Annotated in this window: 37 protein-coding genes and 1 tRNA gene; 24 read left to right on the top strand and 14 right to left on the bottom strand. The window is 42.4% G+C overall.

The genetic code is table 11. The features are described from left to right. The 7 genes from gcvPB to AXF17_RS01300 form a co-directional block, all read right to left on the bottom strand. On the bottom strand, positions 1 to 996 hold a 996-nt coding region (gcvPB, locus tag AXF17_RS01330; RefSeq protein WP_237049053.1), incomplete at its 3' end, for an aminomethyl-transferring glycine dehydrogenase subunit GcvPB. Continuing rightward, positions 996 to 2,321: an aminomethyl-transferring glycine dehydrogenase subunit GcvPA gene (gene gcvPA, locus AXF17_RS01325; RefSeq protein WP_094233462.1), complete on the bottom strand. Its 1,326-nt coding sequence runs from the start codon at positions 2,319 to 2,321 to the stop codon at positions 996 to 998. The genes gcvPB and gcvPA, both read right to left, overlap by 1 nt. 40 nt (positions 2,322 to 2,361) lie before the next feature. Next, positions 2,362 to 2,733 carry a glycine cleavage system protein GcvH gene (gene gcvH / locus AXF17_RS01320; protein WP_094233461.1) on the bottom strand — a complete coding sequence of 124 codons (372 nt, stop codon included), beginning with the start codon at positions 2,731 to 2,733 and terminating at the stop codon, positions 2,362 to 2,364. A gap of 64 nt (positions 2,734 to 2,797) precedes the next feature. After that, positions 2,798 to 3,886, bottom strand: coding sequence for a glycine cleavage system aminomethyltransferase GcvT (gene gcvT / locus AXF17_RS01315; protein ID WP_094233460.1), 1,089 nt, complete (start codon positions 3,884 to 3,886; stop codon positions 2,798 to 2,800). Between the two features lie 135 nt (positions 3,887 to 4,021). After that, on the bottom strand, positions 4,022 to 4,654 hold the full coding sequence (locus tag AXF17_RS01310) for a CvpA family protein (protein ID WP_094233459.1): 633 nt from the start codon (positions 4,652 to 4,654) through the stop codon (positions 4,022 to 4,024). A 13-nt stretch (positions 4,655 to 4,667) separates the two neighbouring features. Next, on the bottom strand, positions 4,668 to 6,248 hold the full coding sequence (locus tag AXF17_RS01305; protein ID WP_094233458.1) for an ABC transporter permease/substrate-binding protein: 1,581 nt from the start codon (positions 6,246 to 6,248) through the stop codon (positions 4,668 to 4,670). Positions 6,249 to 6,250: 2 nt separating this feature from the next. Beyond that, complete coding sequence (locus AXF17_RS01300; RefSeq protein ID WP_094233457.1) at positions 6,251 to 7,387, bottom strand: betaine/proline/choline family ABC transporter ATP-binding protein; 1,137 nt, start codon at positions 7,385 to 7,387, stop codon at positions 6,251 to 6,253. 291 nt (positions 7,388 to 7,678) lie between these two features. Here AXF17_RS01300 and AXF17_RS01295 point away from each other — a divergent pair, with 291 nt between their 5' ends. The 3 genes from AXF17_RS01295 (at position 7,679) to pepI (ending at position 11,688) form a co-directional block, all read left to right on the top strand. Next, positions 7,679 to 9,469, top strand: a complete 1,791-nt coding sequence (locus AXF17_RS01295) for an aminopeptidase P family N-terminal domain-containing protein (RefSeq protein WP_094233456.1) — start codon at positions 7,679 to 7,681, stop codon at positions 9,467 to 9,469. Between the two features lie 201 nt (positions 9,470 to 9,670). Beyond that, a complete protein-coding gene (locus tag AXF17_RS01290) occupies positions 9,671 to 10,765 on the top strand; it encodes a M24 family metallopeptidase (RefSeq protein ID WP_094233455.1) in 1,095 nt (364 codons plus the stop codon). Positions 10,766 to 10,794: 29 nt separating this feature from the next. Then, the gene (gene pepI / locus AXF17_RS01285) at positions 10,795 to 11,688 is read left to right on the top strand and encodes a proline iminopeptidase (RefSeq protein ID WP_094233454.1); all 894 of its coding nucleotides are present in this window, start codon (positions 10,795 to 10,797) and stop codon (positions 11,686 to 11,688) included. Positions 11,689 to 11,912: 224 nt separating this feature from the next. On the opposite strand, the gene AXF17_RS01280 is transcribed toward pepI, so the two are convergent. Further along, positions 11,913 to 12,440, bottom strand: a complete 528-nt coding sequence (locus tag AXF17_RS01280) for a hypothetical protein (protein ID WP_094233453.1) — start codon at positions 12,438 to 12,440, stop codon at positions 11,913 to 11,915. Positions 12,441 to 12,722: 282 nt separating this feature from the next. Here AXF17_RS01280 and AXF17_RS01275 point away from each other — a divergent pair, with 282 nt between their 5' ends. The 7 genes from AXF17_RS01275 to AXF17_RS01245 all read left to right on the top strand — a co-directional run bounded on the left by AXF17_RS01275 (position 12,723) and on the right by AXF17_RS01245 (position 25,417). Continuing rightward, positions 12,723 to 19,160: a leucine-rich repeat protein gene (locus AXF17_RS01275; protein WP_094233452.1), complete on the top strand. Its 6,438-nt coding sequence runs from the start codon at positions 12,723 to 12,725 to the stop codon at positions 19,158 to 19,160. 119 nt (positions 19,161 to 19,279) lie between these two features. After that, on the top strand, positions 19,280 to 19,801 hold the full coding sequence (gene tadA, locus AXF17_RS01270; RefSeq protein WP_094233451.1) for a tRNA adenosine(34) deaminase TadA: 522 nt from the start codon (positions 19,280 to 19,282) through the stop codon (positions 19,799 to 19,801). After that, positions 19,802 to 20,590 carry an Ig-like domain-containing protein gene (locus tag AXF17_RS01265; RefSeq protein ID WP_094233450.1) on the top strand — a complete coding sequence of 263 codons (789 nt, stop codon included), beginning with the start codon at positions 19,802 to 19,804 and terminating at the stop codon, positions 20,588 to 20,590. A gap of 104 nt (positions 20,591 to 20,694) precedes the next feature. Then, the gene (locus tag AXF17_RS01260) at positions 20,695 to 21,696 is read left to right on the top strand and encodes a 4-(cytidine 5'-diphospho)-2-C-methyl-D-erythritol kinase (RefSeq protein WP_157682512.1); all 1,002 of its coding nucleotides are present in this window, start codon (positions 20,695 to 20,697) and stop codon (positions 21,694 to 21,696) included. Continuing rightward, on the top strand, positions 21,687 to 22,355 hold the full coding sequence (locus tag AXF17_RS01255) for a GntR family transcriptional regulator (protein ID WP_094233448.1): 669 nt from the start codon (positions 21,687 to 21,689) through the stop codon (positions 22,353 to 22,355). Before AXF17_RS01260 ends, AXF17_RS01255 begins: the two co-directional genes overlap by 10 nt. 591 nt (positions 22,356 to 22,946) lie before the next feature. After that, positions 22,947 to 23,291: a DUF6110 family protein gene (locus tag AXF17_RS01250; RefSeq protein WP_237049052.1), complete on the top strand. Its 345-nt coding sequence runs from the start codon at positions 22,947 to 22,949 to the stop codon at positions 23,289 to 23,291. After that, on the top strand, positions 23,291 to 25,417 hold the full coding sequence (locus AXF17_RS01245) for a heavy metal translocating P-type ATPase (protein ID WP_094233447.1): 2,127 nt from the start codon (positions 23,291 to 23,293) through the stop codon (positions 25,415 to 25,417). Before AXF17_RS01250 ends, AXF17_RS01245 begins: the two co-directional genes overlap by 1 nt. 172 nt (positions 25,418 to 25,589) lie before the next feature. On the opposite strand, the gene AXF17_RS01240 is transcribed toward AXF17_RS01245, so the two are convergent. After that, positions 25,590 to 27,047, bottom strand: a complete 1,458-nt coding sequence (locus tag AXF17_RS01240; RefSeq protein WP_094233446.1) for a S1C family serine protease — start codon at positions 27,045 to 27,047, stop codon at positions 25,590 to 25,592. A 207-nt stretch (positions 27,048 to 27,254) separates the two neighbouring features. On the opposite strand from AXF17_RS01240, the gene AXF17_RS01235 reads away from it, so the two are divergent. The 8 genes from AXF17_RS01235 (at position 27,255) to aroD (ending at position 37,247) form a co-directional block, all read left to right on the top strand. Beyond that, positions 27,255 to 28,466, top strand: a complete 1,212-nt coding sequence (locus AXF17_RS01235) for an FprA family A-type flavoprotein (protein ID WP_094233445.1) — start codon at positions 27,255 to 27,257, stop codon at positions 28,464 to 28,466. Between the two features lie 10 nt (positions 28,467 to 28,476). Further along, positions 28,477 to 28,959 (top strand): DUF1934 domain-containing protein, encoded by a 483-nt coding sequence (locus tag AXF17_RS01230; RefSeq protein WP_094233444.1) that lies wholly within the window; start codon positions 28,477 to 28,479, stop codon positions 28,957 to 28,959. A 64-nt stretch (positions 28,960 to 29,023) separates the two neighbouring features. After that, on the top strand, positions 29,024 to 30,532 hold the full coding sequence (locus tag AXF17_RS01225; RefSeq protein ID WP_094233443.1) for a DUF1846 domain-containing protein: 1,509 nt from the start codon (positions 29,024 to 29,026) through the stop codon (positions 30,530 to 30,532). 288 nt (positions 30,533 to 30,820) lie between these two features. Then, the gene (locus AXF17_RS01220; protein ID WP_094233442.1) at positions 30,821 to 32,476 is read left to right on the top strand and encodes a ClC family H(+)/Cl(-) exchange transporter; all 1,656 of its coding nucleotides are present in this window, start codon (positions 30,821 to 30,823) and stop codon (positions 32,474 to 32,476) included. Between the two features lie 491 nt (positions 32,477 to 32,967). Then, positions 32,968 to 34,950, top strand: coding sequence for an ABC transporter permease (locus AXF17_RS01215; protein ID WP_094233441.1), 1,983 nt, complete (start codon positions 32,968 to 32,970; stop codon positions 34,948 to 34,950). 2 nt (positions 34,951 to 34,952) lie between these two features. Continuing rightward, positions 34,953 to 35,705, top strand: a complete 753-nt coding sequence (locus AXF17_RS01210; RefSeq protein ID WP_094233440.1) for an ABC transporter ATP-binding protein — start codon at positions 34,953 to 34,955, stop codon at positions 35,703 to 35,705. Then, entirely contained in the window at positions 35,702 to 36,250 is a 549-nt protein-coding gene (locus tag AXF17_RS01205) for an ABC transporter transmembrane domain-containing protein (protein ID WP_094233439.1), read from the top strand. Before AXF17_RS01210 ends, AXF17_RS01205 begins: the two co-directional genes overlap by 4 nt. A 235-nt stretch (positions 36,251 to 36,485) precedes the next feature. Continuing rightward, positions 36,486 to 37,247 carry a type I 3-dehydroquinate dehydratase gene (gene aroD / locus AXF17_RS01200; protein ID WP_094233438.1) on the top strand — a complete coding sequence of 254 codons (762 nt, stop codon included), beginning with the start codon at positions 36,486 to 36,488 and terminating at the stop codon, positions 37,245 to 37,247. A gap of 103 nt (positions 37,248 to 37,350) precedes the next feature. On the opposite strand, the gene AXF17_RS01195 is transcribed toward aroD, so the two are convergent. Genes AXF17_RS01195 through ansA form a run of 3 tightly spaced genes read right to left on the bottom strand, consistent with a single transcriptional unit; the run spans position 37,351 to position 40,189 of the window. After that, positions 37,351 to 38,466 (bottom strand): elongator complex protein 3, encoded by a 1,116-nt coding sequence (locus AXF17_RS01195; RefSeq protein ID WP_094233437.1) that lies wholly within the window; start codon positions 38,464 to 38,466, stop codon positions 37,351 to 37,353. A gap of 8 nt (positions 38,467 to 38,474) precedes the next feature. After that, a complete protein-coding gene (locus tag AXF17_RS01190) occupies positions 38,475 to 39,152 on the bottom strand; it encodes a DUF6873 family GME fold protein (RefSeq protein WP_094233436.1) in 678 nt (225 codons plus the stop codon). Next, complete coding sequence (gene ansA / locus AXF17_RS01185; protein ID WP_094233435.1) at positions 39,149 to 40,189, bottom strand: asparaginase; 1,041 nt, start codon at positions 40,187 to 40,189, stop codon at positions 39,149 to 39,151. The genes AXF17_RS01190 and ansA overlap by 4 nt, the downstream gene beginning before the upstream one ends. Before the next feature lie 167 nt (positions 40,190 to 40,356). Between ansA and AXF17_RS01180 the strand changes: the two genes are divergently transcribed. Next, a tRNA-Thr gene (locus tag AXF17_RS01180) sits at positions 40,357 to 40,431 on the top strand. A gap of 168 nt (positions 40,432 to 40,599) precedes the next feature. Here the strand turns inward: AXF17_RS01180 and AXF17_RS01175 are convergent. After that, positions 40,600 to 40,794: a DUF898 family protein gene (locus tag AXF17_RS01175; RefSeq protein ID WP_330398510.1), complete on the bottom strand. Its 195-nt coding sequence runs from the start codon at positions 40,792 to 40,794 to the stop codon at positions 40,600 to 40,602. A gap of 365 nt (positions 40,795 to 41,159) precedes the next feature. Between AXF17_RS01175 and AXF17_RS01170 the strand changes: the two genes are divergently transcribed. The 5 genes from AXF17_RS01170 (at position 41,160) to AXF17_RS01150 (ending at position 45,378) form a co-directional block, all read left to right on the top strand. Continuing rightward, positions 41,160 to 43,202: an MBL fold metallo-hydrolase gene (locus tag AXF17_RS01170; protein WP_094233433.1), complete on the top strand. Its 2,043-nt coding sequence runs from the start codon at positions 41,160 to 41,162 to the stop codon at positions 43,200 to 43,202. A 66-nt stretch (positions 43,203 to 43,268) separates the two neighbouring features. Next, a complete protein-coding gene (locus AXF17_RS01165) occupies positions 43,269 to 43,700 on the top strand; it encodes a bifunctional (p)ppGpp synthetase/guanosine-3',5'-bis(diphosphate) 3'-pyrophosphohydrolase (protein WP_094233432.1) in 432 nt (143 codons plus the stop codon). Between the two features lie 166 nt (positions 43,701 to 43,866). Next, a complete protein-coding gene (gene yedE / locus AXF17_RS01160) occupies positions 43,867 to 44,928 on the top strand; it encodes a YedE family putative selenium transporter (protein WP_094233431.1) in 1,062 nt (353 codons plus the stop codon). 1 nt (position 44,929) lies between these two features. Beyond that, the gene (locus AXF17_RS01155; protein WP_094233430.1) at positions 44,930 to 45,133 is read left to right on the top strand and encodes a sulfurtransferase TusA family protein; all 204 of its coding nucleotides are present in this window, start codon (positions 44,930 to 44,932) and stop codon (positions 45,131 to 45,133) included. Continuing rightward, positions 45,133 to 45,378 (top strand): DUF3343 domain-containing protein, encoded by a 246-nt coding sequence (locus AXF17_RS01150; protein WP_094233429.1) that lies wholly within the window; start codon positions 45,133 to 45,135, stop codon positions 45,376 to 45,378. Before AXF17_RS01155 ends, AXF17_RS01150 begins: the two co-directional genes overlap by 1 nt. Positions 45,379 to 45,528: 150 nt before the next feature. On the opposite strand, the gene AXF17_RS01145 is transcribed toward AXF17_RS01150, so the two are convergent. After that, a partial coding sequence (locus tag AXF17_RS01145) for a hypothetical protein (protein WP_207651570.1) occupies positions 45,529 to 45,892 on the bottom strand: 364 nt, incomplete at its 5' end.

Raw genomic sequence — 45,892 nt, 5'->3', positions numbered from 1 at the left:
GTCTCCGCCGAGGTAAGTCAGGTATACGAGAGCTCTCAAGCTAACTAGGAAGTTACCGTAAAATCCGGTAACGTTACCGATACTCTTCTCTGCACGAACGTACTCACCGTTCTTAACTGTTAGTCCAGGTAAGTACTTGCCAAGGAAGTCTTTGCATCCGCAAGGACCGCTTCCAGGACCACCACCACCGTGCGGTGTGGAGAATGTCTTGTGCAGGTTGAGGTGAATTACGTCAAATCCAATATCTCCAGGACGTACTAGCCCTATTACAGCATTAAGATTAGCTCCATCGTAGTAGCAGAGTCCGCCAGCTTCGTGAACAAGCTTTGTGATTTCAAAGATGTTCTCGTCGAAGATACCTACTGTGTTAGGGTTTGTGAGCATCAGACCTGCAGTCTTGTCGCTAATCTTAGACTTGAAGTCATCCATGTCTATGCTTCCACGCTCGTTAGACTTAACAACTACAACCTTGAACCCTGCCATTGCAGCACTTGCAGGGTTAGTTCCGTGAGCAGCATCTGGAATTAGGATTTCATCCTTGTGTCCGAGACCCTTATCACGTAGATATGCTTTGATGAGGAGTAGTCCTGTGAATTCTCCCTGTGAGCCGGCAGCTGGCTGGAATGTAACGCGGTCCATGCCTGTGATTTCGCATAGGTATGACTCCAGTGTATCTATTGCCTCTGTGCAGCCTTCTACTGTTTTAGCTGGCTGAAGAGGGTGGATGTTAGTAAATCCTTTGAGTGAAGCAACAGCATCGTCAATCTTAGGGTTGTGCTTCATTGTGCAAGAACCGAGCGGATAGAATCCGTCGTTAACTCCATGAGCTTCCTTTGCAAGAGCTGTGTAGTGACGCCCCATCTCGTTCTCAGATACTTCCGGAAGATGAGGAGCGCTTTCTCTCATCGGAACATCAGGTAGTGTTACAGCAACATCGCAAGCAGGGAATAGATCCTGACCTCTGCCAGGAACACTTCTTTCAAATATAAGTTTCATTATCTGCTCACCCCCTTAACGATTTCGATTACTTCATCCATCTGTTCCTTAGTATTGAGCTCAGTTGCGCACCAGAGAATCTCTGTGTCGCTTAGCTTTAGCCCTCCAAGAATACCCTTGTCGGCAAGTGCCTTGAGGATAGCGTTAGCATCAGCGCAAACTGTTACGAATTCATGGAAGAATGGCTTGTCAAACTTGAGTGAAAGACCTGCGCTCACAAGTCCTTCAGCCAGATAGTGCGCCTTGGATGAGCAAAGTGTTGCAACCTGCTTAATCCCAGCAGGACCAACAGCTGTCATGTATACACCGGCTTTTAGTGCACAGAGAGCCTGGTTTGAGCACACGTTGCTGCTAGCCTTTTCTCTACGGATGTGCTGTTCTCTAGCCTGTAGAGTTAGTACGAATCCGCGCTCGCCACGGGAGTCAACTGTCTCACCGACAAGTCTTCCCACGATCTTACGAGTGTTCTTAGCAGTAGTTGCCAGAATTCCTAGGTAAGGTCCGCCGTATGCAAGACCTAGTCCAAGAGGCTGTCCCTCACCACAAACGATGTCTGCGCCGATTTCGCCAGGAGTCTTCAGAACTCCAAGAGCGATAGGGTTAACGCTCATGATTAGCTGTGCACCAGCTTCGTGAACGATTTCAGCAATCTGGTCAGCATCTTCTACGATACCGTAGTAGTTAGGATACTGCATCAGGAAGCAAGCTGCTGTCTTATCCTCTGCGAGGACACTCTTGAGAGCCTCAACGTCAGTAACGCCACCGCACTCGCATGCAGGAACAACCTTTACTTCAGTATCTCTTCCAAATGAATATGTCTTGATTACTTCAAGCACTCTAGCATCTACAGTTTCTGATACGTATATAGTGCTACGCTTACGATCTTTAGTCATCGCACAAGCTTCAGCAGCTGCGGAAGCACCGTCATATAGCGAAGCGTTTGAAACATCCATACCGGTAAGTTCGCATATCATAGTCTGATATTCGAAAATTGACTGTAGGATTCCCTGGCTGATCTCTGCCTGGTACGGCGTATAAGCCGTGATGAACTCCTCTTTGCTTACTACTGCGTTAACGGCAGCAGGGATATAGTGGTTATAAGCACCGGCACCGCGGAAAATCGAATCGTATACGACGTTGCGGTTTGCCATTCTCTCCATAATCTGTGCTGTCTCTAGCTCAGACTTGCCTGCCGGAATGTTGAGATCTCCTTTGATTCTAGCGGCAGCGGGGATATCTTTAAATAGATCTTCCCAATCCTTATAGCCGATATCGCTTAGCATCTGGAGCTGTTCTTCTCTAGTGTTAGGAATAAAGGTACCCAATTTGAACCTCCTTGTACGAAAGTGTTAAGGTGAATGCGGTTTATGCTTCTGCCGACTCTACAAATGCGTCGTATTCGTCTGAAGTTAGAAGTTCCTCTGTCTCAGTTACATCCTTAACCTTGATTAGCCAAGTCCCGGTTGCGTCCTCGTTAATTGTCTCAGGTGCATCGAATAGGCTCTCGTTGATTTCAGCAACGATTCCTGTAACTGGGGATAGCACGTCGGAAACAGCTTTTACAGACTCTATATCACCGAATGCATCGCCGATTGTAACTTCATCGTCAACCTCTGGAAGGTTGATGAATACGATGTCACCAAGGCTATGCTGAGCATAGTCAGAAATACCAATAACGCATAGACCATCTTCTTCTGCAATCCACTCATGCGACTTTGAATACTTTAAATCTGCCATTTTATTTCTCCTTTGTATATGTGATTTAGTTATAAAATATCATTTTTAACAAGTACAGATTGGCTTACTGCTCTCTCTTATAGAAAGGAAGCTTAACCATTTCCGCATCAATCTTGCGACCACGAACATCTACCTGAACAGCGGCACCGATTTCGCGCTTTGCGGCGTCAACGATAGCCATTCCGTAAGAGCCGTTTAGATATGGTAGGAATGTTCCGGACGTGATATATCCGATCTTCTCGCCATCTCGGTAAACGACACACTCTTCTCTGATGATTCCGCGGCCAGTAACTTTGATTCCAACTCTTCTCTCCTTGAGTGGAGTTGCTGCTTCGATTGCAGCCTTGCCGATGAAATCAGGCTTGTCCATCTTGATTGCAAAACCAAGACCTGCGATTTTAGGTGAAATATCATCGTTCATATCGTGCCCGTATAGCGGCATTGCTGCTTCCATACGGAGTGTGTCGCGAGCTCCGAGTCCACAAGGAATCAAGCCGTCTTCCTTACCTGCTTCTATTAGGATTTCCCATATATCTACAGCCTTGTCTGCTGGCATGTAGATTTCGAATCCGTCCTCACCTGTGTATCCAGTTCTGGATAGAACACAAGGGATTCCCTGAATAGAACCATCGAAGTTAGCTGTGTAGTAACCTGCAGGAATGAGCGCTGGATCAGCAACTTTAGCGAGAATAGCACCTGCTTTAGGTCCTTGAAGAGCGAGCTGACCCCAGTCATCGGAAGCGTTTACGATTTCAACACCATCAATCTTGTGATCAACCATCCAAGCGAAGTCTTTTTCTGTATTAGCTGCATTTACAACTACGAAATAGTCGTCTTCGTCACGCTTATACACGATTAGGTCATCTACAGTTCCACCATGCTCATTGCACATCGGGCTATATCTAGCCTGACCAACTCCGAGGTCAGTGAAATCATTAGTTAGTACGTAGTTAAGATATTCAACAGATTTAGGGCCGCTTACGATAATCTCTCCCATGTGGGATACATCGAATAGACCGCATGCTGTACGAACTGCCATGTGTTCCTGTTTGATACCTGACTCATACTGAATCGGGAGTAAAAATCCGCCAAATGGTACGATTTTACCACCGTATTTAACATGGGTATCATATAGTGGTGTTTTCTTATCCATCAAGACTACCTCCTTGAGTGTTTTCGATTATATACATTGAATATACTCAAAATATAGCATAGTAAAACATTGCAATCAATGAACAAAAGCACGACATCAAAAGTTTATTTTGTGTCATGCTTTTTTATAGAAATGTTAAATATATAGCCTTCGCATAAAGTAAATTAATGGGTTAATATCATAAAGATAACCTGCAATGTACGAGTTGTTGAGCTGCTCGTTTAGCGTGTGAATATGTTGAGGTGCAAACAGCGCTGTGAGTGGGAACATAAGGGCTAGGAACAAGCAGATGATGATCGCTCCTTTAATAGCCCCGAACAGTAGACCGATGCTCGAGTCGACCGTGCCTAGCAGATTTTTACTCTTTCTTCCGCGCATAATCCGCCTTCTTATAAATGTAGAAATAATCCACACTAGTCCGACTATCACCGAGAAGGAGATGATAGTAATAGATAGGTTAGTAAATCTATTTACAGTGGTCGTAATGCCATCGAGCCCAAACGCTTCGAACTTAGTGCGCAGAACTTTAGGGATGAACTGCAGTAAGTCTATCTCCTGACCGTTGAACTTCTTGGTGAGCTTGCCCTTCATAAAATCATCAATAGGCAGCGTAAAGAGCAGTGACCTGATCCTATCGGTGTTTAGGATGCCGATTATAACTCCACCAGAAATAGCAGCTAGTCTGACGAGAGATTCGAGGAAGCCCTGTGACTTTCCGCGAAGCGCGCATATTAAAAAAACAACTATGATCATAATGTCTAAAATCATAAATACCTCGTTGTTAACGGATTAGACCTTGACTTGTGAGCCACTCTCGTGCAACAGCTTCCGGCTCTTTGCCTTCAACGTCTACCTTATAATTCAACTCAATCATCACCTCGTTTGTCAAGAGCGGTGACAGCTCGTTGACTAGCTTCTTGAGCTCTGGGTGTTTTGATAATACCTCATTTCGTATACAAGGAACAACATAATATGGCGGGAAAACCTGATCTGAATCTTCCAGTATTACGATATCAAATTTTTTGAGCATGCCGTCAGTAGTCCATGCATCGATAACATCAACTTTGTTGTTCATCATTGCAGTGAAGCGAGGAGAACCATCTATTGCTGTCATACTCTTGAAGCTCATATTGTATCTCTTTCGAAGTGCCGCCATAGTATCATTGCGGTTCTGAAATTCTATTGTGCTTCCGAGACGCAATTCTTTTGAAACACGGTTTAAATCAGCTAATGTTTTGAGTCCATAGTTTTTGGCTGTATCCGGTCGTACCGCCAGTGCGTAGGTGTTGTTACAGTTGCACTGGTTAAGAACGGTTACATTATCTTTGGCATAATCATGAACACACTGCTCATAGACTTTCTGCATATCCGTCTCTCCGGAATGCTTATAGATACTTCCATATATCGTTCCTGTATAGTCGATATACATATCTATCTCACGACTTTTAATCGCCTGATAGGCAACCTGGCTACCTCCGAGGTTGGATTTGCGAGTGACTTTTATATCTGTCTTATCCTCAATATAGTCGGCATAAAGGTTCATTAAGATAGACTGCTCTGTATAGTCTTTGCCGGCCAATATGAGTTCTTTGCTATTGTACTTGTAATTTCCGATTATTCGTGTACCGACAAGGCAGATTATTATGATGATAAAACTCCCTATTGCTATTTTTATTCTTCTTCTGCGTGCGGCTAGGTTTATTGAACGCTTACGACCATGAAATGATTTCTGAAGACTGATTGGCGTTAACAGCTTTTCGATAAAGCCCATCAGAAAATCGACAAGTAGAGCCAGCAAGCATGCCGGAATAGCACCGGAAAGAATCTGCAAATTATTTACAGTTCGTATACCTGCAAAAATCGGGTAACCAAGTCCGCCGGCGCCGATAAAAGCAGCCATAGTCATAGTACCGACTGCAGTGACGGCAGAGATGCGGACACCGGCCATAATGACAGGCAGTGCCAGTGGAAGCTTTACTCGTGAAAGAACCTGCCAACGTGTCATACCAATAGCAACAGAAGACTCTACCAGCAGCGGATCTATATTAGTGATTCCGGTGTAGGAGTTCTTAATTATAGGCAGAAGCGAGTATATGATTACCATGACGATAGAAGGCAATCTTCCGATTCCAAGTAAAGGAATGCAGAGACCAAGTAACGCCATAGATGGAATAGCCTGGACAATATTTGCGATTGCTATAACCGGTCGGTTTAAACCGTGCACATAGCCGATTAGGATTCCAAGCGGAACACCAATCAGAATCGAGATACCTACTGCTATGGAGGTCATTTCGATATGGGTTATAGTGTAACCGAAGATTTGAGAGGCGTGTTGAGCCATATATGAAAATAGTGTAGTCATTACTACTTCACCTCCTCTTCTGACATGTTGTCAAGGAACTGCTGACTCATGGTTGCAATGAGCCTACTGCTGGTCAGTAGCCCAATTATACGACCGTTATCATCTATAACAGGCAGGTTGCTCACGTCAGTCTCTCTGATAGTCGTGAGTACATCCAAAATATTTTCGTCAGGATGCACGGTGTGTTGTGCAGAATACATGATATCTCGAGCCCTAGAGCTTGGTCGCGGTCTGTTTAGGAAAGATTGTCTGCCGATTATTCCCAGCAGAGTTCCTTCTGAATCTACTACAGGCAAGGTATCAATATGATGTGAACGTAGTATACGAATACATTTATATGCAGAAACATCTTCTCGAACAGATATCGGCTCCGTAATCATAAAATCCTGAACCTTAATATACTTTGGTGAACTCCATATGCGGTTTAAACCGACAAAGCTTTCTACAAACTCGTCAGCGGGATACTTCATGATATTTTCAGGAGTATCAAACTGAACTACACGACCTTCATTCAAGATGCATATGCGGTCGGCAATCTTTATCGCCTCACTCATGTCGTGTGTAACAAATACCATAGTCTTTGCTTCGTTGCTCTGAATGTGAATAAGTTGATCCTGTAATGCACTTCGCGTAATTGGATCGAGTGCACTGAAAGGCTCGTCAAAGAGTATGATTTCCGGTTCATTAGCGAATGCGCGCGCAACGCCAATACGTTGCTGCTGCCCGCCCGAAAGCTCACCCGGGAAACGATCCAAATACTCGGTTGGATCCATGGAGACCATCTTCATGAGTTGTATAGTCCGAGCAGCGACTTCATCTTCCGGACGATGTTCAAGTCGTTCGATAATTTCAATATTTTCTCTAACAGTCAGATGAGGGAGAAGTCCGCCCTGCTGGATGACGTATCCCATACTGCGACGAAGCTCAACCTTATCTATCTCATCCATACATTTGCTATCAAGGAAAATCTCACCGGAGGTAGGGGTAAGCATACGGTTGATCATCTTTAACAATGTCGTTTTGCCACAACCGCTTGGCCCAATCAGGACAGTAAGTTCGCCCTTGCAAATAGTCATGGAAATATCTTTAAGCACGCGGACATTATGAAATGACTTACTTACGTTCTTAAATTCAATCATGGTATACCTCCTCGTATATTGCATTTTATTGACATATCATTGTTCTGCTAATTTGCGGGTTATAATTAATTGTATTTTGGATGCGTTTTTCAATATCTTTGGATAATGTTGATGATAATACGATTACAAGGTGAATATTTTTATATACTTATAATTATTATATAGGAAAAAGATGAGAATAATGTGAACTTCATTGAATGATTGGAAGACGATGTTATAATTTAGGATAACAAGCTATTTCTATATAAATAAAGATGACCTAAAAGATTAATATAGAGGAGAGGAGAGGATATGACAGAAAGTGCAGAGAGAATTGCTAAGCTAAGACAAATTATGGCTGAAAGAGGCATAGACGCATACGTTATTCCGATGGCGGATTTCCATCAGAGTGAGTATGTAGGAGAACATTTTAAGGTGATACGATATGTCACAGGTTTTTCAGGTTCGTATGCGACAGTAGCTATCACTAAGGACAAGGCTGGACTATGGACTGACGGAAGATATTTCACACAGGTTCATACTGAGTGTGAGGGAAGTGGCGTTGAGCTCATGAAGATGTTCGTGGACGACACTCCGGGAACTGTCGAGTGGGTTGCACAGCAGGTTCCGGAGTGTGGTAAAGTCGCATTTGACGGCAGAGTTCTATCCATGGGCGATGGGCAGGCATATGAAGAGGCTCTTGCGGGCAGAAATGTAGAAATAGACTACGAGCAGGCGCTTGTCGAAGAAATCTGGAAGGACAGGCCAGCTCTTTCAGAAGAGCCAGCATGGTTTCTGGAGGAGAAGTATAGCGGTGAAAGCACTGGAAGTAAGCTGAACAGAGTTCGTGAAGAGATGAAGAAGGTCGGAGCAAATGTTCACCTAGTAGCATCCCTTGACGATGTAGCGTGGCTTCTGAACATGCGTGGTAACGATATCGATTTCTTCCCGCTCGTCCTAGCGTACGTAATTGTTAGAGAAGACAGTGCGGATCTCTATGTAGATGAGAAAAAACTAAACGACGACCTACGCAAGATGCTCGCTGAGAACAACGTGAGTGTTCATCCATACAACGATATATATGAGGATGCGAAGCAGGTTGATGCAAGTGCAACTGCTCTTATCGATCCTATGAAGATGAACTATGCTCTCTACAAGAATCTCCCATGCAAGGTTGTGCAGGGTGTAAATCCAACAATTCTGATGAAGGCAATCAAGAATGATGTCGAGATTAAGAATGTCAGAAATGCCGAGCTCAAGGACAGCGTGGCGCTCACTAAATTTATCTGCTGGGTTAAGAATAACTACGATAAGATGAAGATCACCGAGCTCAGCGCTTCCGAGAAACTGACACAGTTTAGAAGCGAGCAGGAGGGCTACATCCGAGACTCCTTTGAACCGCTTCATGCATTTGGCGCACATGCTGCGATGATGCATTACTCGCCAACTCCAGAGTCAGACGTACAGCTAGAAGGCGGACAGATGCTTCTCTCAGATACAGGCGGTGGATATCTCGAAGGCTCGACTGATATCACTAGAACTACAGTTCTCGGCTCAATCAGCAAGGAGATGAAGAGGTATTACACAGCGGTATACAGAGCTATGCAGCACCTATCGGCAGCGAATTTCCTCTATGGAAATCACGGCTGGTCACTCGATGTACTCGCTAGACAGCCAATCTGGGATTTGAACAAGGACTTCCAGTGCGGAACTGGACACGGCTTCGGATATCTAGGAAGTATCCATGAGCCACCAACAGGTTTCCGCTGGTATATCGTTCCTTCCAAGAATGAGCATCATCAGTTTGAGCCAGGCATGATGGTGACTGACGAGCCGGGAATCTACGAAGAGGGCGAGTTCGGAATCCGTATAGAGAACAACTTGCTGACTGTAAACGGCGAGAAGAATAAGTACGGACAGTTCATGCATTTCGAGACACTGAACTTCGTGCCTATTGATCTCGATGGAATCGATCCAGAGGAACTGACAAGATCGGAGAAGGAATGGCTCAACGAATATCACAAAGCGTGCTTCGAAAAGCTTTCACCTTATATGAATGACGAAGAACTCGCATGGCTCGAGAAATATACGAGGGCGATTTAAGGAGCTGTGTCACGGAAAAAAGTGTTTTAACAACCCGAAGTCTTCGAAATACTGCGATTTTCGGGAAAGAATGTGGATTCGGTTAAGTATTTAGAAATATTGATTATTTTTTACCATATGTATATTCAATCACATGTTAGAGATGTATAATAAACGTATATTTGTACATGCATAAATGGACAATAGAAATGGAGGAACATTATGCTTAATAAGTCTAAGCTAGAAAGAGTTGTTGCAAAGATGAAAGAGCAGGATATGCCGCAGATGATTATCACTGATCCGGTGAGCGTCTTCTACATGCTCGACAAGTGGATCATTCCCGGAGAGAGAATGCTTGCACTATACATCAATGTAAATGGAGATACACAGCTTGTACTGAACAAGCTCTTCCCTCAGACAGAGGATCTTGGTGTGCCACTAACATACTATGATGATATCGAGGAGCCTGTTGAAATCTTGGCTAAGTTCATTGAGAAGGACAAGACTATCGGTATTGATAAGAACTGGCCGGCTAGATTCCTGCTCAAGCTACAGGATCTAGGAGCTGGAAGCAAGTTCGTAAACGGTTCAGTAATCGTTGACAAGGTTAGACAGATTAAGGACGAGAAGGAACGTCAGCTTATGAGAGAGTCCGCTCAGAAGATCGACAAGGTTATGGATCAGCTAATTCCTTACGTTGTAAAGGGTCTAACTGAGAAGGAACTTAACGCTAAATGCATCGAGCTCTGCAAGGAAATTGGATTCCAAGGTCTATCATTCGATCCTATCACAGCATATGGTAAGGGCGGAGCAGATCCGCACCACGTAACTGACGACAGTAAGGGTAAGTACGGAGAGTCCGTAGTACTCGATATCGGTGGCATGTGGAACAACTACGCATCAGATATTACCAGAACAGTATTTATCGGCGAGATTAGCGATAGACAGAGAGAAATCTACAACATAGTTCTCGAGGCTAACAAGAGAGGGATCGCTGCTGCTAAGCCCGGCAACAAGATGAGCGATGTCGACAAGGCAGCTAGAAACTACATCACAGAGAAGGGCTTCGGTGAGTACTTCACACACAGAACCGGTCACTCAATCGGACTTGAGGATCACGAGGTTGGTGACGTTTCCCTTGTAAATGACGAGATTATCGAGCCGGGACAGTGCTTCTCCGTTGAGCCGGGTATCTATCTATATGATGAGGGAATCGGTGTTCGTATTGAAGACATACTTTACATTACAGAAGATGGATGCGAGGTACTGAATGCATATCCGAAGGAAGAGCCAATCGTTGTTCCTGTGGAAAAATAGATAAAATTAATTTAAGGAGAAATCAATTTATGGCAAAGATTACAGAAGGTTACATGCCTTTTCTCGGCTATGAGACTTATTATAGAATCGTTGGCGAGAAGAAGGACAATGGGAAGGCACCACTGATTTGTCTGCATGGTGGACCCGGTTCAACACACAACTATTATGAGGTTCTCGATAACCTCGCTGATGATGATGACCGTCAGATTATCATGTATGACCAGATCGGTTGCGGAAATTCATATCTCGATGGACATCCTGAGCTATGGACTCAGGACACATGGCTAGATGAGCTTGATGCTCTAAGAGAACACCTCGGACTGGACGAGTGCCACATAATCGGACAGTCATGGGGCGGCATGATGCAGATTGCATATGCTATTGAGAGACAGCCTAAAGGTATCAAATCTTTCGTTATCTCCAGCGGACATCCATCAAGCAGTCTCTGGGAGAAGGAAGGCCTAAGACGTATCAAGATGATGCCAGAGCACATGCAGGATGCAATCAACCAGGCTCTTGAGACTGGTGAGTTCTCCGGCGAAGCTTATGATGAAGCGGTTGCTGAGTATATGCATAGATACTGCGATTACTGGATTGGTGATGAGGCTCCAGAGTGTTGCACACGTCCTAAGAAGGGCGGCGGTGAAGCTTATCTATATGGATGGGGACCAAACGAGTTCGCACCAACAGGTTCACTCAAGGACTTCGAGTACGTAGATAGACTAGGCGAGATTAAGATTCCTTCGCTCGTATGCAGCGGAATCTCCGATCTCTGCTCACCACTCATTGCGAAGACGATGGCAGATGGAATTCCTAACTCAGAGTGGATTCTTTGGGAGAATTCAAGACACACATGCTTTGTAGACAGACACGATGACTACTGTGAAGTGCTCATCGAGTGGCTCAATAAGTACGATAAATAGTATTTTGAACTGCAATTTGGTTTGTATTTGATTGAATCCGAAGATATACGGATAGAATGTGATATATTTCAAATAATATAAAAGCGCAACAGTTTGTTATGTTGCGCTTTTAGTGTTGTTATGGATTTTCATCTGTATCCTTTTTACCTGTATTCATAGTGTCCAGGAACATCGACAACGTATACGCTCTCGGGTACCCACCCGAGCGGAAGGTGTTCTCCCTTTCAATCGAAATTCGGGTTTGTTTTTCGCTTTTCTGCTATGTAGGCGTTTCTGTGATCAATTTGAGCAGCGTGACTGTTAAATTTCCGACCGCATCGACATTTGAACACCTTTACCTGTTCGTAATGTCCTTGTTCAGGAACCCAGACCTTTTGCTTTGATTGAGTCTGAACACTGCTTGATGAAGAAGAGGTAGAGGAACTGCCATTTGATTTTTCGCTCTTTTTGTCTTTTGATTTATCTTTAGCCTTCTCCTTCTCCTTCTTCTTCTTCTTCTTCTCTTTTTTGTCCTTCTTGTCAGATGAAGAAGACTCTTCTGAATCATTATCAGAGTCTGAACTGCTGTCAGAGGCAGATTCTGTCTGCTTGTCATTTTTGCTCTTTGTTTTAGCTTCATCCTTTCCCTTAGTCGCTTTGCTATTACAACCGATTAAGGAGACAATGATAATTAGCACCAAGAACACTATAATGATAATTTTAATTTTCGTTTTTACATTAGTATAAAATTTTGATTTCAATACCCTATTCATATCTATCCTTTAATCTTTTTAACATTTCCATTCGCCTATCCACACACTTTTGCTCCAAAATGTATGAAAATAGTATTGATACAAAGTATAATAGCACCGCAAATTGATAGTTAACTATAAAAAAAGATAAGTATCAATATTATCAATAAGCAGGACGACATTATTATTAGATTCAATCGGAAGAAATGAAAATAAATGGTAAAAGGTGGGTAAATTCAAGGTAAAATATATCAATAATGTTACGTGTTTCTATCTCAATTATAAGTAAAGAAGGACAATATCATGAAGAAAATTTTGCTTTCATTAGTACTGGTGGTAACGTTAATGTTTCCACTTCCTGCCTTTGCTGGAGCTACTGATACGGAATCAGAAGCAGTCATCGGTACACATTCAGCAAGCACAGAAGCAGATAGTGCTGCTGATAAGGGAACAGATGTGTCGGCGGCAGGTGCTGAAGCAACGAGTGTTACCGATAATCATACTGATTCGGGGAAATGGACAAGTGAGGATTTTACTTACACCGATATCAGTAAGACAATTTACGGTTGTGACTACACGAGAACCATAAATGTTGAAGGAAAGGCTATCAGTGGTTTCTCCGCAAAAGGAGAAGCTAAGTTTAAAAAGAACAAGAATCTTGTTCTGCCATCCAAAGATGACAAGGGTAATACTATCGTTGGTGTAGCAAGCAATGCCTTTCAGAAGAAGGGTGTTGAGTCGGTTGTATTCCCGTCCGGCATGCTCACATCATATAATGATACAGTTACTCACAAGATTACACGCAGAGGTAACTTTGTTATTGCAGAGGGAGCATTCGAAGGCAATAAACTGACGAACGTTACGCTTCCAGATGGTGTTCTGGCAGTTCTTCCTAATGCATTCATGAACAACAAGATTAAGACTGTTACACTGCCTAGAACCATCTGGTGGCTTGAAACTCAGGCATTTGCAAACAATCAGATAAGCAAGGTTAATTTCCCGCTTACAACTTATTTCCAGTTGGAAATGCATGGAATGACCTTTGCCAACAATAAGATTAAATCTATTAGACTTCCGGATTTTACAGCGGTAGTAAATAAGCACGTATTTGTTGGAAATCCTGGTATGGAGCCATTATCCGCCGAAGGTAAAGCGGCACTCAAAGGTAATTTTGCAGGCAGCGGAGTTGTGTATATGTACTCTGGAAACTTTGACCATAAGAATATGGACAGGATACATACGACGGACAAGACTACAGCTAGTACTAAGTCATGGGTTCAGAAGTTAATTAATTATGACGGTACTCCTGAGACTGAAAACAAGGATACTGAATCTTGGAATGTAAATGACTTTACATTTGACGGACAGAAAATTACCGGGCTTAGTGCAAGCGGTAAGGAGAAACGTAAGGTTAACAAGGATCTCGTGCTTCCTGACTATAATGCAAGCTTAGACAAGATTACAGAGATAGCAGATACAGATTCAACAACAGGTTTATTTGCTACAGCAGATGAGAAGTTCGACTCTGTAACACTCCCTATGGATTTGGAGAAAGTTGGTAAAAATGCGTTCCGTGATTCGGGACTCAAGGAAGTTGCTTTCTCTCCGGTTCTTAAAAGCATTGGAGATACTGCATTTCAGAGCAACAATATCAAGACTGTTGTTCTGCCTGATACTCTCACTTCACTTGGTAAAGGTGCTTTTGCGACAAATCCTACAATCGAGAAGATCAATCTACCAAATAACCTAGCAGAGATTCCTGACAGTGCATTTGGGTGCAGCGATAAAAAGAACTGGATGACAGGACTCACTTCTATCGAGATTCCGGCAAGTGTCAAGAAAATAGGTACGAGAGCATTTGCAGGAAACAACTTTACAAATATCAAGGTGCCAAAGGGCGTTACAGAAATCGGGGACTACGCATTTTCAACCAAAAATTACCTACTCAAGGAGGCTCAGATTTGTAATCTGGAGCTACCAGAGGGATTAACTACCATCGGCAAATATGCGTTTAGAAATAAGAAAGTTGCCGAGCTTAAGCTTCCTGCAACTGTGACAGCACTTCCTAAGAACGTGTTCGCTAAAGAAGTCACTTCTGCATCGGGAAAGACGGAAAAGTACGATTTGGTAACTAAAGTTTATGTCGATGATATTTCAAAGTATAGCGACACAAGCAAATTCCCAAAATCTGAATTCCACAAGATACTGTCTGATGACGTAAATGTATGGAATGCAGAGGATTTTACATATGCAGACGTTGTGCTAGACAGCAACAACTCACCTGCACCGGCGCAGGACAACATGAATATCATAACTGGAACTATCCACGTTGTAAGCGGTCTCACAGACAGCGGCAAGGCAAAGCTGGCAAGTAACAAGAACCTAGTTGTGCCTGCCGTGGATGATAACGGTAATAAAGTTCAGGGTGTTGGCAGCAATGCATTTAAGAGCCTTGGACTCGAGAGTGTTGATTTGCCTAAAAACGTGAAGGCACCAAGCAATGGACAGTGGGATAGCAATGTAACTACGAGAGGTGATTTCTTCATCGGATCGAGTGCTTTTCAGGGTAATAACTTGACAGAGCTCACAGTTCCGGAGGGTACTATTTATATCGGTGGAAATGCATTCAACAAAAATAAGTTGAAATTGGTAAAATTCCCTTCGACTTTGATGCTAATATCTAACGGGGCGTTTGCAAACAACGAGATTACAAATCTTGAGTTCCATAAAACCACGGATTATCCACTTTCAATTGATAACATGGCATTTGCTATGAACAAGATTGAATCGGTACAGTTGCCTGACAAAACAGAGAAGGTCACAAAGTGGACATTCCTTAGAAACACAGGAAAAGAACCTGTTACCACAGGAAACGCTAACGAGAAAAAGGGCGGAATTGTGTATATGTACATAAACGAACCCGGTGCACTCGTTGATGATATTAGTAATGGTAAGTCACACGTGCAGCTACTCAAGGCAAATCAGAACATTCCAAGTGATGAATCTCCTTGGAACAGCGACGACTTCACATACAACGCTGCTGGAACAGTTGTTACAGGACTTACAGAGTCCGGCAAGGCAAAACTCAAGAAGAATGACACACTTGTAATTCCAGAGACTAACGCTAGCGGAGTTAAAGTCGTTGCAATCGGAAACGGTGTTAGCAATGTACTTGCTAGCAACGGCCAGATTGGAACCTTCGGATTCGCTGATGCTGGCAAGATATACGTGCCTAAGACGGTTAAGCTGCCACCTACAATCAAGCAGATAGGTGACTTTGCATTCGCAGGAACTATCGATAACACAGCTAAGAAAGTATACGGAGTAGTTAACGTCAACCTGCCAGATGGACTTGAGTCGATTGGTAATTCCGCATTCCTCAATGCTAGACTTACATCCATCGTCCTTCCAAATTCAGTTAAAAAGCTTGGCATAGGAGCGTTTAACGGAACTGATTTGGCTGAGAAGATAGTTATCTCGAAGTCACTCAAGGAAATCCCTGACGTGGCATTCGGCAGAACTAACGACACAATAGGACTTGCCGACAAGGCTGCGGTTACTGATATTGTGATTCCTGAAGGTGTTACAGATATTGGCAGAAGAGCATTCGTTGGATGCAAAGCCAAGACTGTTAGTCTACCTGATAGCCTAACCAAGATTGGCGACAATGCGTTTATGAATAATCAGCTTACAGAGGTTACTATTCCTAGCGGAATTACAAGTATCGGAAGATCTGCATTTGAGAAGACTGCAGAGGCAATACCTTCAACGCTTAAGTCACTTAAGTTTAAGGAAGGATTCAACGGTAAGATTGGATCCAATGCATTTTTGAATCAACTTTTGACTTCAGTTGAACTTCCTAAGTCATTTACCAAGCTAACAGGGGTAGATAAGAGAGCGTTTAGAGGAAATCCTGTAAAGCCAACACTGCTGACAGAAAACAAGGAAGTAGTGGATGCTTATAACAACATGCCTAACAAGGCTGAACTTACATACGTTGTTAAGTATGATAATTTAGTGGGAACCGGCTGGACTAGCGAGGACTTCACATACAGTGCTGACGGATCGACTATCACAGGTCTTTCGTCCAGCGGAATCACGAAGAGAAACGGTGGAAACCACAAGCTGGTTCTTCCAAACGAATCTCCTGCAGGCGTAGATATCACAGCAATCGCTGACGGTGCGTTTGCTATTCCGGAGTCGGAAGTAAAGGTTGGTAAATATGATTTTACTTCAGAGAACGGTTTCGAGTCAGTTAAGCTACCTGCTAAGCTTAAGTCAATTGGCTCTAGAGCATTTGAATATAATATGCTCAAGGAGCTTGACCTCGAGTCAGAGCCGGAGCTAACCAAGATTGGAACCAGTGCATTCCATGGAAACCGCATCATGAGGCTGCATATTCCGGATTCAGTAAATGATTTAGGTGAGGGTGCTTTCTCTGCAAACTCAATCATTGAGCTCAAGATGTCCAAGAACGTTACAAAGATTCCACAAGCGGCATTTTCGATGAATATTCGTCTTCGTGAGATTGAGATTCCTGACACGGTTACAGAGATTGGTCAGATGGCGTTTGCAGGAGCTAGACTTGAATCTCTCAAGATTCCGGCATCTGTGAGAAAGATTGGCGAGAAGGCATTCCACCTGCATCACCTAACAGAACTGACGATACCTGGAACAGTTAAGGAAATTGGCGATTCCGCATTTGAAGGAACATATAAGTCTCTAACGCTGACAAGCCTCAAGATCGAGGAAGGCGTTGAACACATCGGAAAGTTCGCATTTAAGGAAGGCTTGCTGACAAGTGTTGACCTACCAAAGTCACTCAAGACTCTAGGTAATGAACCTTTCATGAACAACACAGGAACTGATGCAAATCACGTTGTAATCTTGAGAACTGTAAACCCGGATCACTTGGCATTCAACACTGGTGCAACAACTCACCGTGTAATGATGTCCAAGGCGATGATCACATTCGATGCAAATGGCGGCACAGTTGAGAAGGGATACGCTGTACTCGATGACAACGGCAGAGTTGACAGCCTACCGACACCAACAGCTCCAGATGCACTGCATGAGTTCGAAGGCTGGTTCACAGAGCGTGAGGGCGGTAAGAAGGTAACTGCATCTCAGAAGTTCAATGACGGCACAAAGCTATATGCTCACTGGAAGCAGAACACTACATGGAATGAAAAGGACTTCACCACTGATGGAGATACAATCACTGGTCTATCAGAAGTGGGAAAGGTGAAACTTGCTGTGAATCCAGATCTCAAGCTTCCCGTGGCAGTAAATGGTACTGCCATCAAGAAGATAGGAACTGGCGCATTTGCCCCTGCTAAGACAGGTGGAAATCCAATCAACTCGGTAACAATCCCTGAGGGTGTAACCGAGATTGGACAGGCAGCATTCTATGGTGCAAATCTGAAGTCGCTAGAGCTGCCAAAGTCAGTGAAGATAATCGGCAAAATGGCATTTAGCGGCGCGCCTCTCGAGAATGTGAAGTTCTCCGAGGGCCTTGAAAGTATCGGTGATAATGCATTTGAAGGACACAAGCTCGTTAAGGTTAAGTTACCAGATAGTCTCAAGACTATCGGTAAGTCTGCATTCAAGAGTAGATCACCAGAGCGTGCAAGTATCAAGGAAGTTGAGTTTGGTAAGTCGCTACAGTCGATAGGAAGGGAAGCATTTGCTAACCAGAACATCAAGGAGATAAAAGTACCAGAGACACTAAGGGACGTTCCAGCTAACGCATTCAAGGGCAACGTTGTGGATGGCAAGGATGCTAAGGTCAAGCTAATATCTTCTAATGAAGATCAGCGCAAGGGAACTGGTGCTTACTCTAACTTCAAGGTTAAGGACCCAGCAGCAACATTCTATGTGCCATACAAGGTTGAACTTCTATCCAATGACGAAGATGCCAAGACTACAGAGCTAACCACCGATGAGAACGGAAAGATTACACTAAACGCGCTACCTGACAAGGATGTGTGCACAGCATTTGAAGGCTGGTTCACAGCTAAGACTGGCGGTGTGAAGGTAGATGGTACTCAGGCGTTTACAGAAGATACTAAGCTGTATGCACACTGGCTCGTGAGCCATGACCTCGAGGAGATTGCAGCAAATGCACCAACCACTGAAGCGGATGGAAACATCAAGTACTGGCACTGCAAGAAGTGCGATAAGTACTACCTAGGCAGCGATGCAAAGCACGAGATCAAGAAGTCCGAAACAGTGATTCCGAAGATCACTTATAACTTCGAGATTGGAGACAATGCGCTCTGGACAAAAGGCGATGGGGATCTCCTATTCGTCGTAAAGCGTAGCGTGGACGATGCAAATACGTTCGATAACTACTATGACGATAAGATTCTTCTAGATGGAATTGAGCTAGTAAAGGATGTTGACTACACATCTGAAAAGGGGAGCGTAAGAATTACTCTCAAGAAAGCAGTTTTAGACAGACAGAGCACAGGTAGTCACACTTTGACAGTTGCTTTCAAGGATAAGAGAGGTGGAGCTTCGACAAACTTTACTATCAGAACGAAGAATCAGCCAATCGTAAATGGCAACACATCTAGCTCAAATGGCAACAGAGATGCGAGCGCTAAGTATCACGGATACAGAGTATCAAGAGCCGTTAAGACTGGTGATACGACAGTAATTGCGCTGTATCTAGCTATGATGGCTATTGCGGCAGGTGCACTCGCGGTATTTGCCAAGAAGAGAAAGAGTGAGAAGTAAAAGATCTTTTCACAAGGATAGCAGCAGCTAGTTAAGTGAGATAAAACAGGTAGAAGTTCAAAAATTTCTGCCTGTTTTTAATTTGAAAAATGCACGGCTCTATGATAAAGTAAACTGATATGCGAGATAACAATTTCTACATGAAAGAAGCTTTGAAAGAAGCCTATATAGCTGCAGAGCTCGGAGAAGTTCCGGTCGGAGCTGTTATAGTGAAGGACGGTGAAATTATTTCCAGAGCTCACAACATGGTGGAGGCATATGCATCTTCATCGGCTCACGCTGAGATGCTGGCGATGGATACAGCTGAAGCAAAGCTTGGCAGTAAATGGCTGAGCGGATGCGAGCTGTATGTAACGCTTGAGCCGTGCTCGATGTGTGCGGGAGCGATGGTACTCTCGAGGCTGGATAAGCTTTACATAGGGACGATGGATCTTAAGAATGGAGCAGCTGGTTCAATATTCGATATTACGAATGAGGCACATCTCAACCACAGGATAGATGTAGAACGCGGGATACTTGCCGATGAATGTGCGGAGGTGCTTACCAGCTTCTTTAGAGAGCTAAGGATAACTAAGGCTCAGCTTCGCAAGAAAAATATAGATGTAGTCAAAGACAAAGTCGATATATTGGAGGAAAATTAGATGAAAAGAAGAGGACTAATTGCAGTTCTGTCAATGCTTATGGTTATTATCAGCACATCTATGTGCTTTGCAGCAGATGATACAGCTTTTGCGCTGAAGTCGTCATACCCTAAGAATGGTCAGAAGAATACCTCAATTGAGAACCTGGGGGTTAAGCTTTACTTCAACCACTCTGTATCAAGCAAAGCAGCACAGGCTAATAATGCAAAGAGCGTTAAGATTGTAGACAAAGACGGCAAGAAGATCCCGATCAAGGTTCTGACTGCTAACGATGACTCAGGCCTTGTACTTGTGCTTGGAGACAGCACTAACAAAAATTTCAAGGTTAAGAATAACTCTGAGTATAAGCTTGTAATCAGTGCTGGTTTCGTTGATGACAATGGCAATACTCTCGGTAAGGAGACTGTTGTAAAGTTTAAGACTTTCAATCAGACGCTAAATACAACTATCAACATGATCATGATGGTAATCATGTTCGGTGGAATCATGGTTGTGACAATCAGACAGCAGCACAACAAGGATGACGATGAAAAGGTTGAGAAGGAAAAGTCCGGAGAAACCACATTCAATCCTTATAAGGAAGCGAAGAAGACTGGCAAGTCAGTTGAAGAAGTAATCGCTGAAGAGAAGAAGAGAGTTGCCAAGGCTGAGAAGCGCGCTAAGAAGAAGGGCACACATAAGGTAGAGGAGAAACTGGAAATCAGTGAGTTACTCCCTAACGTGTATAAGGTTCATAAACCAAGCCCTGTTAAGAGTCGTAAGTCAGGACATAAAAAATCTTCGAAGTAATTCGAAAATTCGCAAATTATATATAACATTTTTGTATAATAAATAGTACAATGTATGCGAGGGTGCAATGCATCCTCGCATTTTTAGAATCCAGGGTGAGATTTATGAATAGAGATGCTGTAAAATCATCTGAAATCGAGCTTAATGCATATGCCAAAATCAATCTTTCGCTATATGTACTATCCCGAAGAGCAGATGGTTATCACGACATAAAGTCATTCATGCAAGGTATCAATATTTTCGATACCTTGAAAATAAAAACTAAAAAAATAAATAATTACAATTACAATTGTTTTTTTTCAGAAACTAACATATACTTGTTTTCAGCTAATAGGAATATTCCTTTAACTGCGGACAACCTGGCTGTAAAGGGCGCGATATCTGTCGTTAGAGCGATTTCTGGTAGATATAATCTTACTGATTTGATGAAGGAGAGAGGTGCAGACTGCATCTCAATCGAAATCGACAAGAAACTGCCTGTGGCAGCTGGCATTGCTGGTGGCAGTGGAAATGCTGCAGCGGTTATGCTCGGAGTGAACCACTTGCTCGGTAATCCACTATCTATGAGAGAACTCATGGATGTTGGAGTTAAGGTTGGAGCGGATGTGCCTTTTTCTATAATGATGAATACATATCTTAATGCTGACGAACTGGAGGGATTACCCAAGATTGAAGAGGCTAGCAGTGCTGCGATAGTTTCCGGAATTGGGGAAGTGGTTGAGGCAGTTGAGCCGAGACCATATTTCGTGATTTTATTTAATCCGAGTATTGCCGTATCTACTAAAGAAGTCTATGAGGCAATAGATAGGAAGCTAGAAGACACAGATTATGCTCAGAGGGAAGTAGATATTAATCTCTTCTACAATGACCTTGAGCTGTACACACTTGCGAACTACGAAGAAGTGCAGAGTTTAGTGTCGCGAATTCGCGAAAATTTGCAGGCAGATGAAGTTCTGATGAGTGGAAGCGGGCCGACTGTGGCAGCTTACTATACTGAATACACTAGGTTCGAGGCTGATTATAAGGCTTTAGAATCTGCTAGATGGGTTGAACCGACTTGGCGATACTGGAAGACGAAGAGCGGAGGGCATGACGTATGGAGTTAGATTTTCAGATTCAGAAACCACTTAGAGAGCTAGTATACATGGAGCTCAAGAAACGAATTCTAACGGGTGAAATAGAGGCACACACAAGGCTCATGGAAATTGACCTGGCGGAGAAGATGAATGTAAGTAGAACGCCTATCAGAGAGGCGATTCGCAAGCTTGCTAACGAAGGTCTGGTGGTCATCGAGCCGCGCCACGGTGCATACGTATCTGAGATTTCGATTAAGGATCTCGAAGATGTATTTGAGGTTAGAGAAACCCTCGGTGGTCTCGCTGCTTCTATTGCTGCGGTTAAAGCTACTGATGAGGATAAAGCAGCTTTAAAGAAGTTGCTCAGACTTAGCGAGCTTGCAATGGAGAATAACGACAAGGATGAGATGGTAGAGTATGACGTTAAGCTCCATAATTATATAGTTCAGTGCAGTGGTAATAGGACCCTCATGCAGATGGTTAAGCAGGCGCAGGATCTCTCGATGAGATTCCGTTACTTATACTATGAGAGCCAGGGCAAGTATATGATTCAGCCGGTTGAGCATAAGAAGATTGTAGATGCAATCATAGCTGGCGATGCAGAAGCAGCTAGAAAAGCAGCATCAGATCATATCAATACGCTCAGAAAGTTTATCGTAGAGAAAGACAAAGGAAATGGCATGATATAAAGGTCTTTAGAGTTTAAAAGGCGAAAAGCATGCAAACTTAGAGAGTAATCGAAACTGACATATCATTCCTTCTGTTGTTGCGGTCAGGTCGTAAACTGCCCGCTTTTTTAGTACTTAAATTTCACATTCTCACATATCAGTATTTTACTAACAGGTGTCTCCCGATTGCATATTTTCTAGATATATACAAACCTGATGCGTAACGAAAAATTTGGGTTATAGGACAAAAAGAGTTGGTAAAAACCGCTGTGGTCGTTGAAATTTCAATGGATGCAGCGGTTATATCTTTTTTGAAAGAAGATACAGGGTGGACAAAATGAGTTGGTAAAAATACCGGTAAAATTTCAATGTATCGTAGAATATACATAGAGAACAACGATAGAGACCCTAAAACCCTTGAAAATCGGCTGAAGTTAAGGCAGTCCAACAAAGGTTAATGTTGACTAGCGAATTTCAGGAGTGATATATTGGATACAATCAATGATTGTGTGAATTAATTCAAGCTGGGATATCCAAAGTTGAACAAGTTATTGTATGACACTTTTCATAAGAAAATGTGTCGGTAAAACATATTATACGAGGAGGTTTATTATGAAATTTTTAGGAAAGCATAGTTGTATGGGTATTGGATGCGTTGCAGCAGGATTCCTCGCTGGAACAGTTGGCAAGCTAATACTTACAAGCAAGGACGCTAAGAAGGTTTACACATATTGTACAGCTGCAGTTCTACGTGGTAAGGATACTCTTATGGAGACAACTACAACTCTCAAAGAGAACTGCGAAGATATCTATGAGGATGCTATGGATATAAACGCTGTTCTTTATGCTGAAGAAGAGATGATGATGGTTGAGAGGGCTAGAGCAATCGTTGAAGCATACGATGAGGACAAAGAAGCTGTTGAAAAACAAGTAGAAGAAATTAAGGACGCTGAATAATGCGATTTGTAATACTTCACGAATCTAGTTCTAGGATACGTGTGGGTCTGCCACATTACAAGATGACGATGGAGCGGGCGGATATTCTGGAATACTATTTGAAAAATAAACCCTTTGTCGTGCAAGCAACAATTCACGACAGAACGAGCGATGCGTCGATTAGATATAGGGGTGGTGCAGAGGGACGAAAAGCTCTTCTCGAAGCATTGAGGACTTTCTCTTACAGTGATGAAAAGGCTATCGCGCTAGTTCCGGAACAGACCAGCAGGGCACTGGATCATAAGTACCAGGAAAAGATGATGAACATGCTCATGTTCAGAACTCTAAGCAAGCTATTCTTGCCAATCTGGGTACGCAACGGTGTGACGATAGTAAAGAGTGTCAAGTTCATCGCTCAGGGTATAAAATCGCTTTCTAAGGGCAAACTTGAGGTTGCAACGCTAGATGCTACTGCAATCACAGCATCTATGCTCAGAGGCGACTTTGACACTGCATCATCAGTAATGTTTCTGCTCAATGTGGGAGACACTCTCGGTGAATGGACTCGTCGCAAGTCGGTTACAGACCTTGCAAGTGTCATGTCACTTAACGTAACAAAGGTGTGGAAGAGGACAGAAGATGTCGACGTGCTAGTCGATGTCAAAGAGGTAAAGCCAGGAGATAAAATTGTCGTTGGAATTTCTAACGTTATTCCACTAGACGGAAAGGTTGTTGAAGGTTCTGTTTCGGTAAATCAGGCGGCCATGACTGGTGAATCTATTCCAGTTCACAAGGAGGCTGGTGGATATGTATATGCGGGAACTGTCGTTGAAGACGGAAGCTGCGTAATCGAAGTTGCTCAGTCAGCAGGAACCGGTAAGTATGACCAGATAGTAAAGATTATCGAGGAGTCGGAGAAACTCAAGTCAGAAACTGAAGAGAGAGCATTCCACCTCGCTGATAGATTGGTGCCGTATTCGCTGGCAGGAACGGCAATAACCTACCTACTGACCAGAAATGTGACGAGAGCGCTGTCATTCCTGATGGTAGATTTCTCGTGTGCACTAAATCTGGCGATGCCGCTTTCGATGTTATCTGCAATCAAGGAGGCTAGCAAGTACGACATTTCGGTTAAGGGCGGTAAGTTCCTCGAAGCAGCTGCAACAGCAGACACCGTAGTATTTGACAAGACGGGGACACTGACACATGCGACACCATCTGTAGTGGATATCATTACTTTTGGCGACGCTAGTGAGAAGGAGAGCCTTAGAATTGCGGCTTGCCTAGAAGAGCATTATCCGCATTCTGTTGCAAATGCAGTAGTTGAAGAGGCTAAAAAGCGTAGTATCTCGCATGAAGAGATGCACTCTAAAGTCGATTACGTGGTTGCTCACGGAATTTCGAGTAACATCGATGGCAAGAATGCGATAATAGGCAGCTATCACTTTGTATTTGAAGATAGTAAGAGCACAGTGCCGGAGGGCGAAGAAGGTAAGCTAGAGACTCTGCCAACAGAGTACTCGCATCTATACCTTGCTTATGACGGAGTGCTACAAGCGGTAATTTGCATATTTGACCCACTTAGAGAAGAGGCTGCCGATGTAATCAAGGAGCTTTATGAACTAGGGGTGTCGAAGGTATGCATGCTCACGGGAGATAACGAGAGAACGGCTGCTGCAGTAGCTAAGAAGCTCGATCTCACGGAGTATCGTGCAGAGGTGCTTCCGGAAGACAAGCTTGAATTTATAAAAACGGAACACGCTGCTGGACGAAAGGTAATCATGGTTGGTGACGGTGTTAACGATGCACCTGCTCTAGCTGAAGCAGACGTTGGAATTGCTGTAAATGAAGGTGCTGCGATTGCGAGAGAAATCTCCGACATCACGATTTCGTCGGATGACCTCCATAGAATCGCGCTGCTGAGAAAGATAAGCATGCAGCTTATGAACAGAATCGATAACAACTATAAGTTCATCGTGGCGTTTAATGCTGGGCTTATTGGACTAGGTGTTGTAGGAATTATCACACCTTCGTCATCGGCATTGTTCCACAACGGATCGACTATACTCAGCGGACTGTACAGCACAACACCGCTACTAAGTGAGTCTGAAGAAGACATTAAGGAGTTGGATTATGAAGAAGCATAGATTTTTCGCATGGGCAACAGTTTTTTGTTTTGCTATGACAATGGTAACAGGATACAAGAAACGCTAATTTAGGCTGATTCTGTATCTGGTATTCATAAGGCTTTAAAGCTACTTTAAAGTAAAGCAGAACCCTTCAGATGAAGAGTTCTGCTTTTATGTTGCATGATATATACTACTTCTTAATCTCCGCTGAACTCTGCAGCTTCACGGAAATGGTCATCTCCTCACCATCCCTGATGATACCGAGTTTAATAGTATCGCCGATGCGGTGGCTCTGGATAGCTGAAATTAGGCCTTCAGCCGTTGAGATTTTCTCGTTGTCAATGGATACGATTTGATCGCCCGTCTTGAGCCCTGCCGCTTTGGCATTTGAGCCATTTACTTCAGCGATGAGAACGGCTGCACTGCTCTTGCCGGTCGACTTATCTTTTACGGAGCCATCGTAGATAGAAATTCCTGCCATCGGCTTGCCGGTGATAGTACCATGTTCGATTATATCGTCTATGGATGAAGCAACTGAGTCGATTGGAATTGCGAATCCCAGTCCTTCGATACCTGTTCCTGAACCCTTGGCTACTACTATTCCGACGAGTTCACCTCTGCCGTTAAACAGTGCTCCGCCCGAGTTCCCTTCATTTATAGAAGCATCTGTTTGAATGAGCGTACGAGTTCTATTTTCGAGCTCAATCTTACGGTCCTTGGCACTTATTATGCCTGATGTCACAGTTCCACCGAGCTTGCCAAGAGGGTTTCCGATTACAACAGCTAGGTCTCCGACAGATAGCTTGCTACTCCTACCGATAGTAACAGCGTTGAGCTTAGTAGCATCTATCTTGAGCACCGCGATATCGGTTTGCTCGTCGTAGCCTACCACGCTAGCAGAATAACTCTTTCCGTTGTGAAGTCTTACAGCGATAGTCGTCGCACCATCGATTACATGATAATTCGTAACTATGTAACCGTTTGATTTTACGATGACACCGCTTCCAGCACCTTCGCTAGTGCCCCCAGTAGTAGTCATAATCTCGACTACAGCATCAGCATTTTTACTAGTAATTTCATCTATGGTAAGCTTGTTGCCCGTTGTACTCTGAAGCGATGAAGTAGATAGATTTCTGTATGAAGGCGTTCTGTTAGAGAAGAACACCGCTAGTACTGAACTAATCAGTGAGGTAAGAGTCATCGCGATTATAAGCGTAATGATAAAGAACTTCTTAGTCACGTAGTTTGGACTCTTCTGATTTAGAACGTTGTAGGGAGCCTGCATACCATCACTACTAGCCGCAGCATGCTTTGCATAATCTACGTGGCTCCCTCTAGTGCATCTGTTCCTTGGGGCGAGGACATTGCTATTTTCGTCAATCAGCACGAAGTTAGGATCCTTGCCATCTCTTGGAAGGAAGTCGCCGGCATCCTCAGGGGCATAGCTACCCCACTCCTTCTTGACTGGAGGATCTTCAGGAAGGTGGACATTCTCCACATCGTAGATAGAGTTTTCATCCTGCCAGTATTCATCAGCGTCTTCGTGAACGGTTTCATGAATAGAATCTTGGCTCTCACCTTCAAGTCTTTCATCGGTTGGGCTGATCCCGCTATTTTCAGTTGGAGTAGTATGATCAAAATCACTCATAGATAGTCTCCTCAAATATTATTTTTTATCTTGTAATCATTATATAGTGAAAATAATTATTTAATAGCAAAATATATGTTTTTTATGTGAGAAATTACTCGAACCGTACCAATATAAGTTGATGAACTACACGTCGAAGTAGTATAATCTACTAATATGATTTATGCATAATTTGCATTTGAATTTAGCTTATAAGGGGGGTACGAAATGCATTGCGTTTATAAGGTAACAAATGGGATTTGGTGGATTGGCGGTAACGAGCGTAAACTCTCCGTCTTCGAAGGAGCTATTCCAATGAACGATGGTATGGCGTACAATTCATATTTTATAGATGACGAAAAGACAGTTGTGCTGGACACCGTTGATAAGTCGGTTGCAGGAGTTTTCTATGAGAACGTTGACTACATGCTTGACGGCAGATCGCTTGACTATGTAATTGTAAACCACGTTGAGCCGGACCACAGCGCTTCGCTAGAAGAGCTCATCATGAGACATCCGGAGGCAAAGGTAATCGGTAGCAAGAAGATTAAAGCTATGGTTAAGCAGTACGTGACGTGGGATGTTGATAAGTATTTTGAGGAGATTAAGGAAGGCGATGAGCTATGTACAGGTTCACATACCTTCACATTCTACATGGCGCCGATGGTTCACTGGCCAGAGGTAATGGTAACTTTCGAGAAGTCGACAGGCTCACTGTTCTCGGCTGACGCGTTCGGAATCTTTGGCGCGCACGATGGAAACATCTTTGCTGACGCTTACGACTTTGAGCTAGAGTGGCTACCATCAGCTCGTAAGTATTACACAACAATCGTTGGTAAATACGGATCTTTTACCGAGAAGCTTCTCGGAAAGGTTGGCGGTCTCGATATTCAGAGGATTTGTCCGCTTCACGGATTCATCATCCGTAAGGATTTTGAGAAATATATCAATGCGTACATAACTTGGGCACGCTACGAGTCCGAGGAGAACGGAGTTCTCATTCTATATGCTTCACCGTATGGCAATACTAAAAACGCAGCAGAAATTCTTGCTTGTGAGCTTGCAGAGGATGGAGTTACTCGCATGAAGTTGATGGACGTATCGCACTGGGACCCAATGGATGTGCTCCCACAGGCTTTTAGATACAACCACATCGTAATTGCTTGTACAACTTACAACAATGGAATCTTCGTTAAGATGGAAGAAGCCCTTGGAGAGATGAAGTCCATGGGCGTGTGCAACAAGAAAGTCAGCATTATCGAGAACGGTTCATGGAACCCAGTGAGCGGAAAGCTTATTAAGGAGTTCTTTGAAGGACTGCAGAATATCGAATTTGTAGGAGATATTGTAACAATTAAGTCCTCTGTAAAAGAGGATTCAGCTCAGGCTGTTGCAGATCTAGCGAAGGTAATCGCTGCATCTGTTCAGGCTCAGGCATAAGAGGGAATTAATGGCAGATAAGAAAAGTGTAAACCTGGTAATATCGAACAACCAGTATACTGAGCAGCTCGTACCAAGTGGTCAAACCTACAAGAGAACGCTAATACTGGAGGACAACATCGAAGTGAGTACAGAGGGCTTCCTATACAACAAAGGAAAGTCCACATATATCACATACGATGAGGTCGAGGATGGTGGACTTGAGAACACCAAGACTATATTGAAGCTTGAAGGTGATGATAAGCTTCAGATTAGAAGGTACGGCAAGGATGACGGAGCTGGTATGATGGACATGCAGCTTGAAGAGGGCGTACTCAACATTACGAGATACGTTATTCCCGCTGGAAACCTCGAGATGGAGATATATACCAATAAGGTTGAGAGCTCGCTTGATGAGGATGGTTTCGGCAAGATATCTGCTGACTACAAGATCAAGATGGAGCCGTATGTCAATCTGAGAAACAAGCTCGAGATAGAAGTTAAACCTTGCTAGCGCTGCAAACGAGATGGCGAGGATTTGCGATTACAGATCAAAACGATTTAGAAAGGATCAGAAAATGGGAAGTGTCGGTTTTAGTGCGGAGAAGTACATCGAAGAGCAGTCGAAGTACATCCTCCAAAGAATTCAAGATGGGGACGGTAGACTATATCTTGAATTTGGAGGAAAGCTTGTTCAGGACAAGCACGCGATGAGGGTTTTGCCCGGCTTTGATGAGAATGCCAAAATAAAATTGCTTAACCGCATGAAGGACCAGACAGAAATAATCATCTGCATATATGCAGGAGATATTATTTCCAGCAAGACGAGACAGGATTTCGGTATCACTTATGACCTCGAAGTTCTGAGACTCATCGATGCTTTCCGCAGCTATGATCTGGAGATTAATTCAGTTGTCGTGACTAGATACGATAATAATCCAGCGGTTAATATGTTCATCAACAAGCTGGAGCGTAGAGGCATTCGCACTTACAAGCACAATTACACAAAGGGGTATCCGACTGATGTTGACACTATCGTCAGCGATGAGGGATATGGTGCAAATCCATACATTGAGGTTACGAAGCCACTCATCGTGGTTACTGGACCTGGTGGTGGATCTGGTAAGCTGGCGACATCGCTGTCTCAAGTTTATCACGAGTACAGACGTGGAACGAAGGCTAGATATGCGAAGTTTGAGACCTTCCCAATATGGAGCATTCCGCTTAAGCACCCTGTAAATATCGCTTATGAAGCTGCAACTGCCGACCTCAAGGACGTGAACATGATCGATCCTTTCCATCTAGAGGCGTACGGTGTTACAGCGATTAACTACAATCGAGACATCGAGGCATTTCCAGTGCTCAAGAGAATACTCGATAAGATTACGGGAGATGCCAGCGTATATCAGTCACCAACCGATATGGGTGTTAACCGTGCCGGATTCGGCATCATTGATGATAATATATGTCGCGAAGCAGCTAAGCAGGAGATAATCAGAAGGTATCTTCTTGCAGAGGTTGCTTACAAGAAGGGTAAGATTGATGAATCCGTGCTGGAGCGCACAAAGCTGCTCATGGAAGAGGTTGGTGCTACTCGCTATGATAGAAAGGTCGTTGAACCTGCAGAGGAATACGCGGAGATGAAGCGTGCGGAGAATGAGCGCTATGAGAATGTAATTGTGGCCGCTATTGAGCTACCTGATGGCAGAATCGTTACAGGCAGAAGTTCGCACAGGATGGCAGCTTCAGCAGCTATGATTCTAAACGCAATAAAGACTTTAGCTGGTCTAGCTGATGACATTCCAGTTATCTCAGCGCAGGTACTAGAGAATCTGCAGAAGATGAATGTAGAATTCTTTGGAGATAAATCCGCTCTCAACTGCGAAGAGATTATCATGGCTCTGACTATGTCGACCATGACTAATCCAACAGCAGATTACGCGCTCAAGAAGCTGTATAAACTACGTGGCTGCAGAGCTCATAGCACTGCGATTCTGAGCGATAGAGATGAGCAGACACTGAAGTCTCTGGGAATAGACATGACTTCTAACCCGGAGTTTTCGACTAGCGATCTGTATTCGAAGTGATTGATTTGTAGGGGGATATATTGGGCAGCAGTTCTGTTTAGGGCTGCTGCCCAATATATCCCTGTATTTTAGTTAATAGCGATTTTAACTCGCTATTGGTCTCGAACCACTAGCGAGCAGGTAAACGTCTGTTATAATAGAGATATAAACCGGCTACAATAGTGAAGCTAGCAATTTAAGATGCAGTAAGGTTGATGAAGATAGGGATAGAGAACGTATGAAGAATTTGCGTATTATTGAGCTCTCTCATCAGTAAATTAAAATTCAGATAGACAGGAAGGAATAGATATGGCTGCAAAACGCAGTTTAGATAAGAGCTACGTTGTTCGCAACATTAGACAGAAACAGAGATTCAAATATAAGCTCATACTAGAAGGCATAGCGGTTGGTTCGATTGTCGGACTGGTTATTGCCCTGTTCAGAATTATGATTGTGAAAGCTGATCAGGCTCGCCATATGGCAGTTCATCTAGTTAAAGTGAGACCGATATATGCCTTTGTAGTTCTGATGACACTGATTTTAATTGCCTGGATTTTGGATAAGCTGCTTAGCTATGAACCAGATATTTCGGGATCCGGCATCCCGCAAATCGAGGGTGAGCTGAAGGGTCTTGAGGATCAGAATTGGTGCAAAGTGCTGGCTGCTAAATTTGCGGGATGCGTTCTGGCTATTGGCGGCGGCTTGGCTCTCGGTAGAGAGGGCCCGAGCATTCAGCTTGGAGGTATGGTTGGCAAGGGCTTCGCGCGCCGGAAGAATGCGCTGCTGACTGAAGAGAGACTTTTGATGAGCTGTGGCGCCGGCGCGGGACTAGCCGCCGCATTCGGGGCTCCGTTGGCGGGAGTACTATTTGCACTTGAGGAACTCCACAAGAACTTTTCAGCAGAAGTTCTTGTATCCACGATGGCTGCGAGCGCAGTTGCAGATTATATTGCTGTGAATATCATCGGTCTCAAGCCTGTATTCGATTTTGACGTAGAACACAGAATACCGCTCCGCCTCTACTGGGCTGTAATTCTACTCGGCGTAATACTCGGAATCCTCGGCGTCATCTACAATAAGATGCTCGATAAGATGCAAGATTTCTTTGATAGATTTGATAGCAAATTCTTCAGTATAGGAATTATGTTTATTATTTCGTTTCTGATGATGTTCATCTATCCGATAGTTCTCGGCAGTGGAAATGAACTCGTAGAGATCATCAGTTCAGGTAAGTTTGCACTTGGGGCACTTTTTATATTATTCATCGCAAAGCTTTGCTTCTCGACAGGGAGTTTCGGTACGGGGACACCTGGAGGTATTTTTTTACCATTACTCGTTATCGGAGCGATCATGGGAGGTCTGTATTCTACATTCCTAAGCGAGGTATTTGGTGTAGAGGAATATTATATCAAGGGTTTCGTAATAATTGCTATGGCGGGATTCTTTTCTGCCATCGTGAGAGCTCCAATTACAGGGGTAATTCTCATTACAGAAATGACAGGCAACTTTATGACGTTATTGTCGCTCGTGGCAACTTCATTAGTAGCATATGTCGTTGCAGATCTACTTGGAGGAGAACCGGTCTATGATCAGCTTATGCATAGGAGACAGCGAAAGAAAGCAGAGAGTGGAAACAGTGTACCAGATCATGAGTATTTAAAAGATGTTTACAATAAGGTAGATAAAAAATATGTTAAGAAGAGAATTTCTATTCGTGAACGTAAGGTTGTAATTGATTCGAGTGTACATTTCGGCTCGCAGATGGATGGGCACAAGGTCATGGAACTCGGTCTCCCTGAAGGAAGCCTAATAGTTTCGGTTATGAGGGATGGTAAGGAAATTATTCCTCATGGAGCAACTATCCTAAACGGAGGTGATGATTTGGAGATACTTTGTCGCCTTAAAGATATTGCAGCTACCGAGGCGGTCCTTGATGAAAAGTGCAAGGCGATATCTGTCGAGTAAGCCATATTTCGAAATGAATCATTATAATGACAGTATTTTTAATAAATGAAAAATTTATAGGCTTTAAAGATGAGAAGAGAGACTGGTTGTATTCTCTGATAAGTAAAGATTACCTTAGTTTAGAAGAAACGATACATTAAAAATCTTTGAAACTTGGTTAAAATCAGTAAATCATAAAGGGGTTATGAAAGATATACAATTACCAAGTTTTTCTGTCTTTTTTAAAATATGCAATTATTAGATTGTTTACAGTGTATAGATAAACAGAAGAATGCCTATAGTGCACTGGTCTAGAACACTATTTATGTATATTTACTTGTTTAAAAATTATCATATAATTGTGCCAAGAAAGAATTTGTGGGATGCGAGATGTTGAGGGTTATATTATAAATAAATTGATGAGCCCAGTGTTTACAAAATCGGAAAGCAAGTAGTTTTAAAGGCGCGATAATATCATCGCCCCTTTGAAATATGTTTAGTGAGGTATTTAAATGAAAAAAATTATCTTAAAGAATTTTAAATACAATTTTAAAAAATATATTTTGTTTTTTTTATGCAATGTATTTGCAACCATTGAGATAACAGCATTTCTTGGATTTAAAAGTATAGTAAAAAAAGCTATCAAAGACTCAAGTATAATGTTCTCAATGTATGTTGATTTTAAACTTGCAGAAAAAATTATAATAATTATTACTGCAATGATGATGGCATATGCGATGTCATTGTATTTAGAATTACGTGCAAATGATTACACAAATTTCATAATTCTTGGAATGAGAAGGAAACGTGCATATAGGATGATTATATTTGAATATCTTATCGGCTGGCTAGGCTCATTTTCCGTAGGTATACTCTTGGGCGCTGCTGCTGTTAGGGGTGGGCAACATTTAGTTAAATCATTGTATCCGGGCTTAATTGATATTACAAAAGTCAGTTGGAATGTGTATTTTTCAGTGTTAAAATTAAGTGTTGTTATCATGCTTGCAACATTCTTCTTACTAATGCTTTGGCTTGAGGATCGTGACCTGAGTAATATGGCAAAGAAGAGTTATTCTAGTGACAAAAAAAGAAGTGCTAAATTAGGTGTTTTTATGATTGCAGTAGCAGCAGTAATATCATATTTTGGATATTCTATGTTTCAAAGTCATGAAACGCAACACGCAGGAGCATTTGTGTTATGGTTTTTTTCAGGAACTATTCTGTTAATATTTTCTGTCCCAGTATTATTTCAATTGTTAAGAAAAAACGACAAATTTTATTTTAAAAATATATTAAAGTTAAATTCTGTATATACACGTTATATGAAGAGTTCGTTACTTGTTCTAATAGTTTTTGGAGTTCATTTTTTTGCATTATCATATGTTGCTTCTGCGTTAGCATCGACTATGCCGATTCAAAAATTCAAGTCTTCGGATTATCCTTATGACGCGATTTGGCATTCTAACAAAATTAATATTGAAAAAGGTAAGCATATATCTGAAAAATATAATGGTTATTTCCAACATTGTAAGGCGATTAGAATGACTTCTTATAATGACAGTAGACAGACGGCAATTTCGGCAGATACTTTTAAGAAATTAACAGGACATAAAATTAATCTTAATAATAAGGGAATCGTAGTTGTTATAGAAGAAAGAGGTACAAAAAAAGCAGCAAAATTCAATGACAAGGAAATTTCTTTCTGCCTAAAAACTTTATACGCAGGTAAGTATAATGCTGAAAAAGCCGATTATATACTTTCAATGAAATATGACAAGCGTTATGAATATAAGATTAGACGTATTTACAAAAATACTATAATTGGACAATATTCAGATTCTCATTGGGGTGGCAATCTCATTGTTATGTCAAATTCAGAATTTAGAAAATTATATGATCAAATGGTTCAATCTGGGAGTGAACCGACGGAGTTAATGTTATATAAATTTCCTAAAAAAAATAAATTTCAGGCCTGTGGTGAGTTAAAAAGAGAAGTGAAACAAAGAGGCGTGACAGGTGTTAATGTAGATGGTGGAGCTGAAGAATTATATTTGACGCATGCATATATTAATCAGCTTAAGATGCATCAGGCAGTAAATCTTATGACAAAGAGCATTATACTTATTGCTTTGTTGCTTAGTGCTGTACTGGTTTTAATAATAAAGCTGGAAAATGAACGTGCGTATTTAAATAGAGAATATAGGTTTCTAAATGATATGGGTATGAGGAAAAGAAAAATTCGTCGTACTTTGATAACGGAAATTGAAAACCTCCCGCGTATTGCTTTAAGTATTAGTACAATTTTAGCGTTAATTCATGCAGCTGCTTTGAAAAAGCTATGTGAAAATGGAGGAGATAGCTGGGGAATCACTGTGGAGGGCAAATTCTGGAACTATATAATAATTATAGCGTCTATCTATATAGTTGTTGTCATAATACTGCAAAGAATATATTCATACTATGCGGTTAAGAGCATGGAAAGGATGGTACGATAAGAATGAAAGTAATGGAAGTCAGAGATTTAGTAAGAGCATATAATAAGAACTGGAAGGTTTCCCAGGATACTGACTTGCGTATTCTCAAATCAATATCATTTGATGTTGAGGAAGGTGATTTTTTAGGCATTATGGGACGCTCCGGATGTGGCAAAACAACACTTTTGAAAACACTCGGATTGATTGATAGACCATCAGATGGATCGATTATTTTAACTGGACAGAGTATCTCCAAAATGACAGAAGACGAATTGGCAGATGCAAGACGAGATAAAATAGGATTTATATTTCAAGACTTTTATCTCATGGATAGCCTTACGGTGAGAGAGAATATTATGATACCTCTTATTCTAAAAGATGAAGAACCATGTAAAATGAAATCGCTTGTGGATGCATATACAAAAAAGTTTCAGATAGAATCTCTTTTAAGTAGGCATACCAGTGAATTGTCGGGTGGAGAAAGGCAAAGAGTTGCTATATGTAGAGCGCTTATTAATAATCCAGATATCATTCTTGCAGATGAACCGACAGGGAATCTAGATTCCAAGTCGGGTAATATCGTAATAAATACGTTGAGTGAGATTAATAAAGTCATGAATAAAACAATCATTATGGTTACCCATGATCCTCTAATGGCAAGTTTCTGTAGTCACGTAGTATTACTTAAGGATGGAATAATATTAAAGAATCTAGTGAATTCAGGTAATAGAGCTGAATTCTATCAAACAGTTCTATCAAATATGGCAGAATTATGAATTGTAAAAAACACTTTATTGCTCAAAAAGCCTTATTTATTTTTATTATAATGGATATTATTGTATCTGCTATAATTTCTGGAATTTCCCCATACTTTCTCGGTAAAATAGTAGATGCCATAACACTATCAAGTCGACCTTTGTTTATAAGAATGATACCAGTCTACATGGTTTTGTTGTGCTTGAATGTTGTATTAACCTATGTAGAGAGCATTTTAGGGCAGTATATTGTAAATAAAATTGAAAACTCATGTAAACAAGATGTCATAAACAAAATTTCGGCAATTCCTGCTAAACAGCATTATAAATTTGACGCGGGGGAATTATTTACTAGAGTTGATTTTGATGTGTCTACAATTGTAAATTATTACGTTGATATAATTAATAGCTCGTTGATGTTGGCAATTAATTTAATTGTTGCATTATATTTTATGATTAATATTTCAATTAAACTGTCATTAATAGCTCTAATTTTTACACCGTTGTTGTATATAATAAACTATTTAGCTCGTGATAAAAATTTTTTCTTAAAAATGGTGAAATAAATGGTTGCGGACAGCACAAGGAATTACTAAATCAGCTCGGAGAATATCGAAGATTTTTTAATGATAGTAATTGTGCAGATTCTACATTCTCATCAAATTAAACGAGGTTGATAAAAAGAAATTAAAGTCTTCGAAATGATATATTTGCAGTGCACCTGTTACTTGAGATTCTATTAAGTGGAGTACAATAGTCGAAGTTTATAGAAGCCAGTAAAGACTGGCAAAAGTAAGGATCATGAATACAGTAAAAATTAGAAATATTGAAATCGGTTCTGGCCTACCCAAAATTTGTGTACCAATCGTTGGTACAACTAAAGAAGATATACTGACAGAGGCATATAAACTAGGAAGTCTGCCAGTAGACATAGCTGAATGGCGAGTAGATTGGTTTGAATATGCTTATGATTTCAGTAAGGTAGAAGACATACTGAAGCATCTAAGAGCCGTTCTCGGAGAGACTCCGTTACTAATGACATTTCGCACATCGAATGAGGGTGGTAAAAAGTCTATTGAACCTGGTGATTATGCAAAGCTTATCGTAAGTGCCTCGGAGACTGGATACGTTGATCTAGTTGATGTGGAAGCTTTTACAGAAACTGATATCGTAAAAGAAATTATCACAGGCACACACAAAGCTGGAGTCAAGGTTATAGGGTCGAATCACGATTTTAAAAAGACTCCAGACAAAGACGTGATTATAGCAAGGCTCCGAAAAATGCAGGATTTAGGCGCAGATATTCTCAAGATAGCAGTGATGCCAACAAACAAGAAAGATGTCTTAACGCTCCTAGCTGCTACTGAGGAGATGTATAGTGATTATGCTGACCGCCCCATCGTCACGATTTCGATGTCTGAAACAGGAGTGCTCTCTAGGATTTGTGGTGAGGCATTCGGGTCAGCGATTGCCTTTGGAGCAGCCAAGAGTGCATCGGCGCCTGGTCAGATGGAAGTGAATGATCTCAATACAGTACTAAAACTGCTGCACTATTATCTATAATAAACTGACGAAAAAGCCGTTATAATTAAAGAAATTCAATTAACACAACACAATTAAAGAGAGTGTGAAACACAAAAGCAATGCCTTAAAGAGCAAGACATTGCTATATATTGCAGTTTATTCTGAACTGTGCAGTTTCCAAGCTGTAATCTACCCTGAACTTGATATTTAGTTCGGGGTATTTTTCTTCAAAATATTTCTTATTCTCGCAGCTATTACCAACAGCATTTGAAAACCACTTAGGAGAAGAGAAAATATCTACTTTTACCCGAGGTATTCTCTGCTGATTTAAGCCTTCGGTTTCTGAATTGCTATCTTGAAAAGGGTTAGCCTTGAGCCCGTCTGACTTCTCAGTACGTGTTCTGAGCTCATCTACAATCCTATCAAGCTGCGGCTCGATTTTATCTCTCGCTATTCGTCCCTCAACGAGCTGTCTAAAAGCAGGGTGATACGTTCCTCCGTTTATCGATCCGCCTTCACCGATAATATCAGTGCTCTTGAGCCCAACTCTCATAATCGTTATACCTGCATCATCGAGTATCTTATACATTGCCACCGTCCTCGTAACGGCTTCTTCTCTACTTAGTGGCTGATATTCACCGCGCTCATACATTTTTAGTAGCTCTGTGTCATCAATAACGATGGTCGGGTATAATCTGGTTAGTGAAGGCTTTAGCTTAACAGTCTCTTTTGCTGAATAGATACACGTTTCAAGAGAATCTCCTGGAAGCCCGATCATCAGCTGGATTCCGAATTCAAATCCATACTCTTTAATCAGTGAGACAGCCTCGTATACAGCCGTGCTTGTATGTCCGCGATTCGACCTACGAAGTACCTCATCGTCGAAAGACTGAACTCCAAGCTCAATCGTATCAACCAAGTGTACCTTTAGATTATCCAAAATCTCGCTGTCTATATAGTCAGGGCGCGTCGAAAGGTGAATCTTGTCGATGAGTCCTCTATCCTTGCATCCCTTGGCAATAGCGAGGTATGAACTCTGTTCAGCAAGCTCGAGCCCTGTAAAGCTTCCACCGTAAAAAGCAATTTCGACCGTCGGAACTTCTCCGAGCGTCGTTAGCCATGTGTCAATCGTATTTTTAACTTCATCTACAGTCGGGGCAGCCGTGCGAGCCGTGATTTTCCGCTGATTGCAGAAGACGCAGTCATTGGGACAGCCTCGGTGCGGTATGAATATTGGAATAATAGCGTGTTTCTTCATATATATCCTTAGTCAGAGTCAGAATCTGTAATAGTAATAATTGTTCCGATATCTTCGAGCTCGTATGAGTCGAACCACTTGCAGCCGAGGCCTCTATCCTCTATGAAAGTAGTAATTTCTCTAAAGTTTGGATGCGCCGAGAGGTTGCCGTTAAATACTATTTCATCGTCTACACGTCCACTCGCGCCTCCGATAAATCCAGTATCGGCACCTCGTAGCTTCACGAATCCTGGTTCGACTAACAGGACATTCATGCCAATTGCTTCACAAGGCTTTGCGATTCCTTTGTCGTAAGTGATGATAGAGTCTTCGTCTACTATGACAGTACTGCACTTTGTATATCCCTGGCGAACATTTATAAGCTGCAGTTCATCTCCGCAGTTCGTCTTTGCGGCAGATAGGAGTCCGGTATCAGTTATAGCCAGTTTGTGGATAAAAAACTTTCCAGTACAGGTCGCATTGTATCTGCAGTCGCTTGGATAAATCGGACCTAGCTCGTTAGCAACACCCTCATAGATAGGTGATTCAGGCATTATACCTAACTTACACAGCAGTACATCTGGATGATTTGAAACAAGCTCCGATAACGTGCGGAGTTTGGGAAATGTGTGGATAACATAGCCAGAATTTGTAAGATAAGTGCGGAGGTCAGGGTGCGCCAATGATGATAGATATGCTAGCTTCATTGGTTCAGCTCTCCGCGTAAATCGACTTCGATTAGTCTGTTAATTTCACTGTGGTCCAGACCTAGGCTGAAGAGGTAGTAGAGTTTAGCTACTGTCGCTTCAGTAGTCATATTTGAACCAGATACCGCACCTGCTTTTGCAAGCTCTGAACTCGTCTCATACGCACCGAGTCTGACCGTTCCCTGCGTACACTGTGTGCAGACTACCACTATGGTTCCATTTGCAATTGCGTGAGCGATAAGAGGTGGTAGAGCCTCGTCGTAATTAGGGATGTTGCCTGTTCCAAAAGTTTCAAGCACGAGTGCATCGAGTCCGCGCATCATGATTGGGGCAAATAGTTCAAACTGGATTCCCGGGAAAAGCTTGATAACTACAACCTTCGCAGGCTTGATCGACTGTACGAGAAGTTCACCGTGAGGTTTTGGCATCAAACGCGGTTCGTTATATGTGATGTCGATTCCAGCATCGGCAAGTGGTGGGTAATTCGGCGAAGAAAAGGCGATAAGCCCATCTGCTGAAGCTTTCATAGCACGGTTTCCGCGTAAGAGTTTGTGTCCAAAGTAGAGTACTACCTCGTTCACCTTGCCGGAAGCCGCAATCAATATGGATGTAATGAGATTATCCTTTCCGTCGCTTCGGAGCTCGCAAAGTGGAATTTGTGACCCGGTGAAAATCACAGGTTTATTCAGATTCTCAAGCATGAAAGAAAGTGCCGAAGTGCTGTAAGCCATGGTATCTGTGCCGTGTAGCACGACAAATCCGTCGTAATTATCGTAGCGGGATGCGATCGAATCAGCAATCATGTCCCACTGCACGTAAGTTATGTTGGAAGAATCGAGAAGTGGAGTGAACTCTACTAGCTCATATTGGGGCATTCCTTCGGCATGGAGGTCATCAATACGGTCGAGCTCCTGCTGCAAGTGACCGGCTATTGGTGCGTAGCCGCTATCCGTTCTGGACATGCCAATCGTGCCACCTGTGTATATGAGGCAGATTTTTTTATCTTCTATTTTCTGTGCTTGCTCTGTTACGGTCATAGGATACCTCGTAATTCGTACGTAATTATAAATATTTAATATGCACACGATCATGATATTAGTGCCATACGCGTATAATTGATTATATCATGCAGCGATTTGAATATGAAAATGCAACATTGATAAGTAATTGATTTTATTATATACTTTATGGGCAACTTCAATATGCTGCTGTGGCTCAATGGTAGAGCACTTCACTCGTAATGAAGTGGTTGCGAGTTCGATTCTCGCCAGCAGCTCCAAAAGTAAAAGCCTTGAAAACGCCTTTGTATTGGCGAATTCGAGGCTTTTTCATTTAAATAATTTTTTAAATTTGAATCTCCTAGTGAGCCCTCGCAGCATAGATATTAAGTAAAATCGATCCAATAGGGAAGCTGACTAGTCCATATACAGGAAATTAATAGCAAAATCTAATTCGCAAAATGTGTATGCATCGTCTTCCACTGTCTAAGCTTGATATTCACCCAGAACCCATAGATTCCCAACGTTACAATCGTAAGCAGAAGCCACTTTATCCAATTTCCGAATAGCTGCACAGCGGTGCCATCAAATTCTAGGCGCCTACCTTCTATTACCGTGTGCTTTATTTCCCAGTTGTAAATCATGCAGTACGCCCAAGGCAGACAAATGCCGAGGGTTGCAGTTGTAATAAGTATGCCAAGAAGGCTATATCCAATAAGCTGAAATAACCCGCCATCAAAATATGATTCTTAGTGATTCATAGTTCTGCTCCTCCTCTAATTATAATAGTAATTTTGCATGAGTTGTAGATTATCATTTATGAGAGTCCATGTAAATAGGGTAGATAACATTTTTTATTCCTGCTAATCAATAGAAAATGATGAAAATATAGGATAACTAAATAGGGAACTAGTTAACCTGATTAACCGATAAAATACTTGAAAATACAAAATCCTTAATATAAAATCATTCTGTTAAATGGCACACGTTTTTTAAGTGAGAGGTTGAAATGGAAAGAAGGAACTATAACTCTATACTGGCATTTATATGTAGCAGTCTCGTGTTGCTATTTTTTTTGGTCGTATTTTACCCAATTAATGTAAATGCAGACGACGAAAACCCAACGTGGGACGCGGAGAGCGATAAAGTATACTATCTATCACTTCCGTCAACAGATGGTTCGCATAGTGATTGCACGCTTGTTCAAAGCAACGGTAAGTTTGGTATGATCGATGCGTCAAACCCTAGCGAATATGGACCATATGCTGCTCAGGGTGGTAATGGCAAGACCGTAGCGGAGTTTATGAGAAAACTAGGCGTTAAGCATATTGATTTCGCCGTTGCTACGCATGCGCACTCAGATCACATAGGTGGATTTATAGATTTGGTTGACGAGAAGAATTCCGATGGAAATCCATTCTTCGACTCAGATACTGTTTATATCCATAAGAAATATTTAAATTGGGCTCCTAAGTATGAAGATCCGACATGGAAGACCGCCGAATACTTTAAGGAAGTTTCAAGAAAACTAACCGAGGCAAAGGTTACTATGGTCGATATCACTTCCGACGATACGAGTGCACTTTCTAAGTTGGATGCAACGATTACTAGGAAGGGAGATTATAGCGACAATATTAGCTTCAAGTTTGGAAACCTAGATATCGCGCTGTATAACCTAAGTAGCATTGTCAACAAAGAAGGTTATACGGAGAACGACAACTCCATAATCACGCAGATTACAAAAGGACTACATAATGCGGTAATACTCGGAGACGCATCTGCGATGATCGATTATAAATATGGAGAGGTTATTTATAAGAAGTCTGGAACGATAGACACTCTAAGGCTTGGTCATCACGGCATCTCAAGTGCAAATGGTAAGCAGTTACTTGAAATCCTAGAACCTAAGAACTTTGTACTCTCGTCAAATGGACCGCTTCATCAGCTGTCATATAAGCTATATGCAGACAAGCACAATACCCCAACTTACAAAGCGATTGAAAATGTTGGGGCTATCGTAGAGGACTTTGATAAGTCATCCACAGATATGCAGACTTTTGCAGATGAATCTTGCAGAGCTTTAGTAAAGGCAAAGGCATACCATCCTATTATCAGAGGATGGCAGATCTGGGGAGATGCTACCGCACCAGACGGATGGACTTACGCTTATATTAAAAATGATGGGAAATACGCTACCGGATGGCAATATATCGATGGAGCTTGGTATTGCTTCGACTCGGAAGGCTATAATTTAATGCTGCAGGACACTGTATATTACGACAAAGCGGCAAAAAAGAAATATGTATTAACGAGATCTGGAATCATGGGCACTGGCTGGGTTAAAGCCAAGGATAAGTGGTATTTCGCTGATTCATCAGGTGCGCTCAAGACAGGATGGGTGATATACGGAAAAGACTGGTGCTACATGGATAATGATGGCGCTATGCAGACTGGCTGGATAGAAGACGGAGGTCACAGATATTTCCTTGATTCGAGTGGATTAATGAAAACCGGCTGGGTACAGGATAGCGGCAAGTGGTACCTCCTAAACTCCAGCGGTGCAATGCAGAAGGGCTGGCAGTACACTGGCGGTACTTGGTACTACCTAGGTAACGATGGAGTTATGCAGACTGGCTGGTTCCAGGAAGGTGGCAATAGCTATTACCTAAGCTCTAGCGGTGCGATGCAGACTGGCTGGCTCCAGGATAATGGCAAGTGGTATCTTCTAAACTCCAGTGGTGCTATGCTGAAAGGCTGGCAGTACACTGGCGGTGCTTGGTATTATTTAGGTAACGACGGAGTTATGAAGACTGGCTGGCTCCAGGAAGGTGGCAATAGCTATTATCTAAGCTCTAGCGGCGCGATGAAGACTGGCTGGCTCCATGATAACGGCAAGTGGTTCTATCTGAATTCAAGCGGTGCGATGCACAAAGGATGGGTAAAGCATTATGGCGTATGGTATTACCTAGGACAAGACGGCGTAATGTATACAGGCACACATGTGATTGATAACACAACATATAGTTTCGATACAACAGGGGCACTAGCATAGCAAGGCTAGTGCCTCTTGCTCTAACAACAATCCGTACCTATAATTAATTTAGGAGGTTTTAGGAATATGGATCAGATTCAACTAGCACAGCAGATATGCCAGGAGGCACACTACGAGCAGCTGGACAAGGCGGGGAAGCCTTACTATCTGCATCCCTTTGCAGTTGCAGATATGTGTGAAACGGAAGAGGAAAAGGTTGTCGCTTACCTGCACGATGTGCTCGAGGATGGTGAGTATGACGAGGTGTATTTGCGCATGTGCGGATTTAGCGATAAGGTAGTTGAGGCTGTGAAAGCACTTACCAAAGACCTTGACGAAGACTACATGCAATACATAGACAAGATCTCGCTAAATAAGCTCGCAACTTCCGTCAAGCTTGCCGACCTAAGTCATAATATGGATATCAGACGCATAGAGCACCCTGATGCGGAGGACTATGCAAGAGTCGAGAAGTATAGGGCGGCGATGAAGAGGCTTTTGCAGGGAAATGCCAACTAAAAAGGACGATTCTTGACCGAAAATATGAAATGAAAGAGCAATGAGAAAGTATTATTGAAAATTTCAATAACACTTTCTAAATATTAAAATTACTGATTTTAATACAAAATCCTTGTTTGATATACTCATAATGATAAATCGATATTAATTAAACAAGGAGGATATAATGAAAAAAGAAAAAAGTACTCTTATGATTATTACTGGTCTCGTGGTTGGCGTGGCTGCAGTAGTTCTCGTTAAGTATGGTAACCCTGCTAACATGGGCTTTTGTATTGCGTGTTTCATAAGAGATACCGCTGGTGCACTTAAGCTTCACACTGCTCCAGTTGTGCAGTATGCTCGCCCCGAGGTAATCGGACTTATTCTTGGCGCATTTATAATGTCTGTTTGTGGAAAAGAGTTCAAAATTCGTGGCGGATCATCCCCGATGACGAGATTTGTACTTGCGTTCTTTGTAATGGTAGGAGCCCTTATGTTCCTCGGTTGCCCACTCAGAATGATTCTCAGAATCGCTGGCGGAGACTGGAATGCAATCATCGGGCTAGTTGGATTTTTCTGCGGAATTCTTGGTGGAATCGCATTCCTCAAAAAAGGATTCACACTTAAAAAATCAGTTCCTCTAGGACCAACAGAAGGAGTTGCGATGCCAGCAATCACAGTTGTTTTACTCGTAATCCTATGCGCATTCCCAACGCTTCTAGCTTTTAGTAAGGAAGGGCCTGGAGCGATGTATGCGCCTATCGCAATTTCGCTAATAGCAGGACTGGTTGTCGGTGTACTCGCACAGCGCACTAGACTTTGCATGATTGGTGGAATTCGTGATGCTGTACTTTTCAAGGATTTCTATCTACTATCCGGATTTATAGCAATTTTTGTAGCAGCACTTGTTGGAAATCTAGCTCTCGGTTTCTTCCACGCAGGATTTGATCAACAGCCAATCGCATTCAATGATGCACTATGGAATTTCCTAGGTATGGTACTCGTTGGACTTGGCTCTTGCTTACTCGGTGGCTGCCCACTTCGTCAGGTGGTTCTTTCAGGTACTGGAAATGCAGATTCAGGAAATGCAGTTCTCGGTATGGTTGTGGGAGCGGCTTTCTGCCACAACTTCGCATTAGCATCTTCGCCAATGGGACCTACTCCAAATGGTAAGGTTGCAGTTGTATTCGGAATTATCGTGACTGTAGTTATAGGTCTGATGAATATAAGAAAAGGTAAGGAGGCATAAAATGAATAAGGTAGATGCAAGAGGGTATTCATGCCCTGAACCAGTGATTATGACTCAGAACGCTGTAAAGGATGGAACACCTGTTGAAGTTCTAGTAGACAGCATGACACCAGTTAAGAATATCTCTAGATATGCAGCGAACAACAAGCTATCTATGGAATACAGTGAAACGCCAGAAGGCGATTACCTTATTACACTCAAGTAATGTTTATCGCAACTTTCCATACACATTTTGGAGCACAGCAGTTCCACAAGCAGCAGAAAGGCGTAGATCAAACCGCAACACTTATGCCAGTGCCTAGAGCACTTAGTGCAGCCTGCGGGATATGCGTTTCATTCGAGGTGGATAATGTCTCAGAACTCGTGGCAAATCATCCCGAAGATATCGAGGGAATATATCTGAGTGAGGGATCGGGGTTTAAAGTGCTGTTCGAGGCTCCAGAAGAATAGCGTGGTATACGTGACATAAATAAACAATTTAATCAAGAAGTGAAATGACCAGTCATGCGGCTGGTCATTTGCTTATCAACTTATGAATGAACTGCTTGATGAATTCAAGAAATCATAATGCGTATAGACTGTGGCCTATAGTCCATAAACCTACATCTTTTCTGCGAAGAGCCCAGTTTTTGACTTCAGGTCGATAGGTCCATAATATGAAACATATACGTATTTGTTGCCTTTTCTAAGGAATAGCAACTGGTCGCGCTTTACAGTAGTATCATTTGCCTTCTTCTCATCTACGATGTATGCAGCATAGTCGAGACCCTCGTAATCGAAGCGGAACTTGTCAAGAGACTTGTTTGATACTTTGATGCCCGACTCCTCAAGTGCATTTTTGCTGTTGTATTTCATAAATTCCGCTGCAAGCTTAGAAGACTTTGCCTTGTATAAGTGAACATTGTAATAGAGATTAATTAAAGAGTCATCATCTTCGTTTTTTGCGGGGGCACTAACTTCTAGC

Source organism: Mogibacterium pumilum (genome assembly GCF_002243385.1).
GTDB classification, from domain to species: Bacteria; Bacillota; Clostridia; order Peptostreptococcales; family Anaerovoracaceae; genus Mogibacterium; species Mogibacterium pumilum.
The sequence above is the reverse complement of the archived record's forward strand: the minus strand, read 5'-3'. Positions and strand labels throughout refer to the sequence as shown.

What these genes read in the sequence shown, in the direction of transcription:
- AXF17_RS01295 (WP_094233456.1), top strand. Translation starts at nt 7,679, where the DNA reads ATGACAGAAAGTGCAGAGAGAATTGCTAAGCTAAGACAAATTATGGCT.
- aroD (WP_094233438.1), top strand. Translation starts at nt 36,486, where the DNA reads ATGAATACAGTAAAAATTAGAAATATTGAAATCGGTTCTGGCCTACCC.
- AXF17_RS01150 (WP_094233429.1), top strand. Translation starts at nt 45,133, where the DNA reads ATGTTTATCGCAACTTTCCATACACATTTTGGAGCACAGCAGTTCCAC.
- AXF17_RS01190 (WP_094233436.1), bottom strand. Translation starts at nt 39,152, where the DNA reads ATGAAGCTAGCATATCTATCATCATTGGCGCACCCTGACCTCCGCACT.
- AXF17_RS01155 (WP_094233430.1), top strand. Translation starts at nt 44,930, where the DNA reads ATGAATAAGGTAGATGCAAGAGGGTATTCATGCCCTGAACCAGTGATT.
- gcvT (WP_094233460.1), bottom strand. Translation starts at nt 3,886, where the DNA reads ATGGATAAGAAAACACCACTATATGATACCCATGTTAAATACGGTGGT.
- AXF17_RS01195 (WP_094233437.1), bottom strand. Translation starts at nt 38,466, where the DNA reads ATGAAGAAACACGCTATTATTCCAATATTCATACCGCACCGAGGCTGT.
- AXF17_RS01170 (WP_094233433.1), top strand. Translation starts at nt 41,160, where the DNA reads ATGGAAAGAAGGAACTATAACTCTATACTGGCATTTATATGTAGCAGT.
- AXF17_RS01290 (WP_094233455.1), top strand. Translation starts at nt 9,671, where the DNA reads ATGCTTAATAAGTCTAAGCTAGAAAGAGTTGTTGCAAAGATGAAAGAG.
- AXF17_RS01250 (WP_237049052.1), top strand. Translation starts at nt 22,947, where the DNA reads ATGAAATTTTTAGGAAAGCATAGTTGTATGGGTATTGGATGCGTTGCA.
- AXF17_RS01260 (WP_157682512.1), top strand. Translation starts at nt 20,695, where the DNA reads ATGAATAGAGATGCTGTAAAATCATCTGAAATCGAGCTTAATGCATAT.
- AXF17_RS01310 (WP_094233459.1), bottom strand. Translation starts at nt 4,654, where the DNA reads ATGATTTTAGACATTATGATCATAGTTGTTTTTTTAATATGCGCGCTT.
- AXF17_RS01175 (WP_330398510.1), bottom strand. Translation starts at nt 40,794, where the DNA reads ATGATTTACAACTGGGAAATAAAGCACACGGTAATAGAAGGTAGGCGC.
- AXF17_RS01245 (WP_094233447.1), top strand. Translation starts at nt 23,291, where the DNA reads ATGCGATTTGTAATACTTCACGAATCTAGTTCTAGGATACGTGTGGGT.
- AXF17_RS01265 (WP_094233450.1), top strand. Translation starts at nt 19,802, where the DNA reads ATGAAAAGAAGAGGACTAATTGCAGTTCTGTCAATGCTTATGGTTATT.
- tadA (WP_094233451.1), top strand. Translation starts at nt 19,280, where the DNA reads ATGCGAGATAACAATTTCTACATGAAAGAAGCTTTGAAAGAAGCCTAT.
- AXF17_RS01230 (WP_094233444.1), top strand. Translation starts at nt 28,477, where the DNA reads ATGGCAGATAAGAAAAGTGTAAACCTGGTAATATCGAACAACCAGTAT.
- AXF17_RS01210 (WP_094233440.1), top strand. Translation starts at nt 34,953, where the DNA reads ATGAAAGTAATGGAAGTCAGAGATTTAGTAAGAGCATATAATAAGAAC.
- AXF17_RS01305 (WP_094233458.1), bottom strand. Translation starts at nt 6,248, where the DNA reads ATGACTACACTATTTTCATATATGGCTCAACACGCCTCTCAAATCTTC.
- AXF17_RS01235 (WP_094233445.1), top strand. Translation starts at nt 27,255, where the DNA reads ATGCATTGCGTTTATAAGGTAACAAATGGGATTTGGTGGATTGGCGGT.
- AXF17_RS01220 (WP_094233442.1), top strand. Translation starts at nt 30,821, where the DNA reads ATGGCTGCAAAACGCAGTTTAGATAAGAGCTACGTTGTTCGCAACATT.
- AXF17_RS01300 (WP_094233457.1), bottom strand. Translation starts at nt 7,387, where the DNA reads ATGATTGAATTTAAGAACGTAAGTAAGTCATTTCATAATGTCCGCGTG.
- AXF17_RS01275 (WP_094233452.1), top strand. Translation starts at nt 12,723, where the DNA reads ATGAAGAAAATTTTGCTTTCATTAGTACTGGTGGTAACGTTAATGTTT.
- AXF17_RS01205 (WP_094233439.1), top strand. Translation starts at nt 35,702, where the DNA reads ATGAATTGTAAAAAACACTTTATTGCTCAAAAAGCCTTATTTATTTTT.
- yedE (WP_094233431.1), top strand. Translation starts at nt 43,867, where the DNA reads ATGAAAAAAGAAAAAAGTACTCTTATGATTATTACTGGTCTCGTGGTT.
- pepI (WP_094233454.1), top strand. Translation starts at nt 10,795, where the DNA reads ATGGCAAAGATTACAGAAGGTTACATGCCTTTTCTCGGCTATGAGACT.
- AXF17_RS01240 (WP_094233446.1), bottom strand. Translation starts at nt 27,047, where the DNA reads ATGAGTGATTTTGATCATACTACTCCAACTGAAAATAGCGGGATCAGC.
- gcvH (WP_094233461.1), bottom strand. Translation starts at nt 2,733, where the DNA reads ATGGCAGATTTAAAGTATTCAAAGTCGCATGAGTGGATTGCAGAAGAA.
- AXF17_RS01225 (WP_094233443.1), top strand. Translation starts at nt 29,024, where the DNA reads ATGGGAAGTGTCGGTTTTAGTGCGGAGAAGTACATCGAAGAGCAGTCG.
- AXF17_RS01255 (WP_094233448.1), top strand. Translation starts at nt 21,687, where the DNA reads ATGGAGTTAGATTTTCAGATTCAGAAACCACTTAGAGAGCTAGTATAC.
- ansA (WP_094233435.1), bottom strand. Translation starts at nt 40,189, where the DNA reads ATGACCGTAACAGAGCAAGCACAGAAAATAGAAGATAAAAAAATCTGC.
- AXF17_RS01165 (WP_094233432.1), top strand. Translation starts at nt 43,269, where the DNA reads ATGGATCAGATTCAACTAGCACAGCAGATATGCCAGGAGGCACACTAC.
- AXF17_RS01280 (WP_094233453.1), bottom strand. Translation starts at nt 12,440, where the DNA reads ATGAATAGGGTATTGAAATCAAAATTTTATACTAATGTAAAAACGAAA.
- AXF17_RS01215 (WP_094233441.1), top strand. Translation starts at nt 32,968, where the DNA reads ATGAAAAAAATTATCTTAAAGAATTTTAAATACAATTTTAAAAAATAT.